The organism is Pseudomonas sp. Snoq117.2, assembly GCF_900110545.1.
GTDB lineage: Bacteria > Pseudomonadota > Gammaproteobacteria > Pseudomonadales > Pseudomonadaceae > Chryseomonas > Chryseomonas benzopyrenica.
The window spans coordinates 79,879-136,946 of the sequence record NZ_FOED01000007.1 but is presented as its reverse complement, the minus strand read 5'-3'; the positions used below and the strand labels follow the sequence as shown (position 1 = coordinate 136,946).

Annotated in this window: 51 protein-coding genes and 1 tRNA gene (1 of these 52 running past the window's edge); 34 read left to right on the top strand and 18 right to left on the bottom strand. The window is 60.4% G+C overall.

The features are described from left to right. Together BMZ43_RS18060 and BMZ43_RS18055 are read right to left on the bottom strand one after the other, a co-directional pair. Positions 1 to 1,152: the 5' portion of a glutamine synthetase family protein gene (locus BMZ43_RS18060; RefSeq protein WP_017640877.1), read on the bottom strand. The gene continues 207 nt to the left of window position 1, outside the view; the window shows 1,152 of its 1,359 coding nt (coding positions 1-1,152); it begins with the start codon at positions 1,150 to 1,152; its stop codon lies beyond the left edge, outside the window. A 34-nt stretch (positions 1,153 to 1,186) separates the two neighbouring features. Then, complete coding sequence (locus BMZ43_RS18055) at positions 1,187 to 1,936, bottom strand: gamma-glutamyl-gamma-aminobutyrate hydrolase family protein (RefSeq protein WP_093255468.1); 750 nt, start codon at positions 1,934 to 1,936, stop codon at positions 1,187 to 1,189. A 406-nt stretch (positions 1,937 to 2,342) separates the two neighbouring features. Between BMZ43_RS18055 and BMZ43_RS18050 the strand changes: the two genes are divergently transcribed. Together BMZ43_RS18050 and aguA are read left to right on the top strand one after the other, a co-directional pair. Next, positions 2,343 to 3,719: a glutamine synthetase family protein gene (locus tag BMZ43_RS18050; RefSeq protein WP_007160769.1), complete on the top strand. Its 1,377-nt coding sequence runs from the start codon at positions 2,343 to 2,345 to the stop codon at positions 3,717 to 3,719. 139 nt (positions 3,720 to 3,858) lie between these two features. After that, positions 3,859 to 4,956 carry an agmatine deiminase gene (aguA, locus tag BMZ43_RS18045; RefSeq protein WP_093255462.1) on the top strand — a complete coding sequence of 366 codons (1,098 nt, stop codon included), beginning with the start codon at positions 3,859 to 3,861 and terminating at the stop codon, positions 4,954 to 4,956. A gap of 61 nt (positions 4,957 to 5,017) precedes the next feature. On the opposite strand, the gene BMZ43_RS18040 is transcribed toward aguA, so the two are convergent. The 3 genes from BMZ43_RS18040 to desA form a co-directional block, all read right to left on the bottom strand. Next, positions 5,018 to 6,397, bottom strand: a complete 1,380-nt coding sequence (locus tag BMZ43_RS18040) for an OprD family porin (RefSeq protein WP_093255457.1) — start codon at positions 6,395 to 6,397, stop codon at positions 5,018 to 5,020. Positions 6,398 to 7,196: 799 nt separating this feature from the next. After that, positions 7,197 to 8,174: a sensor domain-containing diguanylate cyclase gene (locus tag BMZ43_RS18035; protein WP_093255453.1), complete on the bottom strand. Its 978-nt coding sequence runs from the start codon at positions 8,172 to 8,174 to the stop codon at positions 7,197 to 7,199. 113 nt (positions 8,175 to 8,287) lie between these two features. Continuing rightward, positions 8,288 to 9,481: a delta-9 fatty acid desaturase DesA gene (desA, locus tag BMZ43_RS18030; protein ID WP_068383545.1), complete on the bottom strand. Its 1,194-nt coding sequence runs from the start codon at positions 9,479 to 9,481 to the stop codon at positions 8,288 to 8,290. Positions 9,482 to 9,731: 250 nt separating this feature from the next. On the opposite strand from desA, the gene oscA reads away from it, so the two are divergent. From oscA to BMZ43_RS18000, 6 genes are all read left to right on the top strand, one after another. Further along, on the top strand, positions 9,732 to 9,917 hold the full coding sequence (gene oscA / locus BMZ43_RS18025; protein WP_017640883.1) for a sulfur starvation response protein OscA: 186 nt from the start codon (positions 9,732 to 9,734) through the stop codon (positions 9,915 to 9,917). Positions 9,918 to 9,994: 77 nt separating this feature from the next. Then, positions 9,995 to 10,996 carry a sulfate ABC transporter substrate-binding protein gene (locus tag BMZ43_RS18020; RefSeq protein WP_093255451.1) on the top strand — a complete coding sequence of 334 codons (1,002 nt, stop codon included), beginning with the start codon at positions 9,995 to 9,997 and terminating at the stop codon, positions 10,994 to 10,996. A 106-nt stretch (positions 10,997 to 11,102) separates the two neighbouring features. After that, positions 11,103 to 11,915 carry a sulfate ABC transporter permease subunit CysT gene (cysT, locus tag BMZ43_RS18015; protein ID WP_017640885.1) on the top strand — a complete coding sequence of 271 codons (813 nt, stop codon included), beginning with the start codon at positions 11,103 to 11,105 and terminating at the stop codon, positions 11,913 to 11,915. Between the two features lie 9 nt (positions 11,916 to 11,924). After that, the gene (cysW, locus tag BMZ43_RS18010; protein ID WP_068383547.1) at positions 11,925 to 12,791 is read left to right on the top strand and encodes a sulfate ABC transporter permease subunit CysW; all 867 of its coding nucleotides are present in this window, start codon (positions 11,925 to 11,927) and stop codon (positions 12,789 to 12,791) included. Between the two features lie 6 nt (positions 12,792 to 12,797). Then, complete coding sequence (locus tag BMZ43_RS18005; RefSeq protein WP_068383549.1) at positions 12,798 to 13,766, top strand: sulfate/molybdate ABC transporter ATP-binding protein; 969 nt, start codon at positions 12,798 to 12,800, stop codon at positions 13,764 to 13,766. A gap of 142 nt (positions 13,767 to 13,908) precedes the next feature. Beyond that, positions 13,909 to 15,462: a methyl-accepting chemotaxis protein gene (locus tag BMZ43_RS18000; RefSeq protein WP_068383551.1), complete on the top strand. Its 1,554-nt coding sequence runs from the start codon at positions 13,909 to 13,911 to the stop codon at positions 15,460 to 15,462. Here the strand turns inward: BMZ43_RS18000 and BMZ43_RS17995 are convergent. The 3 genes from BMZ43_RS17995 to gabD all read right to left on the bottom strand — a co-directional run bounded on the left by BMZ43_RS17995 (position 15,459) and on the right by gabD (position 19,733). After that, a complete protein-coding gene (locus BMZ43_RS17995; RefSeq protein ID WP_093255449.1) occupies positions 15,459 to 16,655 on the bottom strand; it encodes an HDOD domain-containing protein in 1,197 nt (398 codons plus the stop codon). The genes BMZ43_RS18000 and BMZ43_RS17995 overlap by 4 nt on opposite strands. A gap of 113 nt (positions 16,656 to 16,768) precedes the next feature. Further along, positions 16,769 to 18,049: a 4-aminobutyrate--2-oxoglutarate transaminase gene (gabT, locus tag BMZ43_RS17990; RefSeq protein ID WP_093255448.1), complete on the bottom strand. Its 1,281-nt coding sequence runs from the start codon at positions 18,047 to 18,049 to the stop codon at positions 16,769 to 16,771. A gap of 235 nt (positions 18,050 to 18,284) precedes the next feature. After that, entirely contained in the window at positions 18,285 to 19,733 is a 1,449-nt protein-coding gene (gene gabD, locus BMZ43_RS17985) for an NADP-dependent succinate-semialdehyde dehydrogenase (RefSeq protein ID WP_093255446.1), read from the bottom strand. A gap of 342 nt (positions 19,734 to 20,075) precedes the next feature. On the opposite strand from gabD, the gene BMZ43_RS17980 reads away from it, so the two are divergent. The 5 genes from BMZ43_RS17980 (at position 20,076) to BMZ43_RS17955 (ending at position 24,579) form a co-directional block, all read left to right on the top strand. Next, positions 20,076 to 20,152: transfer RNA gene (locus BMZ43_RS17980), tRNA-Arg, on the top strand. Between the two features lie 114 nt (positions 20,153 to 20,266). Then, complete coding sequence (locus BMZ43_RS17975; protein ID WP_093255689.1) at positions 20,267 to 21,340, top strand: site-specific integrase; 1,074 nt, start codon at positions 20,267 to 20,269, stop codon at positions 21,338 to 21,340. Between the two features lie 343 nt (positions 21,341 to 21,683). Further along, a complete protein-coding gene (locus BMZ43_RS17970; protein ID WP_093255444.1) occupies positions 21,684 to 22,160 on the top strand; it encodes a hypothetical protein in 477 nt (158 codons plus the stop codon). Between the two features lie 161 nt (positions 22,161 to 22,321). Beyond that, entirely contained in the window at positions 22,322 to 22,567 is a 246-nt protein-coding gene (locus tag BMZ43_RS17965) for a hypothetical protein (protein WP_143075277.1), read from the top strand. A 1,274-nt stretch (positions 22,568 to 23,841) separates the two neighbouring features. Next, positions 23,842 to 24,579: a hypothetical protein gene (locus BMZ43_RS17955; RefSeq protein ID WP_256563013.1), complete on the top strand. Its 738-nt coding sequence runs from the start codon at positions 23,842 to 23,844 to the stop codon at positions 24,577 to 24,579. 37 nt (positions 24,580 to 24,616) lie between these two features. Here the strand turns inward: BMZ43_RS17955 and BMZ43_RS17950 are convergent, their stop codons facing one another. The 4 genes from BMZ43_RS17950 to BMZ43_RS17935 form a co-directional block, all read right to left on the bottom strand. Then, the gene (locus BMZ43_RS17950) at positions 24,617 to 25,201 is read right to left on the bottom strand and encodes a hypothetical protein (RefSeq protein ID WP_093255436.1); all 585 of its coding nucleotides are present in this window, start codon (positions 25,199 to 25,201) and stop codon (positions 24,617 to 24,619) included. Between the two features lie 747 nt (positions 25,202 to 25,948). Beyond that, entirely contained in the window at positions 25,949 to 26,257 is a 309-nt protein-coding gene (locus tag BMZ43_RS17945) for a hypothetical protein (protein ID WP_093255434.1), read from the bottom strand. Beyond that, entirely contained in the window at positions 26,247 to 26,492 is a 246-nt protein-coding gene (locus BMZ43_RS17940; protein ID WP_093255687.1) for a hypothetical protein, read from the bottom strand. The genes BMZ43_RS17945 and BMZ43_RS17940 overlap by 11 nt, the downstream gene beginning before the upstream one ends. A 40-nt stretch (positions 26,493 to 26,532) precedes the next feature. Beyond that, a complete protein-coding gene (locus BMZ43_RS17935) occupies positions 26,533 to 27,069 on the bottom strand; it encodes a hypothetical protein (protein ID WP_093255432.1) in 537 nt (178 codons plus the stop codon). Between the two features lie 99 nt (positions 27,070 to 27,168). On the opposite strand from BMZ43_RS17935, the gene BMZ43_RS17930 reads away from it, so the two are divergent. Then, the gene (locus tag BMZ43_RS17930) at positions 27,169 to 27,429 is read left to right on the top strand and encodes a helix-turn-helix domain-containing protein (RefSeq protein ID WP_093255430.1); all 261 of its coding nucleotides are present in this window, start codon (positions 27,169 to 27,171) and stop codon (positions 27,427 to 27,429) included. A gap of 216 nt (positions 27,430 to 27,645) precedes the next feature. Here BMZ43_RS17930 and BMZ43_RS17925 read toward each other — a convergent pair whose 3' ends face one another. Further along, positions 27,646 to 28,266, bottom strand: coding sequence for a hypothetical protein (locus BMZ43_RS17925; protein WP_093255427.1), 621 nt, complete (start codon positions 28,264 to 28,266; stop codon positions 27,646 to 27,648). A gap of 315 nt (positions 28,267 to 28,581) precedes the next feature. Here BMZ43_RS17925 and BMZ43_RS27465 point away from each other — a divergent pair, with 315 nt between their 5' ends. Then, positions 28,582 to 28,884, top strand: coding sequence for a WYL domain-containing protein (locus BMZ43_RS27465; RefSeq protein ID WP_093255425.1), 303 nt, complete (start codon positions 28,582 to 28,584; stop codon positions 28,882 to 28,884). Between the two features lie 353 nt (positions 28,885 to 29,237). Continuing rightward, positions 29,238 to 29,966, top strand: a complete 729-nt coding sequence (locus BMZ43_RS17915; protein ID WP_093255421.1) for a hypothetical protein — start codon at positions 29,238 to 29,240, stop codon at positions 29,964 to 29,966. A 26-nt stretch (positions 29,967 to 29,992) separates the two neighbouring features. Here BMZ43_RS17915 and BMZ43_RS17910 read toward each other — a convergent pair whose 3' ends face one another. Genes BMZ43_RS17910 through BMZ43_RS17900 form a run of 3 tightly spaced genes read right to left on the bottom strand, consistent with a single transcriptional unit; the run spans position 29,993 to position 35,217 of the window. After that, positions 29,993 to 31,789, bottom strand: a complete 1,797-nt coding sequence (locus BMZ43_RS17910; protein ID WP_093255418.1) for a GmrSD restriction endonuclease domain-containing protein — start codon at positions 31,787 to 31,789, stop codon at positions 29,993 to 29,995. A 27-nt stretch (positions 31,790 to 31,816) separates the two neighbouring features. Beyond that, complete coding sequence (locus BMZ43_RS17905; protein WP_093255412.1) at positions 31,817 to 34,747, bottom strand: UvrD-helicase domain-containing protein; 2,931 nt, start codon at positions 34,745 to 34,747, stop codon at positions 31,817 to 31,819. Between the two features lie 47 nt (positions 34,748 to 34,794). Then, positions 34,795 to 35,217, bottom strand: coding sequence for a hypothetical protein (locus BMZ43_RS17900; protein ID WP_143075276.1), 423 nt, complete (start codon positions 35,215 to 35,217; stop codon positions 34,795 to 34,797). A 734-nt stretch (positions 35,218 to 35,951) separates the two neighbouring features. Between BMZ43_RS17900 and hsdR the strand changes: the two genes are divergently transcribed. From hsdR to sugE, 9 genes are all read left to right on the top strand, one after another. Beyond that, positions 35,952 to 39,416: a type I restriction-modification system endonuclease gene (gene hsdR, locus BMZ43_RS17895; protein WP_093255400.1), complete on the top strand. Its 3,465-nt coding sequence runs from the start codon at positions 35,952 to 35,954 to the stop codon at positions 39,414 to 39,416. A gap of 103 nt (positions 39,417 to 39,519) precedes the next feature. After that, positions 39,520 to 40,032, top strand: a complete 513-nt coding sequence (locus tag BMZ43_RS26940; RefSeq protein ID WP_256563011.1) for an AlbA family DNA-binding domain-containing protein — start codon at positions 39,520 to 39,522, stop codon at positions 40,030 to 40,032. Then, positions 40,029 to 40,127: a hypothetical protein gene (locus tag BMZ43_RS27460; protein WP_371913887.1), complete on the top strand. Its 99-nt coding sequence runs from the start codon at positions 40,029 to 40,031 to the stop codon at positions 40,125 to 40,127. The genes BMZ43_RS26940 and BMZ43_RS27460 overlap by 4 nt, the downstream gene beginning before the upstream one ends. Before the next feature lie 68 nt (positions 40,128 to 40,195). Beyond that, the gene (locus BMZ43_RS17885) at positions 40,196 to 41,737 is read left to right on the top strand and encodes a class I SAM-dependent DNA methyltransferase (protein ID WP_093255395.1); all 1,542 of its coding nucleotides are present in this window, start codon (positions 40,196 to 40,198) and stop codon (positions 41,735 to 41,737) included. Then, complete coding sequence (locus tag BMZ43_RS17880) at positions 41,734 to 43,122, top strand: restriction endonuclease subunit S (RefSeq protein WP_093255389.1); 1,389 nt, start codon at positions 41,734 to 41,736, stop codon at positions 43,120 to 43,122. The genes BMZ43_RS17885 and BMZ43_RS17880 overlap by 4 nt, the downstream gene beginning before the upstream one ends. Before the next feature lie 23 nt (positions 43,123 to 43,145). Further along, entirely contained in the window at positions 43,146 to 44,084 is a 939-nt protein-coding gene (locus BMZ43_RS17875) for a restriction endonuclease (protein WP_093255383.1), read from the top strand. Positions 44,085 to 44,376: 292 nt separating this feature from the next. Continuing rightward, positions 44,377 to 44,607 carry a hypothetical protein gene (locus tag BMZ43_RS17870; RefSeq protein WP_093255377.1) on the top strand — a complete coding sequence of 77 codons (231 nt, stop codon included), beginning with the start codon at positions 44,377 to 44,379 and terminating at the stop codon, positions 44,605 to 44,607. 138 nt (positions 44,608 to 44,745) lie between these two features. Further along, positions 44,746 to 45,141, top strand: a complete 396-nt coding sequence (locus BMZ43_RS17865) for a hypothetical protein (protein ID WP_093255372.1) — start codon at positions 44,746 to 44,748, stop codon at positions 45,139 to 45,141. A 167-nt stretch (positions 45,142 to 45,308) separates the two neighbouring features. Next, complete coding sequence (sugE, locus tag BMZ43_RS17860) at positions 45,309 to 45,626, top strand: quaternary ammonium compound efflux SMR transporter SugE (RefSeq protein WP_093255365.1); 318 nt, start codon at positions 45,309 to 45,311, stop codon at positions 45,624 to 45,626. A 10-nt stretch (positions 45,627 to 45,636) separates the two neighbouring features. On the opposite strand, the gene BMZ43_RS17855 is transcribed toward sugE, so the two are convergent. Then, complete coding sequence (locus BMZ43_RS17855) at positions 45,637 to 46,122, bottom strand: hypothetical protein (protein ID WP_093255362.1); 486 nt, start codon at positions 46,120 to 46,122, stop codon at positions 45,637 to 45,639. A 100-nt stretch (positions 46,123 to 46,222) separates the two neighbouring features. Here BMZ43_RS17855 and BMZ43_RS17850 point away from each other — a divergent pair, with 100 nt between their 5' ends. Then, positions 46,223 to 47,314: a PQQ-dependent sugar dehydrogenase gene (locus BMZ43_RS17850; protein WP_256563010.1), complete on the top strand. Its 1,092-nt coding sequence runs from the start codon at positions 46,223 to 46,225 to the stop codon at positions 47,312 to 47,314. Positions 47,315 to 47,347: 33 nt separating this feature from the next. Here the strand turns inward: BMZ43_RS17850 and BMZ43_RS17845 are convergent, their stop codons facing one another. Beyond that, a complete protein-coding gene (locus tag BMZ43_RS17845) occupies positions 47,348 to 48,685 on the bottom strand; it encodes a DUF4214 domain-containing protein (RefSeq protein WP_093255355.1) in 1,338 nt (445 codons plus the stop codon). Between the two features lie 275 nt (positions 48,686 to 48,960). Here BMZ43_RS17845 and BMZ43_RS17840 point away from each other — a divergent pair, with 275 nt between their 5' ends. The 8 genes from BMZ43_RS17840 to BMZ43_RS17805 all read left to right on the top strand — a co-directional run bounded on the left by BMZ43_RS17840 (position 48,961) and on the right by BMZ43_RS17805 (position 57,007). Next, on the top strand, positions 48,961 to 50,034 hold the full coding sequence (locus BMZ43_RS17840; protein ID WP_093255351.1) for a saccharopine dehydrogenase family protein: 1,074 nt from the start codon (positions 48,961 to 48,963) through the stop codon (positions 50,032 to 50,034). 66 nt (positions 50,035 to 50,100) lie between these two features. Continuing rightward, a complete protein-coding gene (locus BMZ43_RS17835; protein ID WP_093255348.1) occupies positions 50,101 to 51,042 on the top strand; it encodes a Gfo/Idh/MocA family protein in 942 nt (313 codons plus the stop codon). Between the two features lie 120 nt (positions 51,043 to 51,162). Then, positions 51,163 to 52,803, top strand: a complete 1,641-nt coding sequence (locus BMZ43_RS17830) for a methyl-accepting chemotaxis protein (protein WP_093255346.1) — start codon at positions 51,163 to 51,165, stop codon at positions 52,801 to 52,803. A gap of 165 nt (positions 52,804 to 52,968) precedes the next feature. Continuing rightward, a complete protein-coding gene (locus BMZ43_RS17825; RefSeq protein WP_017640901.1) occupies positions 52,969 to 53,223 on the top strand; it encodes a hypothetical protein in 255 nt (84 codons plus the stop codon). Between the two features lie 175 nt (positions 53,224 to 53,398). Further along, positions 53,399 to 54,292 (top strand): SDR family oxidoreductase, encoded by an 894-nt coding sequence (locus BMZ43_RS17820; RefSeq protein ID WP_017640902.1) that lies wholly within the window; start codon positions 53,399 to 53,401, stop codon positions 54,290 to 54,292. A 5-nt stretch (positions 54,293 to 54,297) separates the two neighbouring features. After that, positions 54,298 to 56,097 (top strand): glycoside hydrolase family 15 protein, encoded by a 1,800-nt coding sequence (locus BMZ43_RS17815; RefSeq protein WP_093255343.1) that lies wholly within the window; start codon positions 54,298 to 54,300, stop codon positions 56,095 to 56,097. After that, positions 56,094 to 56,675: a DNA-3-methyladenine glycosylase gene (locus BMZ43_RS17810; protein ID WP_093255340.1), complete on the top strand. Its 582-nt coding sequence runs from the start codon at positions 56,094 to 56,096 to the stop codon at positions 56,673 to 56,675. Before BMZ43_RS17815 ends, BMZ43_RS17810 begins: the two co-directional genes overlap by 4 nt. A 41-nt stretch (positions 56,676 to 56,716) precedes the next feature. Then, the gene (locus tag BMZ43_RS17805) at positions 56,717 to 57,007 is read left to right on the top strand and encodes a DUF2845 domain-containing protein (RefSeq protein WP_093255337.1); all 291 of its coding nucleotides are present in this window, start codon (positions 56,717 to 56,719) and stop codon (positions 57,005 to 57,007) included. Positions 57,008 to 57,068 lie beyond the last annotated feature (61 nt).

The following is a 57,068-nucleotide window of genomic DNA, read 5'->3' as shown; positions in this document are numbered from 1 at the left end:
CACCGGGGCGCTGGGCGAGACGTTCTCGACCATGCCCAGGTAGCCACACAGCAGGCTGGCGGCCAGGGCCAGATAGGGGTTGGCATCGGCGCCGGCCAGACGATTCTCAACCCGGCGATTCTGCGGATCGGAATCCGGTACCCGCAGGCCCACGGTGCGGTTCTCCTCACCCCACTCCACGTTGACCGGCGCCGAGGTATCGGGCAGGAAGCGGCGGAAGGAATTCACATTGGGCGCGAACAGCGGCAGCGCCTCGGGAATGTATTTCTGCAGACCGCCGATGTGGTGCAGGAAGAGCTCGCTCATGCTGCCATCGGGGTTGGAAAACACCGTCTTGCCGGTCTTGAGATCCACCACGCTCTGGTGCAGGTGCATGGCGCTGCCAGGCTCGCCGGTCATGGGTTTGGCCATGAAGGTGGCGGTGACGTTATGCTTGAGCGCCGCCTCGCGCAGGGTGCGCTTGAAGACGAAGATCTGGTCGGCCAGGTGCAACGGATCGCCGTGACGGAAGTTGATCTCCATCTGGGCGGTGCCTTCCTCGTGGATCAGGGTATCCAGATCCAGCTCCTGGGCCTCGCACCAGTCGTACATGTCCTCGAACAGCGGATCGAATTCGTTGGCCGCGTCGATGGAAAAGGATTGGCGCCCGGTTTCCTGGCGACCGGAGCGGCCTACCGGCGGCTGCAGCGGATAGTCGGGGTCGTCGCTGCGCTTGGTCAGGTAGAACTCCATTTCCGGCGCGACGATGGGCTGCCAGCCGTGCTCGGCATAGAGCTTGAGCACCTTCTTGAGCAGGTTGCGCGGCGACAGCTCGATGGGGATGCCGCGCTTGTCGTAGGTGTCGTGGATCACCAGGGCGGTGGGTTCCAGCGCCCAGGGCACCAGGAACACCGCGCGATCGTCCGGCCGACAGTGCATGTCGATGTCGGCCGGGTCGAGCAATTCATAGTAGATGTCGTCGTCGACATAGTCCCCGGTCACGCTCTGCAGGAGCACGCTCTCCGGCAGGCGCATGCCCTTTTCGTTGAGAAACTTGGCGGTGGGAGAAATCTTGCCGCGGGCGATGCCGGTCAGATCGGCTACCAGGCATTCCACTTCAGTGATCTTGCGTTCTTTCAACCAGGCGGTGAGCCGGTCAAGCGGGGTGCTCATAAAGACCTCGAAGGTTCGAGCGGGGTGAACAGCATCAGCGGCCGGCAGCGCGCTCCTTGCAGGCCTTGCCGAACGCCTTGAATAAAGCGAGATAGACTGGGTGACTGCGTACCTTCCACTCCGGGTGCCACTGCACACCGCAAGTGAAGGCGCGGGCCTCGGGAAGCGAGACGGCTTCGATCAGGCCATCGGGGGCCAGCGCCTCGGCGCGCAACCCCGGCGCCAGGCGCTCGATACCCTGGCCATGGATGGAGTTCACCTCGAAGCGCGCCGGCAGATCCAGGGTCTCGAACAGGCCACCTGGCTGGACCTCGACCGGATGGTGCAAGCCATAGTGCTCTTCCAGGGTCTCGCCGCGCTCGCGGTGATCCATGAGGGAAGCGACCTCATGCACCTTCTGGTGCAGGCTGCCGCCAAAGGCCACGTTTATTTCCTGGAAGCCCCGGCAGATGCCCAGCACCGGCACGCCCGCAGCCACCGCGGCGCGCAACAGCGGCAGGGTCACGGCGTCGCGCGCCGCATCGTGCAGGGTGCCGGGCTCGCTGGGCGGGCCCTGGTAATGGCGAGGTTCGACATTGGACGGCGAACCGGTGAACAGCAGACCGTCCAGACGCTCTACCAGGGTCTCGGTGGCGATGAGGTCGGCGAGGGCCGGAATCACCAGCGGCATGCCCTCGGCCCCCTCCACCACCGCGCGCAGATACTTGTCGCCAGCGATGTGAAAGGAATGCAGGCCTAGTTGCCTGGTACAGGCTGTGACACCTATGAGGGGCAGCGCGGACATGGGGCACCGGGTTGAACAGGAATCATCCGAGCCTAGTCTTGTTCGTTATTTTTCACAACCACCGGTAAAAAGTTTCGGGATTCTGCACAGAAGCGGCGCAACAGAGGCGTTCTAGCGCTCATGAATGCGCCAAAAACAGGCACCTGCGCACCACCCCTGAGCAGGCTTTCCGCCAGTTGACTTTGCTCCGCCTTTCGGATTGACTCCAGGGTGGTAACTCCGCTGATTGATATTTTTAACAGGGGCGCTGGCAAAGCGTCGGAGCGCAGGCGAGACCGTACTCTCAGGTCGCTGTCGGATCGACAGCGGGCACTCGTGCCCTCACTGCGGTTGGCCCACTGGGCAAACAGGCGCATCAGGCGCTAACCGTTTTGTCGAGCGCAGCCAAAAGCAAAGGTGTTTCATCATGTCGGTACCCCCGCGTGCCGTTCGTTTGGATGAAGCGACCGACTTCCTCAGGGAGCACCCTGAGGTCCAGTTCGTCGATCTTCTGATTGCGGATATGAATGGCGTGGTGCGTGGCAAACGCATCGAGCGCAACAATCTGCCCAAAGTCTTCGAGAAAGGAATCAACCTCCCCGCTTCGCTGTTCGCCCTCGACATCACCGGCTCCACCGTCGAAAGCACCGGTCTCGGGCTCGACATCGGCGATGCCGACCGCGTCTGTTTCCCCATCACCGATACCCTCTCCATGGAGCCCTGGCAGAAGCGCCCCACCGCGCAGCTGCTGATGACCATGCACGAGATGGAAGGCGAGCCCTTCTTCGCCGACCCCCGCGAGGTCCTGCGCCAGGTCGTCCAGCGCTTCGACGAGCTCGGACTCACCGTCTGCGCCGCCTTCGAGCTGGAGTTCTATCTGATCGATCAGGAGAACATCAACGGCCGCCCGCAACCGCCGCGCTCACCCATTTCCGGCAAGCGTCCGCAATCGGTCCAGGTCTACTCGATGGACGATCTGGATGAATACGCCGACTGCCTGCAGGACATCATCGACGGCGCCCGCGCCCAGGGCATTCCGGCCGACGCCATCGTCGCCGAATCGGCGCCAGCGCAATTCGAGGTCAACCTCAATCACGTCGCCGATCCGATCAAGGCCTGCGACTACGCCGTACTGCTCAAGCGCCTGATCAAGAACGTCGCCTACGACCATGAGATGGACACCACCTTCATGGCCAAGCCCTATCCGGGCCAGGCGGGCAATGGTCTGCACGTGCACATCTCCCTGCTGGACAAGGAAGGTCGCAACATCTTCGCCGGCGAGGATCCCGAGCAGAACGCCGCATTGCGTCATGCCATCGGCGGTGTGCTCGAGACCCTACCCGCCTGCATGGCCTTTCTCTGTCCCAACGTGAACAGCTATCGGCGCTTCGGCTCGCAGTTCTTCGTGCCCAATGCCCCGAGCTGGGGCCTGGACAACCGCACCACCGCCCTGCGCGTCCCCACCGGTACGCCGGAGGCACACCGCATCGAGCATCGAGTGGCTGGCGCCGACGCCAACCCCTACCTGCTGCTGGCCGGCGTCCTGGCCGGGGTACACCACGGCCTGACCCGGCAGATCGAGCCCGGCCCGGTCACCGAGGGCAACTCCTACGAGCAGCACGAGCAGAGCCTGCCGAACAACCTGCGCGATGCCTTGCGCTACCTGGACGACAGCTCGGTGATGGCGGAGTACATCGATCCGAAGTACATCGACATCTTCGTCGCCTGCAAGGAGCACGAGCTGGAGGAGTTCGAGCACTCCATCTCCGACCTCGAGTACAACTGGTACCTGCACACCGTGTAAGCACCGCCTGCCGACCGGTCCTGCACCGGTCGGCAGGTGCGCTGCAGTACCGCCGGAGCCCTGCGCGTAATCACGCTCGTGGCGCCCTGCCGATCTTTCCCTTTATCACACACGACGACTCTGGACGGAGAGCTTCGCCATGACCACCCTCACCACGCCGCGTGCCGATGGCTTCCACATGCCGGCCGAATGGGCCGACCAGCGCCAGATCTGGATGGTCTGGCCCGAGCGACCGGACAACTGGCGCCTGGGCGGCAAGCCTGCCCAGGCGGCCTTCACCGCCGTGGCCCAGGCCATCGCCCGCTTCGAGCCGATCACCATCGGTGCCTCGGCGCAGCAGTACGAAAATGCCCGCGCCCGCCTGCAGCATCCGAACATCCGGGTGGTGGAAATCAGCAATGACGACGCCTGGTGCCGCGATACCGGCCCGACCTTCGTCAGCGACGGCCAGGGCGGCGTGCGCGGTGTGGACTGGAGCTTCAATGCCTGGGGCGGCCTGGACGGTGGTCTCTACTTTCCCTGGCAGCGCGACGACCAGGTAGCGGGCAAGATCCTGGCGATCGAGAATCTGCCGGGCTATCGCACCCCGGACTTCGTCCTCGAAGGCGGCTCCATCCACGTCGATGGCGAAGGCACCCTGATCACCACCGAGGAATGCCTGCTCAACGCCAACCGCAATCCGCACCTGGATCGCGAAACGATCGAGCGCTACCTGAGCGACTACCTGGCGGTGGACAAGGTCATCTGGCTGCCCCACGGTCTCTACAACGACGAGACCAACGGCCACGTGGACAACTTCTGCTGCTACGTGCGTCCGGGCGAAATGCTGCTGAGCTGGTGCGACGACCAGGCCGATCCCAACTACGGCCGGTGCCGTGAGGCACTGGCCGTGCTGGAGCGCGAAACCGATGCCCGTGGCCGCACCTTCAAGGTGCATCGGATCGTTACCCCGGGCCCGCTGTTCGCCAGCGAAGAGGAATGCCGTGACGTGGATGCCTGCCTCGGCACCCAGCCACGCCGGGCCGGCGAGCGTCTGGCTGCGTCCTATGTCAACTTCCTGATCGTGAACGGCGGCATCATCGCCCCGACCTTTGGCGTTCCCGAGGACGCCGAGGCGCTGCGCACGCTGCAGGTCTGCTTCCCGGAGCACCAGGTGATCCAGGTCCCCGGCCGCGAGATCCTGCTGGGCGGTGGCAACATCCACTGCATCACCCAGCAGCAGCCGACCGGCCGCTGATTTCCGGCGGAAACGAAAAAAGCCCGTCTTTCGACGGGCTTTTTTCTGACCTGAGCGCGGCTTAGAGCAGCGGCAGGGTGTAGCTGACGATGAAGCGGTTTTCGTCCTGATCGCGCTGACCCGGAACGCCCTGGGTGCTGGCTGCCGGCAGGTCGGAGCGCAGCGAAGCGTTACGCCAGGTGAAGCCCAGACCTTTCAGCTGGCCTTCCGGGACCACGTAGCTCAGCGTCAGATCGCGTTCCCACTCCATGTAGTCGCCATTGCGGGTGCGGATGTTATCGCCGTACTGGTAAATGATACCGGCGGTCAGACCCTTCATACCCAGCTGACCGAAGTCATAGGAGTAGCGAGCTTGCCAGGTGTCTTCACCGGAGCGGGCGAACTTGTTGATCTGCAGGTCGGTGATGATGTAGGCGGAAGCGCCATCACCCTGGTTCAGGAAGGGGAAGTCGCTGTTGCCATTGCTACCCTGGTAGCCGGCGCCGAACGTGTGGCCCTTGATCGAGTAGGTGAACAGGGCGCTGTACAGACGGTTGTCCACTTCGCCACGGGTAACGGCGCCAGTGGCGGTGCGGCCGTAGTAACCACTGGACGCATAGAGCGCGCCTTGGGTGTCGGCATTCTTGTTAGCGCCATCGCCGTTGCTGTCGAAGTAGCGCAGATCGGTCTTGAAGGTACCTTCACCCAGCTTGACGCTGTGGGTCAGACCCAGGAAATGCTGGCTGTAGAAATCTTCCAGCTGACCGAAGTAGTACTGCAGCGTCAGGTCCTTGGTGACCTTGTAGTCGGCACCGGCGAAACGGAACTGGTTGCTGTCACGCGCGGTGGAACCACTGTTGGAGCCCGCGATGGACATTTCTTCGTAGTTGCTGGAAGCACGGCCCTTGACGTGTTCGATCTGACCGGCAGTCAGGGTCACGTCCTTAATTTCCTTGGAGGTTACCTGACCGCCCAGGAAGGTCTGCGGCAGGATACGACCATCGTTGAAGGTGATGACCGGCAGCTTGGGCATCAGGGTGCCGTAGCGCAATTCGGTCTGGGAGATCTTCATCTTGGCAGTAGCGCCAACGGTGCTGAATTCGTCGACGGAGCTGCCGTCGGCTTCACGCGGGAACATGGTGCCCGGCTGATTGGAGCCGTCGGTCTTGCCAGCACGGCCACCGCCGTCCAGACGCAGGCCCAGCATGCCGATGGCGTCGACACCGAAGCCAACGGTGCCTTGGGTGAAGCCGGACTGATAGTTGAGCAGGAAGCCCTGACCCCATTCCCGGTTGGTCGACGGGTTGGCGGTGCCATTGCGGTTATCGAGGTTCTCGTAGAAGTTGCGCAGGCTCAGGGTTGCTTTGCTGTCCTCGATGAAGCCGGCAGCGTTGGCAGCGGCAATGACGGACAGGTTCAGACAGGCCGCGGAGACCGCGACCACCAGTGGCTTCTTGACCATGTGTGCTCCAGGGGTGAATCGTTGTTATGCAGCCACCAGAGGTGTCAGCGTCTGCTGGTGGTATGCCCGACGGGCCGTGCGGAAGGGAAAGCTAGAGGGCTTTTGTTTCAATTTGGAGAATTATCCCGGGCTTGGTCGACTTTTAATTTGCGACTTCAAGCACAGGTCCCCTGCCACCGTCTTCCACGTTGCGAAAGCTAATTGCAAAAAAGCATTTCGTCTAGCGATACCTCGTTGAAAACCCGCTCTGTGGTCTTCCCCTTAGACTGGTCGGTCATGGCTGTAGGGAACCTTCCCCGCATACCGCACCGGAAAGGCTGGCCTTTTCCTGAAAAAAGGCCAGCTCATAGCCTGCGACTTTCCGCTCTAGGACGGGCTTTTCAAGGCATTGGAAAACCCTTGCAGTCCGTCATCGAATGCTGGATCCAGAGAAATTCCCTGCGCTCTTCAAGGACTTGTAATTTTTTGCTACGGCTTCCAGGGCCGACTCGCCCAGCACATGACACGCCTCGTCCGCCGCGTGAAACCTGACATCCCGCATCACAGTGGTTACGACGCGTTAGCGGCTTGAAAACAGACTTTCCATTCAGCGGGTGCCAACTCGCCGGCTTCCACAAACAGCTGTGGATAGCGTCAGGCTGCCGGGGCAAGAGGGGGAAGAAAGGAGTCCATGCCAGCTGACTGGGGAGAGGATGAAGCTACCAGGCACCGAGGACCAGGCTGGGCGTGATCGGAACTGGCACGCTGGTATCCGAGAGCCAGACCTGGAGGTACGGCTCTGGAACATCTGCCAAGGGCTTCAGCCTTGGACGACTTGATCCTTGCCCTGGCGCTTGGCCTTGTACATGGCCTCGTCGGCCCGTACATAAAGAGTGTCGAGGGACTCATCGCCCTCACGCAGGACGGTGACACCCTGACTGATGGTGACCTTCAACGGCCCCTCGGCGGTGGGTACGGCCAATTGGCGCACGGCGCGCTGTAGTCGGCCCCCGATCTGCAGTGCGAGGTCGCTGTCGCAACCTGGCAACAAGAGGGCGAATTCCTCGCCGCCGATGCGGCCGAACAGATCGCCTCGACGAGTGGTCTGGACCCCGCACTCGGCAACACGCTGTAACACCTGGTCGCCCATCTGGTGGCCGAAGCGATCGTTGATCTTCTTGAAGTCATCAATGTCGAGCAGCAGGAAGGCCAGCGGCTCGCCTTCGTTCTGAGCGAATTCGAAGGCGCGCTGGGCACTTTCGAAGAAGTGCCGACGATTGCTGCTGCGGGTCAGGACGTCGGTGGTGGCGAGCCGCTGCAGCTCCTCCTCCATACGCTTCTTGTCGGTGATGTCTTCGGCGATGCCCACCACCAGGAGCGGCATGCCCGCCTCGCTGCGTTGACTGACAAAGCACTTGTCGCTGAGCCAGCGGATTTCGCCATCGGCGCGGATGATGCGGTATTCGCGCGACTCTATGGCGCCTTGCTCTATCACCTGTTCCAAGGTGCGCTGGGCGTATTCGAGGTCGTCCGGGTAGATATTATTGAGCCAGGTGCTGTAGTCGGTCAGTACCAGCGTCTGGGAGCGGCCGAAGATCTGTTCGTAGGCGGGGCTGACATAGATGATCTGGCGAGTGCGCCAGTCCAGGGCCCAGAGCACTGCGTTGACGCTTTCCAGCAGCGCGCTGAACAGCTGCTCCCGGTCACGCAGGCGATCTGTCTCGGCCCGCGAATGCAGGAGAGCCAGCAGATTCTCTTCCGGAGTGGGAAGAGCAGACAGAGAGGGTTGTTCATCCATATACACATGCGCCTACGCGGGGTCCTGAGGGAGTTAGAGACAGCTGAAACCAGCCTGGTTCAATCCCCGCATAGAGCAGCCCACCGCTTCGGTGGGCTTTTGTGAAGCCTTTCTCAAGCAGTTCCGGCCGGCCGCAGGGAATAGGTTTTCAGCTGTTCGGCGAATTCGCGCAGGGACTGAATGCCGCTCGCTTCGGCTTCGCCGATCCACTGCCGGGTCGCGGCCAGCATGTCGTGGCCGTTGGCGCTGGTCCGCGCCCAGATCTGCTGCAGCGCCAGGCGCTTTTCGTAGATCAGCTTGAGTGCCTGGCTGTGTTCGAGCAATTCATCGATACGCACCTGATGACGGGCCTTGAGCAGACTGGTTTCCCGCGCCAGCAGGCCGCGCGCCCGACGGAACAGCGGGCGCTGGGAGGGCGTGGCACTGCCTCGCTCCTGCCGCAGCAGTGGCCCGATCACCTGCTTGCGATACTGGGCCATGATCTGGAAGCGGTTGTTGAGGATGGCCATGGCGGTATCCATATCCAGCTGACCCTTGCCTTCGATGCGATGGGCGATGGGGGCGACGCGATTGACCTTGGCCAGGCGCAGCCAGGTGAACAGCTTGATCCAGGCCCAACCCATGTCGAACTCCCAGCGCTTGACCGACAGCTTGGCCGAGTTGGGATAGGTATGGTGGTTGTTGTGCAACTCTTCGCCACCGATGACGATGCCCCAGGGGATGAGGTTGGTGGCGGCATCGCGGCATTCGAAGTTGCGATAGCCCACGGCATGGCCCAGGCCATTGACCACGCCAGCAGCCCAGAAGGGAATCCAGACCATCTGTACGGCCCAGACGGTGAGGCCCAGGGCGCCGAACAGGGCGACGTCGATCAGCAGCAACAGCACCACACCCAGGTTGCGGGTGCGGGGATTGGAGTAGAGCTTGCGCTCGATCCAATCATCCGGGCAGTTCTTGCCATAGATGCGCAGGGTATCAGCGTTGTTCGCCTCAGCCTTGTACAGCTCGGCGCCGCGCCGGACCACGGTGGCGAGGCCCTTGTGCACCGGACTGTGCGGGTCCTCTTCGGTTTCGCATTTGGCGTGGTGCTTGCGGTGAATGGCGGTCCATTCACGGGTATTCATCGCCGTGGTCAGCCACAGCCAGAAGCGGAAGGCGTGTTTGAGCGCGGGATGCAATTCCAGCGAGCGGTGGGCGGAGTAGCGATGCAGGTAGACGGTGACACTGACAATGGTCAGGTGGGTCAGCAGCAGGGTGACCACCACCAGTTGCCAGACCGACAGGTCGAGCAGGCCGTTGTAACTCATGGACGCAAAGGACCTCGCGCGGGTTGTGTAGTGCAACTGTCACCTAAAGTTCAGTGAACAGGCGTTCGCGCATTATTGCCAGGGTGGGTGATAAATCCAGCCCTCCCTTTTGCTACACAACGTGTCCTTCACAGAGTGTTAATTCTAAAAACGAATAAACAAAGCATTATTAGCAATTTTAAGAAATAAAGATCAGCCCCCTAAGATGGCGCCACTCTTTCGCCCACCTCTGCACACGAGGACGCCATCCATGAGTTCCGTTCCGTTCCGCAGCCTGGAAAACCAGGACGAAACCGCACTGCTCCGCGATATTCAGCAGGCTTTGCGCGGGCTGAGATTCGGCGCCATCGAGATAACCGTGCACAACGGTCAGGTGGTGCAGATCGAGCGCAAGGAAAAATTCCGGCCCCAGAGCGGCCAAGCCAACAAGCATTGAATTCTCGAGGTCAGCGGACGAGCGGGCACGGTGCCCGCCAGACGGTGTCCGGCTTTCTCACGTCAAGGAGTCTTTTCATGTCGATTCGCCGTTTCGCTCTGGCCGCGCTGGCCGGTGCCCTGTTCGCCACCCAGGTCCACGCCGTTGAATTGCTCAACGTGTCCTACGACCCGACCCGCGAGCTCTATCAGCAGTACAACGCGGCCTTCGCCAAGCACTGGAAGGCCGAAACCGGCGAAGACGTGAGCATCAAGAATTCCCATGGCGGCTCCGGCAAGCAGGCGCGCTCGGTGATCGATGGCCTACAGGCCGACGTGGTGACCCTGGCGCTGTCCGGCGACATCGATGCCCTCAACCTGCACCAGCAACTGGTCGACCCCAACTGGCAGAAGCGCCTGGCGGACAACAGTACCCCCTACACCTCGACCATCGTCTTCCTGGTACGCAAGGGCAATCCCAAGGGCATCAAGGATTGGGACGATCTGGTGAAGAAAGACGTCCAGGTCATCACGCCCAATCCCAAGACCTCCGGCGGTGCCCGCTGGAACTTCCTCGCCGCCTGGGCCTATGCCAAGGCCAAGTACGGCAGCGATACCGAGGCGCTGAAATTCGTCACCGAGCTCTATCGCCACGCCCCGGTGCTGGACACCGGCGCCCGCGGCGCCACCATCAGCTTCGTGCAGCGCCAATTGGGCGATGTGCTGATCGCCTGGGAAAACGAAGCCTATCTGTCCCTGAAGGAAGAAGGCGGCGACCAGTTGGAGATCGTCACCCCGTCGTTGTCGATCCTGGCCGAGCCGCCCGTAGCCGTGGTGGACAAGGTGGTCGACAAGAAGGGTACCCGCAAGCAGGCCGAGGCCTATCTGCAGTATCTCTACAGCCCCGAGGGTCAGCGCATCGCCGCGCAGAACTTCTATCGTCCTCGCGATGCCAAGGTGGCGGCGGAATTCAAGGATCAGTTCAAGCCGGTCAAGCTGGTGACCATCGACCAGGAATTCGGCGGCTGGAAAGCGGCGCAACCCAAGTACTTCGCCGACGGCGGCGTGTTCGACAAGATCTTCGCCGACATCAACAAGTAGCACCGCAGCCGGGACGGCTCACGCTGACCGGCCCGGAACAGGTATCGTTCCACCCCTCTGCGCCCTGGCGAATGCATCGCCGGGGCGCCTTGCAGAAGGACGCCTCATGTCTCGCCGTCTCTCCCCGGTCATACCCGGCTTCGGGTTGACCCTGGGCTTCTCCCTGACCTACCTCGCGCTGATCGTGCTGATCCCGCTGGGCGCCATGTTTCTCCATGCCAGCCAGCTGAGCCTAGGGCAATTCTGGTCGCTGATCACCGGTCGCCAGGTGTTGGCCGCGCTGCAGCTGTCCTTTGGCACCGCCCTGCTCGCCGCCTTCGTCAACGGCATCCTCGGCACCCTGCTGGCCTGGGTGCTGGTGCGCTACGAGTTCCCTGGGCGCAAGCTGATCGATGCCATGGTCGACCTGCCCTTCGCCCTGCCCACCGCGGTGGCCGGCATCGCCCTGACCGCCCTCTATGCCCCCAACGGCCTGATCGGCTCGCTGTTTCCCTTCAAGATCGCCTATACCCCGATCGGCATCACCCTGGCGCTGATCTTCGTCACCCTGCCCTTCGTGGTGCGCACCCTGCAGCCGGTGCTGGCGGACATCCCCAAGGAGATCGAGGAAGCCGCCACCTGCCTGGGTGCCCGCCCCTGGCAGGTGTTTCGCTATGTGCTGGTGCCGACGCTGTTGCCAGCCTGGCTGACCGGCTTCGCCCTGGCCTTCGCCCGCGGCGTGGGCGAGTACGGCTCGGTGGTGTTCATCGCCGGCAACATCCCGTTCAAGACCGAGATCCTGCCGCTGCTCATCGTCTCCAAGCTGGACCAGTACGACTACACCGGCGCCACTGGCATCGGCGTGTTCATGCTGCTGGTGTCCTTTGTCATGCTGCTGCTGATCAACATCCTGCAGCGCCGCATCCAGCCCAACATCTAAGGAGTCCGCATGAGCCTCATGACGTCGACCAAGGCGGATGCGCGCGCCAACAAGCAGCGCACGCCGGTGGCCATCGCGCTGATCGCCAGCGCCTGGCTGATCTTCCTGCTGATCCTGGTGCTGCCGCTGTACATGGTACTGAGCCAAGGCCTGGCCAATGGCATCGGCGCCTTCTGGGACGCCATCAGCGAACCGGACGCGATCTCGGCCCTCAAGCTGACGCTGTTCGCCACCGCCATCTCGGTCCCCCTGAACCTGGCCTTCGGCCTGGCGGCGGCCTGGTGCGTCACCAAGTTCGAGTTCACCGGCAAGAGCCTGCTGATCACCCTGATCGATCTGCCCTTCTCGGTCTCGCCGGTGATCGCCGGTCTCATCTATGTGCTGCTGTTCGGTGCCCAGGGGCTGATGGGCCCCTATCTGCAGAGCGTGAACGTGCAGATCGTCTTCGCCGTGCCCGGCATCGTACTGGCGACGATCTTCGTCACCTTTCCCTATGTGGCCCGCGAACTGATCCCGCTGATGCAGGAACAGGGCACCCAGGAAGAAGAAGCCGCACGGCTGCTGGGCGCCAGTGGCTGGCAACTGTTCTGGCACGTGACCCTGCCCAACGTGAAATGGGCGCTGATCTATGGCGTGGTGCTCTGCACCGCGCGGGCCATGGGCGAGTTCGGCGCGGTGTCGGTGGTCTCCGGCCACATCCGCGGCCTGACCAATACCCTGCCGCTGCACATCGAGATTCTCTACAACGAATACAACATCGTCGCCGCCTTCAGCGTGGCGATCCTGCTGCTGATGATGGCCCTGGTGATCCTGCTGCTGCGGCAGTGGAGCGAGAGTCGCCTGAGCCACCAACTGCAGCACCGTGACGAGGAATAAGGCGCCATGAGTATCGAGATCCAGGATATCAACAAGAGGTTTGGCGCCTTCCAGGCGCTCAAGGACATCAACCTGCACATCGAGAGCGGCGAACTGGTCGCCCTGCTCGGCCCCTCCGGCTGCGGCAAGACCACCCTGCTGCGCATCATCGCCGGTCTGGAAGCACCGGACACCGGTAACATCGGCTTCCACGGTGAAGACGTCTCCGGACGTGACGTGCGCGATCGCAACGTCGGCTTCGTCTTCCAGCATTACGCGCTGTTCCGCCACATGACGGTGTTCGACAACGTGGCCTTCGGTCTGCGCATGAAGCCGCGCCGGGAGCGGCCGAGCGAGGCGCAGATTGCCAGCAAGGTGCACGAACTGCTGAACATGGTGCAGCTCGACTGGCTGGCCGACCGCTATCCCGAACAGCTCTCCGGTGGTCAGCGCCAGCGCATCGCCCTGGCCCGCGCGCTGGCGGTGGAGCCCAAGATCCTGCTGCTCGACGAACCCTTCGGCGCCCTGGATGCCAAGGTGCGCAAGGAGTTGCGCCGCTGGTTGGCACGGCTGCACGAGGAGATCCACCTGACCTCGGTGTTCGTCACCCATGACCAGGAAGAGGCCATGGAAGTGGCCGACCGTATCGTGGTGATGAACAAGGGGCAGATCGAGCAGGTCGGCTCGCCCGGCGAGGTCTATGAGCAACCCGCGAGCGACTTCGTCTATCACTTCCTCGGTGATTCCAACCGCCTGGCCCTGGGCGAGCAGGAGGTACTGTTCCGTCCGCACGAGGTGGAGCTGGAGCGTGAGCCGCGAGCGGGTTATCACGCCGCCGAAGTGCGCGACATTCGCCCGCTGGGCGCCATTACCCGGGTGACCCTGAAGGTGCCGGAGCAGACCGAGGTGATCGAGGTGGAACTGGTCAAGGACCACCCGGCGCTGGCCGGTCTGCAACGCGGTGCGCCGCTGCATTTCCTGCCGCGTACGCCCTGAGCTGCAGCAGGCGGCTAAGACCAAAGTCGTAGCCGCCTGGATCAGACAGCGGTTGCAACCTCCGGAAAGCTGGCTCCATGATCGACGAAGCTGACCCACGTCACATTTCGTAATCGATCGAGCCGAATCACAAGGAGGTCGCATGCCCAGGCGCTGGCCCGTCGTGCTGTCGCTTCACCTGGCCATCCTCGTGGCTGCGCTGCTGCTCTGGCAGGGGCTGGCGCTGCCCTCCACCGCCGGCCTGGGACTGGTTCTCGTGGCAGCCCTCTGGCCTTGGCTACTGCTGCTGCGCAAGCCTGTCGCGCCGCCGGCCCCGCCCCAGTCCTTCGACGAGCTGACCAGCGATCTTTCGCGCAGTACGGCGCGCAACGCCGTGGCCATCGCCGGGGTGGCCTTCGCCGCCCAGCAACTGGCGGCCCGGGTGCAATCTCAAGCCAGCACGGCCGCACAGATTTCCAGCAGCGCCGCGTCCCTTACCCAGACCGAGCACGACAGCGCCGGCAGCGCCCGCCAGGCCCTGGCGGTGGCGCAGCAGGTGCACCAGCGCAGCGAGGCCGGTCGGGAGGCCCTGAACTCGGCGATCGCCGCCATCCGCGCGCTCAGCGAGCACGCCCGCCAGAGTCGGGAATTGATCGCGGGTCTGAGCGCCCGCACCGACAAGATCCAGCAGGTCACCGAGGTCATCCAGGCCATCGCCAGCCAGACCAACCTGCTGGCGCTCAATGCCGCCATCGAAGCCGCCCGGGCCGGCGAGCACGGTCGCGGCTTCGCGGTGGTCGCCGACGAGGTCCGTGGCCTGGCGGCGCGGACCTCCAGCGCGACCGGCGAGGTGGGCGTGATCGTGGCCGATATCGGCCAGCAGACCGAGGCCGTGGTGGCGCAGATCCAGGAACTGGCCCAGGCGCTGGAAGATGGCGTGCGCCAAGTCGAACGCACGGGCGAAGGCCTGCAGGAGATCGCCCAGCTGGCGCAGACCGCCGAGCGCCAGGCCGCGGACATCGCCCAGGGCACCTCGGCCAATCTCGCCCAATTGGAAAGCCTGGCCCAGGCGGTGGAGCAGGTGCACAGCGATCTCGCTGACAGCGAGCGTCAGACCAGCCGCCTCAGCGGCGCCGCCGATGAATTGGTGGACATGGCCGAAGCCAGCAGCGAACGCCTGGCCGAGGTCGGTCTGGACAGCTATCACCAGCGCATCTTCGAACTGGCGCGCCAGGGCGCGGATGCCATCGGTCGCCGCTTCGAGGAAGACCTGGCCGCCGGGCGCATCACCCAGGACGCCCTCTTCGACCGCCAGTACCAGCCCGTGCCCGGCAGCCAGCCGGCCAAGTACCGCACCCGCTTCGACAGCTACACCGATGGTGTGCTACCGGCGATCCAGGAGCCGCTGCTGGACCAGCATCCCGGCCTGGTCTTCGCCATCGCCTGTACGCCTGAGGGCTATGTGCCCACCCACAACCGCGCTTTCGCCCAGGCGCCCACCGGCGATGTGGCGGTGGATACGGCGCGCAGTCGCAGCAAGCGCCTCTTCAGCGATCGCACCGGCAAGCGCTGCGGCAGTCATCAGCGCCGCCTGCTGTTGCAGACCTATATGAGGGACACCGGCGAGGTGATGCACGACCTCTCGGTGCCGATCCTGGTGAACGGTCGGCACTGGGGTGGACTGCGCCTGGGCTATCGCCCCGACACCGCGCGCTAGCCCAACTTGAGCTGGGTGACCGCCAGCTGCCAGACCGCGGCTTCCAGCCCGAGCATACGCCCGGCCTTGTGCTCGAGCAGGGCCTCGAGGGATTCGCCCGGAGCAGGATTCGCCGCCTGCGCCGCCAGATGCAGGATCAGCGACGGCTTGGGCAGTACGCCGTGCAGGCTGTGTACCGCTGTCACCAGTTCGCGCAATTCCAGCGGCAGCCGCCAGTGCCGCTGCAATTCCGCGGAGAACTCCAGGCTGTAGCTCAGCAGGGCGCGCTCCAGCGCTGCCTCCTCGAGAACGCCGCCCCCGTCGCACCAGCGTTGCACACCTTGCAATACGGCCAGCTCACCTAGCCGATGGAGCAGGCCGGCGGTATAGCAGCGCTCGGCGTCTTCGCGCGCATAGCGCAGCGCCAGCAGACGCGCGCAGTCGGCAGCGCGTTGGGCCAGATGCAGATAGCCTTCGGCGCGCGTGGCCAGCAGCGGGTCGGTCAGACGCGTCGCCCGTCGCAGACTCAGGCCCAATACCAGATTGAGGGTAAAGCCGACGCCCAGGCGCGGTAGGGCCTGGCTGAGGGTCTGGCAGGACTGCCCGACGCGCTGGGAGGCGCTGTTGGCTGCGGCAATCAGGGTCGCCGTGACCAGCGGATCCTGGCCGAACTCGGTTTCCAGCTCGCCCAGGCTGCAGCTAGCGCTGTCGCGGCAGCGCTGGATGATGGCGGGCAGGTCGGCGAACAGGGGTACCGCGTCGATCTCGGCGGCCATGCGCTGCAGATGGTCATCCAGCGAGCCCAAGACCGCAGCCCTCGCCGCCTGAGCCTCGTCATCCGCCGGTGGCATCAGACTGCGCAAGCGGCGCAATACCTCTTCAGCCGCATAGGGTTTGACCAGATAGGCCGTGGGTGCCAGCCGCAGGGCAGCGCGCACATAGGCGGTATCGGCCTGATCGGACAGGAGGATCACTGGCTGCAGCGGCTGGGCGCCGCGCTGGCGGATGCGGCGCAGCAGGTCGAGCCCGTCGCAGTCGGCTGGCCGCTCGATGATGATCAGCGTGCATCTCTTGTGTCGATCCAGCTCGGCGAGGGCCTGATAGCCATGGCCATACTCATGGACCAGGGCATCAGCCCGCACGGCCAGCACCAGAGACTTGAGCAGGTCACGGGTCCAGGGATTGGCGTCGACGATGAGTATCAGGGGCGGCATCCCAACCCACTCCTGCTTGAGGAAAGCGAAGCGGCGAATGATGCGTCAAAGCGGACTTTGTGCCAAGCGTGTCACAGAAAAACCGCCCTTGTGGAGGGCGGTTTGATCAGGACTCAGGCCAATTCGGCAAAACACTCGCCGATAATGGCCAAGCCGCGATCCAGCTCTTCGTCGCTGGCGGTCAGGGGGACGAGGATGCGCAGCACATTGCCGTAGCTGCCGCAGCTGAGCAGGATCAGGCCCTTCTGGCGTGCGCGGACCACGATCTGGCTGGTCAGCTCGGCGTCGGGCTGCTCGATATCGCCACCCTTGCCCAGCTCCATGGCGATCATGGCGCCCAGACCCCGGACGTCGCAGATCTGCGCGTGCTTGGTGGCCAGTTCGCGCAGGCCGGCGGTGAGACGCTCGCCCACGGCCTTGGAGCGTTCCAGCAGCTTCTCTTCCTCGAAGGTCTCGATCACCGCCAGGGCCGCGGCGCAGGCGATGGGGCTGCCGGCGTAGGTGCCACCCAGGCCACCGGGGGTGACCGCATCCATCACCGTGGCCCGACCGGTCACGCCCGACAGCGGGAAGCCACCGGCGATGGACTTGGCGAAGGTCACCAGGTCGGCGTCGACGCCCATCTGCTCCATGGCGAAGAAGGTGCCGGTACGGCCGGCGCCGGACTGGACTTCATCGGCGATCAGCAGGATGCCGTGGGTGTCGCACAGCTTGCGCAGGCGCTGCATGAATTCCTTGGGCGCGGCATAGAAACCGCCCTCACCCTGCACCGGCTCGAGGATGATGGCGGCGATGTCGCCAGGCGCGGCATCGTTCTTGAAGATGCGCTCGACGCTGGCGATGGCGTCATCGACGCTGATGCCGTGCAGTTCGCAGGGATAGAGCGCGCGATAGACGCCGCCGGGCATCAGGCCCATGCCGGCCGAATAGGGCGCGACCTTGCCAGTCAGCGACAGGGTCATCATGGTGCGGCCGTGGTAGGCGCTGGAGAAGGCGATGACGCCAGCGCGCTGGGTAGCGGCGCGGGCGATCTTGACGGCGTTCTCCACGGCTTCGGAGCCGGAGTTGAACAACGCGGTCTTCTTCGGGAAGTTGCCCGGCACCAGTTCGTTGAGCTTTTCGCAGACCTCGACGTAGGGCTCGTAGGCCAGCACCTGGAAGCAGGTATGGGAGACCTTGGTCAGCTGCTCCTGCACGGCCGCCACCACGCGCGGATGCAGGTGGCCGGTGTTGAGCACGGCGATGCCGCCGGCGAAGTCCAGGAACTCGTTGCCCTCGACGTCCCAGACCTTGGCGTTCTCCGCACGGGCGACGAAGATCGGGTGGGTCTGGCCGACGCCACGGGCGACGGCGGCGCTGCGGCGGTGCATCAGGGAATCGTTGGTGTGGCTCATTGCAGTCCTCGATGGCCGCTCATCGTGGCGGCCGGCTACGGGAAAGGCGCGGACCGGATTCCGGGCAGCATACGATGATCGACTGCCAACGGCCCGGCGTCCGCGCCGGGAAAAGCTTTGGTTCAGGCTGAGGGGGCTGTTGGGCTTCGACGGTGAAGCCGTCTCAACCCAACCTACCTCGACCGCAGGTTGGGTTGAGCTCCGCGAAGCCCAACAGATCCAGCTAGCAGCGGTATCAGACGCCCAGGCAGAGGTACTTGATCTCCAGGTACTCTTCGATGCCGTACTTGGAGCCCTCGCGGCCCAGGCCCGATGCCTTGACGCCGCCGAAGGGCGCGACCTCGTTGGAGATCAGGCCGGTGTTGATGCCGACCATGCCGTACTCCAGCGCCTCGGCCACGCGGAACACGCGGGACAGGTCGCGGGCATAGAAGTAGGAGGCCAGGCCGAATTCGGTGTCGTTGGCCAGCTCGATGACCTCGGCCTCGTCCTTGAAGCGGAACAGCGGCGCCAGCGGGCCGAAGGTCTCTTCCTTGGACACCTTGGCGCTCTTGGGCACGTCGGCGAGGATGGTCGGCTCGAAATAGCTGCCGCCATTGGCGTGGGCCTTGCCGCCGGCGATGACCTTGGCACCCTGGCTCACGGCGTCGTCGATGTGCTCCTTGACCTTGGCCGCCGCCTTGGCGTCGATCAGCGGGCCGATGGTGATGCCCTCTTCCAGGCCGTTGCCGACCTTGAGCTTGGCCACCGCGGCCTTGAATTTCTCGGCAAAGGCGTCGTACACGCCGTCCTGAATATAGAGGCGATTGACGCAGACGCAGGTCTGGCCGGCGTTGCGGTACTTGGAGGCGATGGCGCCTTCCACGGCCTTGTCCAGGTCGGCGTCGTCGAAGACGATGAAGGGCGCGTTGCCGCCGAGCTCCAGCGACAGCTTCTTGATGGTGGGCGCGCTCTGCTCCATCAGCTTGGCACCGATCTCGGTGGAGCCGGTAAAGGAAATCTTGCGCACGATGGGGCTTTCGGTCAGCTCGGCGCCGATCTCGGCGGCGGAGCCAGTGACCACGCTTAGCACGCCCTTGGGAATGCCGGCGCGCTCGGCCAGTTCGACCAGCGCCAGCGCCGAATAGGGGGTCTGGCTGGCGGGCTTGATCACCATGGTGCAGCCGGCGGCCAGGGCCGGACCGGCCTTGCGGGTGATCATCGCGGTGGGGAAATTCCACGGCGTGATGGCGGCGGTGACGCCGATGGGCTGCTTGATCACCAGAATGCGCTTGTCGGCCTGATGGCCGGGGATGGTGTCGCCATAGATGCGCTTGGCTTCTTCGGCGAACCACTCGATGAAGGAGGCGGCGTAGGCGATCTCGCCCTTGGCCTCGGCCAGCGGCTTGCCCTGCTCCAGGGTCATCAGCCGGCCCAGGTCGTCCTGGTTCTCGATCATCAGCTCGTACCAGCGCCGCAGCTTGGCCGAACGCTCCTTGGCGGTCAGCGCACGCCAGGCCGGCAGCGCACGGTTGGCAGCGTCGATGGCACGCTTGGTCTCGGCGCGGCCGAGCTTGGGAATGGTACCCAGGGTCTCGCCGGTGGCCGGGTTGTCCACGCTGACGGTGGCGCCGCTGTCGGCGTCGATCCAGGCACCGTCGACATAGGCTTGCTGGCGAAACAGGGAAGCGTCTTTGAGCTGCATTACGGTCTCCTTGGCTGAAAGGGCCGGAAGCAAGGGCATGACACCCCTGCGCCTGCGATAGGGTCAGGCCTGGAAACGCTGGCATCGCCACCGTTCAGTGCCCGCTCGAGCAACGTCCGAACCGCCCTGGGCGTTCGAAATATTGAACGCATCCTAGGAGAATATTGAACCCCCGCGCAAGAGCGCCGGAGCGGTTTTCGCGCGGCCCTCCTCCTTGTTTATCCAACCCTTGCCGAGCCCCGCGAAACAGTCGTTCAAAATCAACAACATCGTGCATCCGGGCATGGACGGTCGGAGGCAAGGTGAGTATGATGGCGACCGATTCAGCGTCACCGAATCGCTGCACTCGTAGCTCAGCTGGATAGAGTACTGCCCTCCGAAGGCAGGGGTCGTGGGTTCGAATCCCGCCGAGTGCGCCATCTTCTTTCCCTTGTGACACAAGGGTTTAGCGCTTTTGACGGAAACCTGTCCTAGTCCTGAAAGTCGTTTTTGCCACAAATTTGCCACACTCAAGTGTGGCGGGAATGGTCGAAATGGCAACAATCAGGAATCGCGGCGAGTATCAGTGGGAAGCGCAAATTCGCCGTAAGGGCTATCCAGCCCAGCGCAAAACCTTCGAAACTAAAGCCGATGCCCAAGCCTGGGCACGCGTGATCGAAAGCGAAATTGACCGGGGCATCTTTGTCTCTCGCGTTGAGGCTGAACGCACCGCCTTTCATCAACTCATTGATCGCTACATCTCCGAGATCGCTCCGAAACACAAAGGCGCGTACTCGGAAATCAAACGACTCGAAGCGCTCAAGCGCCATCCGCTGGCAACGCGCATTGTCGCCACCCTCACCTCCTCGGATTTTGCCCGCTACCGTGACGAGCGCTTGAAGATTCGCAAGGGCAACACGGTGAAGCGTGAGCTGGCTTTGTTCCAATGCGTAATCGAGGTCGCCCGCCGCGAATGGGGTATTCATCTCGCAGAAAACCCCGTGAGGATGGTCAGCCGCCCCAGCTACAACGACGAACGCTCGCGGCGGCTCGATCCGGTTGAAGAGCAATACATCCTCAGCGCGTTGGAGCCGTGCGAACGCCGTTCGGACGGCTCCTATGCTGATGCCTCTCACAATCCTTGGATACGGCCGATTGTCCAGATAGCGATCGAGACAGCCATGCGTCGTGGCGAGATTTTTGAACTGCGTTGGAAACATGTGAACCTGGATCGTAGAACCGCACACCTTCCTGCGACCAAAAATGGACTGCCAAGAACAATCCCGCTCTCACCTAACGCCATCCAGCTGTTGAGAGGACTACCACGCTCCCTGTGCGGTCGAGTCTTCCCCACCACTGCTGACGCTCTTAAAAAAGCCTTTGTGAGAGGGCTGGAGCGCGCGCGGTCAAAATACCTGACTGACTGCCATCAAGCTGGTGTGTTGCCCCAAGAAGATTTCCTGCTGGACCTACGCTTTCACGACCTGCGGCACGAGGCTACCTGTAGGTTAGCTACTAAATTGCCGAATCTTATCGAGCTGGCCAGCGTGACTGGGCACCGTGAGGTCAACATGCTCAAGCGGTACTACAACATCACTGCGGAGGAGTTGGCGGCAAAGCTGGCTTGACTCGGTGTCACATTGATGTGCGCTCCTCCCTACGTAGGGACATAGACCTAACCTGTCGTTTGTTGCGACCAGCCATTGGCAACTCATTGCGGCCCTCTGCTAGTGGACAGCTATCGGCCAACAACTGCCCTCGGGTCGACCAGCTTTGTTTTCAGTCGATGAAAACTAAATTCCAGGGATAGCGTCAGGCTCCCAACAGCTATAGCCCGATTTCTACCTGTCACGAGTGCAAATCACCCCAGGCTGCAGGCCGACGCGAAATAAAAATACCTACAAAAAGGCTATTGACACCTACAAATAGGTAATTTACTCTGCGTGAAACCATACCAATAGGTGATTTCACATGGATAAGCTTATAAACGCCTACAGGTCGCTCGAAGTCATTTCACAAGGCGAGTTCAATATACGGTTTCCAGGGAAAAAAACTCTTGGTGACGTTGTGCTGGGGATGGGGGGACTCGTCGAGGCTCTGAAAGAGGATAAGGGCCTACCGCTTCGCAAGATCGCAAAAATCGCCGAGGTTTCATCCGCAGGTCTAGATCGTTGGCGTAACAACGGTTACGGCAGCAAGAAGCACTGTGAAAAGCTCATAAGCTACTGTGAACAACAAACCCAAGAGTTGAGCACAACAAACACGGCCAGCACCATTTCAAGTGCAAGCGTTACTGACAGCTTGCGCTCGTGCAGCCCAGCGCAGTTGGAAAAGGTCATACAGGAAGCGCTACAAGCACAACTTGGCTTTCCCAAATCTCTTGTATGCACCATGGTGAAGATGGAGGCGGGCAATGATGGTCATAGGCTTGAGTTCATGATGCGCTGATGACACAAAGCGTTTAATGGATCACGGCACCGGCATGATTTACTAGCATCTTAATTATATTAAATCTGCCTTTAATGCTCCAACAACCCATATCGATAGCTAGCGCAAAGGGTAGACGATACTATCGCGCGAATGCACAAATTTAAATCTTAGGAGATAACATGCACAATCTTCAAACTTCAGCCTGGGATAGAGCGTCCATGACTCTCATTGAAAATGTCGCCAAGATGCCTATAGGTCAGGAACAAAAGATAAGTAAAATCATTGGAGTGGAGCACTGGACTCCTTTGCAGTTCAAGACCCGCCATCGCTTCGGGAAGCACGTCCGCGCCAATCTTGAACATTACGGACTAGTATTTGTCCGCAAAGCAGGAACCATTGCCGTCTATAAGAAATCGTCGATTTAAGTCGAATGGTAAACCGCTCGCTGGCACTTGGTGATTCTAAGGAAAGACAACGGCGTTCACGTATTGTTTTGTGGACACCATCGCCTTTAAGGTGTGAGACAGGAGTTCGCCGAAAATTCCAGCTTTACGCTATCCTAGTCCCGCTTGTTAAATTAATGGCAACGTCATGCGACCTATGTCTAACGAGACTCGAAATCGATTATTTCCTGGCAGGGCCTAGCAGGATAGAAAACGAGAGCGGCTGAGTCGAACCCGTTACCCCCTTTAATCAACCAATACTAGCGGAGAGAGCGCTGTTACAAAACCGCTGTATCAATGAAATGTGTGGATCGGCCTACTTGACGATACCGGCGGTGTTTTTTCCGGCCACTTACAAATCATTGAAGATTTTTTGGCCCCTTGTGTAAACAAATTATCAAACGCTCTACCGGCTCACCCGGAAGCTCCATTGATAAGAAGCCAATCACCAGTCTACTCCCCGAAACCACACTTGACTTAATTAATATAGCTACGCACCAAGCTCTTACCCTAGTGCCGCACCAGTTGCCCAAGATTCTAGCGCTGATTGCTGAAACCAAACCTAGCCAGGTATCAGATCTAAGCTATTTACGCCTTATCGACCTTGCTGAGCGAAGCTAAATTTTAATCCTTGACTGTGACCCGACTATGAATACTCAGAATAGCTTACGCAATTATTAACCACTTATGGCTGATCATAGACGTCGGTACGCTAGTCGAATTCGATGCAGACGTCAGCCCAGTCGTCTGCAAACAACCGGGAAGCAAATAATCCGTTAAAAAACTGTCCTAGCTACCAACTCCGCAAGCGGCAAATACTGACCTCTCAGATCAATGGAGGGATAGCTAGATGTCAGTAAATTACGAAACCATCCAGAAAATACAGAAACTCGGCGATGACGTTCTCATTGGTGTTGTAGAGGTCGCCGCATTGACCGGGTTCAGCGTACTCACTGTACGCCAGCGCAAGCTACCAGGCCTTGCGCCCGTTCATGGGTTATCGAGGCTCAGGTGGAGGCTTGGGGACCTCAGGACCTGGATGCGTAGCGGAGATACGAGTACTCGCCCTCAACCTCCAAGGAAGGTTGTGCCTCCACAGCCGAAGCGCACGGGCAGACCCACGAAAAAGGCACAAGTAGAGGCGCGTCAATGATCAATGCTTCCATCCAACCTCTATTTTTGCATGCGGGGAAGCAGTGATCATGGGCAGACAGAGAACCATCAGAGACCAGAACTTCTGGCGCTCGCCACGCCTCATGAATTGTACGACCGAAGATAAGGTGGCATTGCTTCACCTATTGACCGCGCCTGACAGCAACATCACTGGTGTCTACCCGCTCGTGCCGCGTATTGCGGGCGCTGAGCTCGGATGGACCGCAGATCAATGGCTACAGGTTATCCATCGGCTGCAGGATGAAGACCTTGTCAGGTATGACCACAACCGCTTCGTTGTCTGGGTGCGCCTTTGGTGGGACCACCATTCTGCAAGCCAAGTAACAGGTCCGAAACTAAGAGACCGCACGGTCAGTGAAATCCGTCGTATACCTGGCGAGTGGCTTGGTGAATTTCTAAATGACTTCAAAGAGCGACTAACCGGCGATCAGCAGCGCCTGGTTGAGGATTTGCTCCACTCAGACCGCCCACGCGTACCTGAAGAGGTACCGATACCACAGCAATGCGGTATCGATACCCTATCTGCCAACGCCCGCCCTAACAACAAACCTCAACCAAAAACACTAACCGAAACGTCGAGCGTGAGCTCCCGTAAGCTGGATATGTCAGGCATCCCTTCCGAACACCAGACGAATGTACACAGGGGACTAGTAAAAGCCATGACCAGCGGTAAGCTCCGCTTTGCGCCCCAGGTGATCGTTAACGCGATGGCTGAAAATTACCGCTCGGTCTCAAGCAAGCCACAAAACGCAATGGCCCTAACGCTGTACCTAGCAGAGCACCTGAACAACGCCCCCTCAGCCAACAGCTCAAGGCCGTAAACTCGGTCAAGCAAGAGCCGCGGGACGACGGTCGCTTTCATTCGTCAGGGACTGATTCGAAACCTAGGATCCGTGCCAATTCGCGATTGGATGAATCGACACGCAGGCGGCTAACCAGTCCCTGCTCTCGCTCCCGCTGCTTGAGTAGATAGGCGTCGTCAAAGCATTGCACGATGTCATGCTCATTCAAGATTTTCGCCGAGACCTGTCGCTTTAGCCGATTGATTATCTTTCGAGCGCTGAGCTGAGCTGCCTCTCGCACATACGCACGCATGAGGAGATCTCGAAAAACCCAGTCCGAAATCCAACCTTTCATAAATGCCCAAAACACCAAACGCTGGAAAGTGTCCCAAGCCATGCGCGATTGCCCGCTGAGGTAGCGCCTCAGCACTCGACCATCAGCATCACCGAAGCCGGACACTTTCAGCTCAGCAAGCTGACGTTCAAGCTTCACCTTGGACATGCCTGACTTCATGCCAACCCCGGCGAACAGATACTCAATCAAATCAACAGGCACGCGGATCACGAAGTTTTTCCTGCCGGTGCCTTGGTGATGCTTGATCTCACGAAAGACAGCCAGCAGGGCTTCAGACGGCTCGATATCCTGGGAACTTAGCTTCATGCAGCTATTGTTCGACTACTCCGCGGCTCTGTCAAAAGCATACTGGCTTTCAAAAACGTGCGTTCCAGGCAGTACAGGCCCCTTCGCTCATTTTAGAGCCGCCACCACCTGCCCGTAGCTGCAAGCAGAGCCCTGGAGCTGCGCAGGATTTTGAGCTCCCCCGAGTAAACCAGTGGTGTGTGCCGCATCTGGTAAAAACTTTACCCTGGTCCGGTTCGGCTTCCTGTGCCCTTCGTAATACCGGCCTCCAAATTCTCTTCAACCATCCAGTCAATATTTCACTACACCCCGTACCTAGATATTTGTACGTTAGCGATTGGCTACAGATCCCCCACCCCTGCTACTTGATCGTTGCCCCAGTGATTTTGAAATGCTTCTTCATAAAATTTATCGAGACACTCATTTTTTACAGAGGCCGCATACCCCCGAGATACCGAACGTGTCGCCGGACAGGTTTCTTTCAACGCTTTGGCTATGCTCCCCCCACCACCTTCTCAAAGATGCTCTTCATGCTTACCAGCGCTCTGCTTTTGCATCCTCCTCACCTGTTCCCACAGTTGTCACGCTAACGCGAGCAGAAACTCGGACAGGGTAGGGTTTGTATTACCGCCATGCATGGCGTACGTACAACCGGCAAAGCGGCAGTCGTTCCACTCCCTTGCTTTGCCCACCGCCCCTGCTCAGGGCAAGCCCCGAGCCCCCAGAGCGCAAAGCGGTTACCAATAAGGCACCCGATAAACTGGCCACCTAAAAATCAGTTGAGATACCAAAAATTGAAAGAATTTCATGCTCCGCCAAGCCTTGGCTACGCATCTCTAAACCCGCTAAAGACGTCAGCAGATCATGCTCAATCCTCTGCTGCTCAAGAAGCCGTATCAGAAGGAAAAATTCATCTTGTTCCTCCATTTCTTGGAGACGCTCTGGTGCGCTAAGCGCCCAGCGATCAAGAATCTGCCAACCTCGGAAATGGTAGGAACTTGAAAGGCGGAGTGAATCGATAGTCGCTTTACTCAGCACGCGTGTTGCAATACCTAAAGTGTTCCGCTCAGTTAGCATCTGCACTCTCCTTCAACAGGCGATTGATCAAGCGGGTATTTTGACCAATTGAAGATGTTCGAAAACCACCTCTTTCCCGCAACTCACAGATATGCGCAGCGGCAAAACCGAGAAAATTCAAAGCGTCCAAATCTTCTAATGCCAGGGCCACATTTGCGGAACGCATTAACTTATTCGCAGCCCGAAGCCGATCAATAGTCTCACTAAAACATCCCACCCCAATCTCTTCAGCCATAACCTCAGCCTGCATCATTAGGTTAGCAATCGTAAATCAGTTAAAAAAGCAGCATGCGCAAGCGTGCCTCGGTATCGACCACCTCCCATGGCTTCAATGCTAAGCTGAATGATGGAATAGATAGATTTGAAGTTAGGAGCTCCAAACGATAATTTCGTTTTCCTACTGGAAGGATACGCCAGGACCTGATCTCATTTAGCTTAAAAAAATGCCCGCCTCCATTCACTGGATAAGCTAACAACTTATTATTCAGAGGATCGATACCAAGATATGCATCATTGATCTTGGCAAACACCTCTACCTGAGGCTTAAATTGCGTGGAACGATATCTATCGGCTATGCGCCTAAGCTTTTTTCCGTAAATCACATTCACCTTCCAAAAAAACCATCCGCCTCCTGCAAAGTACATAAATAAGATCCAAAACAACCAGCGAATGACTGGGTTCTCGCTATTAGAAAATCCTAAGAAAAAGGGTAGATTAAAGCCAGTAAGCACCAGCACAACCAATAGCAGTGCGCCAATAGGCAGACAACCAACGGCCCAAACCACCCGGATTAGCTCCCAAATCAGCCTCATAGCTGCTCCAAAATTCGTTTACGCTACAAATTTATCTGAAAATCAGTTATCTGAAAAGCAGATATAGGTTTAGAGGCTGAATTGCCACTGGGCACAGCCATGAGCAAAGCGATCTACCGACCTGAGCACGCGATTTTTCTGGAAGAACTGAAGCAGATGCGGGTCAAAGCTGGACTGACACAAGCCCAATGCTCAGCGGCATTAGGCAGGCCACAATCTTTTATGAGCGATGTGGAACGAGGGATCAGGCGGCTGGATACGATTCAGCTTCGCGACTTGTGCAAGGTCTTGAACACGGACCTTGTGAGCTTCATCAAGTCCTTTGAGCAGGCCGTTGTCCATGAAAGTCGGAAAGACTAGGGTAATCAAGCATCTACCCTCTCCATGACTCTGTTAGACACAGCAGGATAGGTGCAAACGTCAGCGATAGAGCCTTCTCTCACGGAGATCATCAGCTTATTCGCACTCCTACCGGAGCCTAAGCCTGCACTAGGACGATAAACTTATACCCCCATAGGTGATACGCTAACGTTGCAAGCCCTGATCTAAAAGCCTAATAAGGCGCTATCTCGCGAGTCAGCTCTCTGCGGAGAAATGCACTTGCAGCCCTGCACCCAGGCCGTTTTTAAATAGCGACACAATAGGTTTCGGAGTCAGAACGCTAATCATCCCGTCGCCAATTGTTTGAAGAAGCGGACTGTACCCGTCGAAGCTCCAACGCCACTGACGTCCGCGCCAGAGCAATATCGGCTGACCGTCATGCTCGACCATTGTACCCTCTGGCAATTCTGCCAAGCGCGCCTGCCACGTAAGCTGACCGTTATCGGCACTCAAGCGTGCTGCGTGCAGAACCTTGTCGATACCGGCGGCTGATTGATCCTGACCTGGGAAGGTTCTAGCCCATACTGCTTTGAAGGCCTTGTAACGCTCCTTCCGGCAATCGCCACAGGGACGGTGCCCAGCGGCATAGCTTGTAGGTTCATCCAGAAAGAACAGTTCGGTATAGCTATTTGGCGCCATCAGCTCGCGCTTGATGCCCTGATACTCCAGAGCACAGGCGATCCAGCGCTGTAGCTTCCATGATCTAACGATCTGCTTCTCTGCGTTGTGCAACTGGCCACGATTGCCCATCAGAAGGCCTTTGGCCTTCACGCTGTGCAATTGCCCCGTCGGGCTCATTCGGTTTTGCCAGGGCATAGCTGTACTCCATCGCGGGGGTCAATTGAGAGGTTGCATAGTGCTGGGTTTAGGCGAGGCACGGCAGCCCTGGAACGGCGGACCAGCCATAGGGCCGTTTTTCACTATGGCGCTACACGGGGCGACCGTAAACCGGTTCGTATCAGAGTGGTCCATACGGACAGCAACGCTCGCTCGATGACTAGCGATTCGTGTTTCGTCGACCAGCCCTTTCGGGACGTAAGTCATCCACGTATAGCTAATTTCTGCTCTGAATGACCTTTCGAGAGCCGTTCAAGGAATAAATATGCCCGGTCGCGCAAGAAACTTGAAGCGATGGGTTCTGAAAATCCCTTGGCCAAATGGGCAGAGAAGGTTGCCAGTGTCCCGCCAGCGCTTGCCTTAATTCTTCCCCAGATAGATTCAGAGGTGCTCGAACCGATACAGACGGCCCTCCTGAACGATACTCAAGTCGAGTGTAGCTACTATGCGGCGCACAAGGACCGGACGTACGAGCTGACGCCCAATCCGCTTGCAATAGTGCAGCGAGCTCAGGTGACCTATTTGATCGCCATCGCCGAGGCTTACGATACGGCAATTCGTCCTACATCGGTTCCTTGCTGCGAGGGCTCTCGATAGGCTCTCGAATCGACCATATGATTTCACACTACAGCGCTATATTGGGAGCGGTGCCATTCAGTTCGGCAAAGCAGTGCCGATAACGATTGAAGGCTGGGTTTCGGAGGGGCCGGCGCGACTGGCTCGTGAAACGCCGATTTCCAATGACATGACCCTAACGGCTACTAAGGATGGTGCGCTACTGCGGCCACAGTGCTGGATACATGAGAGCTTCGCTGATGGACTCTGTCGCATGCGGGATCAAGCCGCATCGACGCGGCAACTTTGAGGGAGGCGATAATTTAGCGCTTAAGACAGACGTTAGACATGTAGACACGTGAAAGATAATAAGCAGAACCAATCAAGGATTAAGCATGAGCAATAGAAGCGCGGTATTGATACTAGAAGGCCCGTGGAACCTAGACGACAGTGATCGAAACCGCTCTACTGTGCTGCCATTTTTCGAAGGCATGGCCAAGCAGCTCAGCTATGTGGACATCGTTCATTCGCGCTATTACGATCTGTACAGCTTCCGGGCAGCATTCGATGAGCTGGCCTCCCATCAGTACGATAATGCAATCGTATATGTAGCCGGCCATGGCGACGGCATTCGCGTCTCCGGAGCTAAAGTGGTAGACATCCTTGTGAAATGCAACGTGGGGTCTCGAAAAGCCAACATTACCGGCGTCGTACTTGGCTCATGTTTTTCAGCGGGAAATCAGAAACGGCCCTTGAGCGGGACCATAAACAATATGATCCAAGATTCGAATATCGCATGGATAGCAGCGTACCGGTGCGCTGCCTACTGGTTTAAGAGTACCCAAATTGACCTGGCAATCATTCACGAGATGCTACTGGCAGGCAGCGATGCGTTTGAAAGCAGAGACTTAATATCCGAGCAATTAGCTGAAGCTGTCAGTAGCTTCAGCCCCACGGCTACGGTTGGACATAGTGGCGAAACTTGCAGCGGGGTTTCCCTTCAAGATGGCCTAGTATTTTTCTCCCAACCTCGTGGGAAGGGCCAGCGTTCGCGCGAAGTTACAGCAGACGTGTGGGAACAGTGGGACCAAATGCAGCTTCGCATAGAGCCCTTAGAGGAATAGAAAAGCGACTGCGTCACCGCAGAACGTCACAGCGCCCAGTAATAATGCTTAATCTTCTGCGCCATCAATTTACGACGTTCACCCAGAAACTCTTCGAACCGTTCGGGATGGTAGGCAGTTAACTCTTCTGGCAGGCAGTTGGCGACAAGATTGGCTTTTAGATCGTCTAGGCTCGTAATGGCCCCGTAGCGTGCTTCGCCCGAATCACACTGGGCGAACACGTCTGCCATGTAGGTTGCTGGAGCCGTATTACTGATTTTGATATTTACTTCCTGCTGCAAAAACACGAAGTTTGCCACCTGGTTGTACCTGCTTCTGACCAACCCTCGATGCTTGAGGAAGTTTTTCGGAAAGATGTGGTGAATGTCGCCGTGGTGCGTAAGCATGTCGCGCACGGTGATATCCTTGGACAGGAAGCCCTTGTCGCCCCGGTTGGCCTGCGCGGCCCAGAACACCTTAATGGCAGGGGCGTTCACTGAAGACGTGTTCAATGCCTGCGGCAGACCGAAGTCCCAGAAGGCGTCAGACAGCTCGGCCGCTTCGATCTCCGCCAACACATCGGCAAACGGCCGGTCGTGCACGGCCTTGATGTCTTTATCGAAGCGCGACTCCGGCGAGCCCGAGTAGCGCCCGGTCAGCAGCGACATCACGAACCACCGGCGTACCCAGCTTTCGATATTGGGATTGTTACCTAGGTCTCGTTTGAGCTTGAGATAGAGCACGTAAGCGAAATTCAGCGCGTTTATCGAGCCGATCAGTGATCTGTCCACGTAGCCAGCCGAGCGGATGATCATTAGGAAGCGCTTAAAATGCGTCTCATTGATGAACTCCTTGACCCCTTCGCTCAGAGTCTTAAACGACGCCTTTTCAATTTCCTTTTCATAGCTACGAGTCTCGAAATTACGGCCTGAAAGCAGCCCGACCAGATCCGACAGGCGTCCACGATTAAACTTGGTAGTGAAGGCGACTCGCAGCATGTCCGAGTAGCTGGGGTCGTACAGATCGTCGTTCTCGCCCTTCAGCCAGCGCATGGCTTTGAAGTAATCGGTCTGCACAAAGGCCTTATCGTTGCTTTCGATATGTGCGTGGAACTCTGGCGCGATGGACAGGTGGCAGAAGTAGTCGATGGCCTTGCGTAGGGTGTTGCCGTCGAACTCCTCGTTGGCGGCGATCTTCGACATCACAAAGTCTGCCTGACTGAGCACCACGCCCTTGGAGTTGATGCGGATGAAGATCTCGGTGACCGTCTCGATATCCAGATCCGCCGCCAACTCGATCAGGCCTATTTGCTTTTTGGTGATATCGCACAACCGGTCCAGGCGCTCGTAAAGCAAGTCCTCATCGACGCCGGGGTTTAGCTCCAAGTAGTCACGACCGACCTTATGTGCCTTGAGTTCACCGTTGACGATAGGCGCGATATCGGCAAACCAGGCTTTGTCCTTCTCTATAGCTGGGTTGTTGACTTCGAAGCGTCCTTCGATAGGGTGGAACGCGATTCGGATACGCACCTTCTGGTAGTCCTGATTGACCACATGCTGCCCAGCAATAGCGGCTGTCAGCGCCGTCACCCGTTGCTGGCCATCAATCAGCACCTTCTTGCCCTCGGCCAACGAGCCGTCTTTCAGCTTCACCGTCGGGTTACGCCAGGCAATGATGTAACCCACCGGAAAGCCCTGATACAGGCTGTCCATCAGGTCACGCACTTTGGTGGCATCCCACACGAACGGTCGTTGGATTTCCGGAATGGCGATTTCGCCAGACTTGACCCAGCTCAGCAGGGTTTCGATCAGGTGTTGGTTAACCGAGTATTTCTGTGCCGACATAGCGTATATCCCTATTTGCGCTTGATTCTAAAAACGATTTTCATGGCTACCCGCAACCAGCGAGTCCGAATTGAACATGATCCTATTTTCTGTATGCCTGCAACCCTCACCCTCAGACCGATAGTTCCGGCACCCCCAGAACTCGCCATTTCGCCCCTTTCGCTGAGTCATTTCCGCACCACATTTCGGGCACGTAGGCACCCAACGCTGGCAGTCTGGATTGATACAAACCTTGAAACGCCCATTGCGACGCATTTGGGAGTCGCAATGCGCGCATCCGCGCTCCTTATGAGCGCAGAGTGGGAATTTATTGCAGCCAAAAAACCGGCCAAACTGGCTTTGCCTTGAAACTATGGTGCCGGTTTTACACTTGATGCACTTGAGCGTGTGCAGCAATTGCTGACTGAGTGATGTTGAGAACTCGTCCAGATCGAGCTCGTATTCGTTTTTCAATAACTCGATAACAAAATCCGATGCGACGGCCATATCGGCGATCAGATAGACACGCTGTCTTGCCCGGGTAAGGGCCACATAAAATAGCCGACGCTCCTCAGCGTAAGGAAAATCCTCTTGTGCTGGCAGCAATGCTTCCAGCAGAGGATGTGTGGTTTTCTGTGAGGGGAAACTATGCTTACCAGTCTCCAGACCGAGCATTACCACATAATCCGCTTCTTTCCCTTTGGAGGCATGAATGGTGTGGCACTCCAGCCCTAACGAGGGAAATCGCGATGCGAGTCGCCGCAGTTCGTCTCTGTCTGGCAAGATAAAGCCGTAGCGCCCAAGAAGATAGACACTGCTCCCAGGCTCGGCAATTTCTGCGATGCGAGCAACTACCTTCTCCAGCCGGCTTGGCTCCTGGCTGCGGGGTTTAGGCCGGTTGTCTTCCCTGAGCAGGGATACAGCAGGGCGTTTAACCTTTTGCAGCGTATTAAGCTGCTTCCTGACCTGGATCGGGTTTGCCAGAACGAAACGCGTTGCCACATCACTGATGCTGTTATTAAAGCGGAACGTTAGATCCAGGGCCGTTACTTTGGCCGTACCAAACCGCTCACCAAATGCCGTTGTAAAGCTCAGATCGCTGCCGGTGAAACGGTAAATAGCCTGCCAATCGTCACCCACGCAGAATAACGAGCACTCCGGTACAGAGTCCCGCAGATACATGATCAAGCGGGCACGTGATTCGGAGATATCCTGGAATTCATCCACCAGAATATATCGCCACGGGCTACGGAAAAGCCCTTCGCGGACGTACTTGATAGCCTTGCCAATCATGTCATCGAAATCGATATGCCCAGTGCTATCCAGAAGGGCCTGATAGTCGTCCAGAATGGGCCGCAGAAGCTCCAGCGCAGCGTTCACCTGCTTCGGGTTCTTGGCGCGGTTGATCGCAGCCTCAACCTGCCCCTTTTCGTAACAATTAGCACGATAGCGCTTTAGCAGATCTGCCAGCAGTACGGCAAAGCTGTTAATTGCGCCAAATTCGCGTAGCGTTTCGAGCACCGCTTCCGGGGGCAATGCTTGATACTGAACACCCAGCGCGCCCAACTGCGCATCGATGGCTTCAGACAGCCCGTCTTCCATTAACTGATAATGGTAAAGCTCCACTAGGCGCGTACCTTTATCGGCATGCAACTGGCGCTTCCAAGCCATACTCTGGTGGTACTGCTCGCGGTCTACATAGGGGGCTGTACCGCCCTGCCGGTCGATACCATAATACTCGATGTAGATACTCTGGTCGGGCAGATAGAAATCCGGTTGGTATTGGCGATAAAGGGGGCTGGCTGTCTTGTGCTCGTAAGCAGGTTCATACAGGTAGGCGATGCCCTGCTTGAATAGGTAGTTAGCTACCAGGCACTCACCCAGGCTTTTCACGGCCTCCCCTTTGAGGGTGCGGATATCATTTGCAAGGATGTAGTCGTAGTACTCCCCTTCTGACTCAAACTCAAAGGGGTTCGCGTCCGGGTAAAGGTGGTGCTGGAAGTAATCAATAGCTAGTCGCTGGTAATCCGGGGTCTTGAGATGCTGCTCGAACCACTGGTTCACCTGCCAGGCTAGCTTCTTGTCGTCTTCCGCCAAGGGTGAAAGGGAGGGCTGTTCGCCCTCCACCTTGGCAATAATCGTCTTACCCAGCTTGTGAAAAGTGCTAGTAGTGATACCGCACTTTCCAAGCCGGTTATCGATACGTTCCTGCATCTCCTTTGCAGCTTTGTTGGCGAAAGCCAGCATCAGAATATCCGCTGCCCGGGCCTGACCACTCGCCATCAAAAAACCTGCACGGCCGACCATGGTGCTGGTCTTGCCCGTACCCGCACCGGCCAACACTAGGTTGTTATCCTCATCTACGACACAGGCAACTCGCTGGCGCTCGGTAAGCGGCTGGCTCTCTACCGTGTCGAAGAAAGCGCCGTTGTGCGCTAGTTGCCGATCAACGTATTGCTTGCGCAGCTTTTCCCAGTCTGCTGCTTGCCACTGGGTAACCGCTGCCAGCCACTTGAATGGGGTGACATCTACATCGATACACCACTGAGGTTCAGGCACACGTTGAAAACGCTGCAGTGCTTGCTCTGCAATGATCCTGGCCGCGTTCAGTCGTGATTGGCGGGGATACCCTTTGTTCAGCAGGGCTCGGGTGTTAAAAGCTATCTGCTCTATCTCGGGCGCCAGTTTGCGTAACCAGTGTGCTCGCAACCAGTGAAATAACTTCTTACCGTCAGCCTTTCGCAGGCCAGGGAACACCTTTTCGCCGCAGTCCGTTTGCAGCACCAGTCGGGAGAAAATGACCCCCTCCCGGAAGGTTGCCTCGTTAGCTAGCGACGTCGCCTCGATTAGGTATTTCTCATCGCTCTTAGTCGTGACCTCCAATCCTTTATCACCCAACGTGAAGGTGGCGGATTGCGCCCCAAACAGGCGCAGCAACCAGTGAGGCGCGACATCTATCGATGAGGATTTAGAAGTCATAGCCAGTCTGTGAGCATGTGTCAGGGAGGACACACTGAGCACCTTGTTTATTCAAGCGAGCCCGACCTCTCAAGGCTGATCGATTGGCCATCGTCATCGCGATCGACGATGACGATGACGATCATGGCTTCATCGAGAGGAATGACGGTGGTGGGGCTGATCAAGATCGAAAGATCAATCGGCGCCGATGTCAGTCGTTCCAGGTGTTTATGTGCAGCCTTATAGATCTCTCCAAAATGGACTGGAGAGCTCAGCGAGGTGTAGTAAGGCTTGGTAGGTAAATCAGTCTTTTCGTTGAGCCAGGCTATGCAGGGCTTGCTACGCTCGGCAGGGTATGAGCAGAGCAGCTCTATCCGATCAAAAGTCGCCGCCTGCATTGTTGATAAGATCGGGCCAACGTCTCCTCGCTCAAGAGCTTTGAGATCATTTCCTCCTACCCAGCAAGTCAAAACACGCTGTTTCTTGGACACCGTCCCTGTACCCCCGCCGAGCATTCCTGGCCACGTCTGGACAGGATGGATTGTGCTGCAATTCACATAGGCAATTGTAGACCATCGGGTCCACTTGGGTCGTACAGGCGATACCACTCATCCAAAGACAACCTTTTTCGGCCTCCCTATAGCGCAGCCGTTTATGTTGCTTGTTCACGCTGCGCCAGGACCCTGAGCAGATGGCAGGCCAATAGTTAAACGTAGCTACGCGGTCGCTGCGCCGATGATTGATGAGCGATGACTGATCAGTTGGACGAAAGGGGACGTAGCTTTGTAGCTGAGCTATGCGACAAATTTGCCACACTCAAGCAGCAAACCATGGCGAAATTGAGCTAACACTAGCTAACTTAACTCATTGATCATTAAGCGTAATTTACGCTAACGTGTTGTTTCTAAACGTCGACTTTTAGGACTCCGAAGGCAGGGGTCGTGGGTTCGAATCCCGCCGAGTGCGCCATCTCCCGTTCACCGTCGCGTGAACCTCAGCAAAGCCCGCCATCGCGCGGGCTTTGTTGTTTCTGGAACAGGCCTACGTCCGAACCTGTCCTCCGCCTATCGAAGCGCAGCCCAGCTTTCACTCAACTAGTACTAAGCTAGTTGACGTTCAAAGGTTGAGCGGCGGCTAGTCAAATACATCCCTCCGTTGTGTCTGGCATCATTCCTCTGCAATACCGCTACTTCCGCATTGCCAGTAGAAACTCAAGGGATGGAACATGGCAGAGAGCAGTAACTTCGCCTTTTTCAAAGAACACGACCCGGTCTTCTTCCAACTCGCCAATGCGGCTGAGCGCGTATTCGCCAGCGATCCCAATACGACGCTGATCAAACTGCGCCAGTTAGGCGAAGCCCTGGCTCAGGATCTTGCAGCGAGAGCAGGTATAGAGTTCGACAACACCCTCTCTCAATCCGACCTGCTGTATCGCCTGAGCCGTGACATCCAGCTCGATGGCAACATCCGCAATCTCTTCCACACGCTACGCGTGGAAGGCAACAAGGCTACTCACGGATTCCGCACCCAGCATCGCGACGCGCTGGATGGGCTGAGGGTCGCTCGCGCCTTGGCGATCTGGTATCACCAGTCATTCGGTGCAGGCGGCAGTTCCTTCAAACCAGGGCCTTTCATCACGCCGGCTGATCCAAGTGAACCGCTGCGTGATTTGCAGGCGCAGATCGAGAGGCTTCGCGCCGAACTGGGTAACAGTCGTCAACAGTTGGAGGACCAGGACCGGTTAGCCGGCCTCTTGGAGCAGGAAAAGGAAAAGCAAGCCAGCCTCGCCGAAAAAATGAATGAGGATGCGCTTGTTTACGAGCAGCTCGCTCAAGAGCGTGAGGAAGAACTGGCCAAGGCGCGCGCCGATTTCGAGGCGCGACTCAAGACGCTGCAGCAACAACTGGAAGATCAGCCGCAAGCGGTCCAGCAGGTCACCCGGAAAACTCAGCAGGCAACCAGCCAATTCGACCTCAACGAAGACCTCACCCGAATTCTTATCGATCAACAACTGAACGATGCAGGCTGGGAAGCCGATTCGCTCGATCTCACCTACGGCAAAGGGGCCCGCCCCGAAAAGGGCAAGAACAAGGCGATTGCCGAATGGCCTACCTGCAAGCCGAACGAAGACGCCGATTACGTACTGTTCACCGGCCTTACCCCAGTTGCCATCGTCGAGGCCAAGCGCAAGCGCGTTAATATCGCCAACCGCATCCCCCAGGCCGAGCGCTATTCGCGCCAACTGATCATTACCGATGATCTGCAATCAGCTGGCCAAGGTCCTGGCTGGGCGGATGGTCAGGGCGGCCACTTCAGAGTCCCGTTTGCCTTCGCCTGCAATGGCCGCCCCTACATCAAACAGCTCGCTGAATTATCCGGCATCTGGTTCCGCGATCTACGCAGCCCAGCCAACCTGCGCCGGTCGCTACAGGACTTCCACACGCCAGGCGGTCTGCTCGACCTGCTCAAACGCAGCCGTGACGAGGCGGAAGCCAAGCTGCAGCAAGAAGGCTTTGCCTATCTGAAGCTGCGCAATTACCAGGAAAACGCGATCAAGGCCGTTGAAGAGGCCCTCGCTGACGGACGTCGCCAATGTCTGCTGGCCATGGCCACCGGGACCGGCAAGACCCGTACGATCATTGGCTTGATGTATCGCCTGCTGAAAGCGGAGCGCTTCCGTCGCATTCTCTTTCTGGTCGACCGCAGCGCCCTGGGCCAACAAGCCATCGAGGCCTTCAACGAAGCGACCCTGGAACAGAACCACACCCTGGCGCAGATCTATGACGTCAAGGAACTGGGCGACATGGCCGCCGAAGCCGAAACACGCGTTCAGGTCGCCACCGTACAGGCGATGGTCAGGCGCATCTTCCAGTCAGACGCTCCGCCGCCCATCGATGCCTACGACTGCATCATCGTCGACGAAGCCCACCGCGGTTACACCCTCGATCAAGAGATGACCGAAGGCGAGTTGGCAATACGCGATGTCAGCCAGTACCTGTCGCAGTACCGCCGCGTGCTCGACTATCTCGACGCTTGCCGTATCGGCCTCACGGCGACACCTGCCAAGCACACCAGCGAAGTTTTCGGGCCGCCGATTTTCACCTACAGCTATCGCGAAGCCGTGGCCGACGACTGGCTGATCGATCACGAACCGCCGATCCGCTACCAGACCCAACTCAGCCAGAACGGCATCCACTTCGCCAAGGGCGAGAGCGTCAGCGTCATCGATACGAGTACCGGCGAGGTGGATGTCGCCGAACTCGAGGATGAACTCGACTTCGAGATCGAGTCCTTCAACCGCCGGGTAATCACACCCGGCTTCGACCAGGTCATCTGCGAGCAACTGGCCCAGGAGCTCGACCCGTCCGGCGATGAGAAGGCGATGATCTTCTGCGTCAATCAGGCCCATGCCGAGCGGGTCAAAAATCTGCTCGACGAGGCGCTCAAAGACGTCCACGGCGAGGAATACAACCAAGCCGCCGTGCAGATCATCACCGGGCAGAGCGACAAGGTCGAACAGCTCATCCGCCAATACAAGAACGAGCGCTACCCGAGCATCGCCATCACGGTCGACCTCCTGACCACAGGTATCGACGTACCGCGCATCTGCCATCTGGTGTTCATGCGTCGGGTGCGTTCGCGCATCCTCTACGAGCAGATGAAGGGCCGCGCCACGCGCCGCTGCGATGAAATCGGCAAGACGGTATTCAAGATCTACGATCCGGTCGACCTGTACGCCGCCCTAGAACCCGTCGACACCATGAAGCCGCTGGTGAAAGACCCGAACATCACCTTGGACCAACTGGTTAGCGAGCTGACCAACCCGGCCAGCCTCGACGCCCCTGGCAGTCAGCCAGACACCAGCCATGCTCACGACGTGCTGGACCAGCTCAGCCAGAAGGTCATGCGCATCCTACGCAAGGCCAGCCACAAGGCCGAGACCAAGCCAGTCCTCAAAAACAAGCTTGCTGAACTGGAAAACGCCTGGGGCGTTGCCCCGGACAAACTGCATCAGCATTTGCATGAGATGGGGCCGCAACAGGCCGCACAGTTCGTCCGTAAGCACGTTCAGTTGCTCGATCAGCTTGCCACGGTCCAGACGCTGCTCGGATCAGATCACTATCCGGTCATCTCTACGCACTCGGATACGCTCATGGTTCGTGAGCAGAACTATGGCGCCTATCAGAAGCCCGCTGACTACCTGGAAAGCTTCAACGACTTCATCAAGAACCAGCTGAATCAATCAGTGGCCCTCGGTGTGGTAGTCAGCCGCCCGCAAGACCTGACCCGTGAACAGTTGCGCGAAGTGCGGCTGCTGCTCGACGCGAACAACTACAGCGAGGCGAATCTGCAGAGCGCCTGGCGCAACCAGACCAATCAGGAGATCGCGGCCAGTATCGTCGGCTTCATCCGTCGCGCCGCCCTCGGGGAGGCGCTACTGCCCTTCGAGCAGCGCGTGGCCAAAGCCATGGAAGCGATCTACGCCCTGCAGCCCTGGACACCCGTGCAACGCAAATGGCTGGACCGTCTCGCCAAGCAGCTGGTGCACGAGGTCGTCATCGATGAAAAGCAGATTGGCCAGGCCTTCAGGAACGACGGCGGCAGCACTCGGCTGGACAAGCTGCTCGGTGGCAACCTCAGCGCGGTACTGGACGCCCTGAACGATAACCTGTGGGTACAGACGGGATGAGACAGGTCCCGTACGGTGGATTGGCCAGAGTGCTCCGCCATGACGGACAATGCGCCTTCCTCCTGCCACAGGCCTTGTCGGCTGAGCTATCCAGAGACGCGTCATGACCCTTGCAGAACTCAAGCAGATCCTTGCCCGGGGTGAGGACAGCCGTCACCAGTTCAAGCGTGACTTCAACCATGTCGATGCCCTGGCTGCCGAATTGGTGGCGTTCGCCAATATGGCTGGTGGCTATTTATGTCGTGGCCTGGGTACCGGCATCCCGCGGGCGATTGATGCCTGGCCAGAGATTGAGTTGCATGACGACCGGCAGAGCAACCAGTTCCGGGTGGTGATCAAGCGGCCTGTGGAAAGAGGGACTCTTTCGGGCTTAAGTGGGGACGAAGCCGGGACCAAGTCGGGACCAGGTAGGGCCCCAGTAGGGACCGAGTCGCTGGCAGACTGCTCCGCTGCAGACGCGCGACCACCTGTGCAACCTGAGCAAGTCACGCTGCTGCAGAGGATGTTCGGCGATCACGCTACGCCCGAATTGACGGGCTTCGTCGGGCGCAGCAACCGCAGCAAATTCCATGAGCAGGTACTGGCCCCGCTGCTGGCACGGGGCTGGTCGAAATGACCCTGCCAGACAACCCCAACAGCGGCAAACAACGCTATCGCCTAACCACTGCCGGCCGCGCGCTGAAAAGCGAGCTAAGCGGCCGAGGCGACTGAATTCAGATAAACACGACGAGGCGCCAGCAAACGCCGGTGTCTTGCCTACTTTTCAAAATAGGTATCCCATGACCCAATCCGATATCGTCCAGAAGCTCTGGAATCTCTGCGACGTCCTGCGTGACGACGGCATCAACTACAGCGACTACGTCACCGAGCTGGTGCTGCTGCTCTTCATCAAGATGGAATACGAGCAGGTACAGAACGACGAAAACTTCGGCCACAAGCTGCCTGAAGGTGCGCGCTGGCCCGACCTGGCGGGCAAATCAGGCCTCAACCTGCTCGACCACTACCGGCAGTTGCTGCTGGACCTGGGCAAAAACTCGGATCCGCTGATCGCCGCCATCTATGCCGATGCCCAGACCCGCCTCAAGGAGCCGCGCCATCTCGAGCAGTTGATCAAGAGCCTCGACGGCATCGACTGGTTCAGCGCCCGCGAAGACGGCCTTGGCGATCTCTATGAAGGCCTGCTGGAAAAGAACGCCAGCGAGACCAAATCCGGCGCCGGCCAGTACTTCACCCCGCGCCCGCTGATCGACAGCATCATCCGTTGCCTCAAGCCGCAACCGGGCGAGACCATCCAAGACCCCGCCGCCGGCACCGCGGGCTTTCTCATCGCCGCCGATGCCTATATCAAGCAGCACACCGACGACCTCTACGACCTCGACGACAGGGCGCGCCGTTTCCAGCGCACTCAGGCCTATGTCGGCGTCGAACTGGTACCCGGCACCCGCCGCCTGGCCCTCATGAACACCCTGCTGCATGGCATGGAAGGCGATGCGGAAGGTGTGGTGCACCTGGGCAATGCCCTCGGTCAGGTCGGTGCCAGCCTGCCCAAGGTGGATGTGATCCTCTCCAACCCGCCCTTCGGCACCGCCAAGGGCGGCGGCGGCCCAACCCGTGATGACCTCACCTATCGCACCAGCAACAAGCAACTGGCCTTTCTCCAGCATATCTACCGCGGTCTCAAGCCGGGCGGCCGTGCCGCCGTGGTACTGCCGGATAACGTACTGTTCGAGGCCGGCGTCGGCACCGAGGTGCGCCGTGACCTGATGGACAAGTGCAACCTGCACACCATCCTGCGCCTGCCCACCGGCATCTTCTACGCCCAAGGCGTGAAGACCAATGTGCTGTTCTTCCAGAAGGGCACTGCCGACAACCCACGTCAGGAAGAGCGCTGCACCCAACGCGTCTGGATCTACGACCTGCGCAGCAATATGCCCAGCTTCGGCAAGCGCACCCCCTTCAGCCCTACGCACCTCAAGCCATTCGAGGATGCTTATGGCGAGGACCCGAACGGCAACAGCCCTCGCGCCGAGAATGTCGAGGGCATCGGCGAGGCCAGCCGCTTCCGCTGCTTCACCCGCGACCAGATCCGCGAGCGCGGTGATTCGCTGGATATCAGTTGGCTCAAGGATGAAAGCAGCCTGGATGCCGCCGACCTTCCCGCGCCGGAGGTGCTGGCTGGCGAAGCCATGGCTGAGCTAACCGAGGCGCTACATGAGCTGGAAGAGCTGATGACGGCGCTGGGTGCAGGGGACGAAGTGGTAGCACAGAAGCAGTTGATGGCGGAGGTGATGGGTTTAGAAGTAATGGAGACTGATAAATGAATACTGCGCGACCTGCCCATTGGGAGCTGATTGCGCTTGGCGACTATATAGATGTTGCGCGAGGAGCGTCGCCACGGCCCAAAGGCGATCCGAGGTACTTTCTTGGCAATATCCCATGGATATCAATCCGAGACATAAATGCTGAAAAAGGGAAATTTCTTACCAAGACAGCCGAAGGTGTAACATCCGCCGGAGCTCAAAAAAGCAGGCTAGTCGAACTAGGCGGACTCATACTATCAAATAGTGCAAGCGTATGCATTCCAAAAATATTGAAAATACAAGGATGCATTCACGACGGATTTGTCACCTTCCCTAGTATCAAAAATAATTTTGATACTACGTATCTATATTACTATTTTGACTGGCTTCGCCCGTCTGTAATAGATAAGCACAAACAAGGTGTTACTCAGGTAAATCTCAATACAGAAATTATCAAATCTTTTGAGGTTCCAGTTCCACCGCTCGCCGAACAAACCCGTATCGCCGCTAAGCTCGACGAACTACTGGCCCAGGTCGATACCCTGAAAGCCCGCATTGATGGAGTCCCCGCGCTGCTCAAGCGCTTTCGCCAGTCCGTCCTCTCCGCTGCCGTTTCTGGGCGGTTAACAGAAGAATGGCGGACAGAGTCTGAGTCCTATATTCATCCATATGCTAGCGAGTGGAAGTGGCATCCCCTTCCACAAAGTTGGCAGGTCAAATTTTACGCAGAGGTTACAGAAAGCAGGTTAGGAAAAATGCTGGACAAAGCCAAGAACTCCGGCATACCAACAAAATACCTTGGCAACATCAATGTACGCTGGTTTGACTTTGAGCTAAGCAGCTTACAGAAAATCCCGATATCTACTACCGAACGAGAAGAACTCGCAATTAGATACGGAGACATTCTCATATGCGAAGGCGGAGAGCCTGGCCGATGTGCAATATGGGACAGCCGCTTAAAAGAAACAATTGTTTTCCAAAAAGCCATTCATCGAGCAAGGGTTTCAAGTCTTCTGCTACCTAAGTGGCTAGCATTTAACTTGAAGCATGACGCTGACGGCTTAATTTTGGAACAGCTATTTACCGGCACAACAATTAAACATCTGACGGGCAAAGCGCTTAGGAACTACCCTCTTCGCGTACCTCCACTGGAAGAACAAACCGAAATCGTCCGCCGTGTCGAACAACTCTTCGCCTTTGCCGACCAACTCGAAGCCCGGATCAAAGCCGCCCAGGCGCGCATCGACCGCCTGACCCAGAGCATCCTCGCCAAAGCCTTCCGCGGCGAACTGGTACCCCAGGACCCGAACGACGAACCGGCCAGCGTGCTGCTGGAACGTATCAAGGCCCAACGCGCCGCCGCACCCAAGGCCAAGCGTGGTCGAGGAGCGGCTAAGCTGAGCTAAGCCCTATCCAAAGAGCGCAAATCATGTCTGTACCAACCTATGACCAGTTCATCGAGCCCATCCTGCGTTTTCTCGCGGCCCACCCGGAAGGGGCCGCTGCGAGCGAAGCCCACGAAGCGGCTGCACAGGCGCTAGGCCTGAGCGAGGCGCAGCGGCAAGAGACTATCGCCAGCGGGCAAGCCACCTACAAGAACCGCGCCGGCTGGGCGCATGACCGGCTCAAGCGTGCCGGCTATTCCAGTAGCGCCCGGCGTGGCTATTGGCAGCTGACCGATACCGGCCGCGCCTTTTCCCAGGCAAACCCCGCGGCGCTGAGCGCGGAGCAGGTCGAGCATTTGGCGATGAATTTCATGAGCGTGAAGCTCAAGACCGCGCCGGATGCCGCCGCGCTGGATGAGAGTGATATTTCGACGCCAACAGTGATCGCTCAGCTTGACCTCGCTACCAGCAGCCCGCAGGAGCGCCTGAACCAGGCTATCTTGGAACTGCGCACCAGCGTGGCGGGCGATCTGCTGGACAGCCTGCTGCAGGCGAGCCCGACGCGCTTCGAGCATATCGTGCTCGATGTACTGCATAGCCTGGGCTACGGCGCGAACCGCCAGGCGCTGCAGCAAGTGGGCGGTAGTGGGGATGGCGGCATCGACGGGGTCATTTCGCTGGACGCCCTCGGTTTGGAAAAGGTCTATGTGCAGGCCAAGCGCTGGCAGGGCACGGTCGGCCGCCCTGATCTGCAGGCCTTCTATGGCGCCTTGGCTGGGCAGAAGGCCAAGCGCGGTGTCTTTATCACCACCTCGGGCTACACGGCCCAGGCAGTCGACTTCGCCCGTTCGGTCGAAGGCCTGGTGCTGGTCGATGGCAAACGCCTGGTCGAGCTGATGCTGGATCACGAAGTCGGCGTCAGCTCGCAGCTCTACAAAGTACCTAGGCTCGATAGCGATTACTTCGACGAGTCGCTGGGTTGAGTCGACCGTTACATTAGGTCCGCTGGCGACTGCGTCCCTTGTTGAGAGGCAGAGGAATCGAAGCGACTTTCCTAAATAGGTAAAGGCTCTCCCTCTCGAGAGCTTATGGGCTCCGAGCTGATAGGTACTCGACGAGCTGTTATCGGAAATACCCTCGGATCACCGGCATGATTTATCTGATCATTATCACCATGCACTGCACGATCCTGGTCTAAGCTCTCGGGGACCACACCCGCTCCAACCAGCCGGCCGGATGCCGATACCCTGGTGATCACCTCGCAAGGAAGCCTGCATGAGATACCTCCTGACCAGCTCGGTCACCCTCTTTCTCGCCGCGCCGATCTTTACCGAAGACACTGCCCTCGCCCAGGCTGGCCACGCCATCCGGCCAGGGCTAGCGGCCGCAGCTCACTGTCTGCACGAATCGCTACTGGAAACCAGCGCCGCCAACAGAGGCCCGGTAGCGGACGGCGCCCGTCTGCAGCTGGCCGGACTGGAGCGGCGCGACCAGATCGCCCAATAGGGCTGGGGCCAAGAGCAGCACGCGTCAGCGTTTCTCCCTAAGCGCCTTTTCAAAGTCCCTTTCCAGAGTTCTTTCGTGAACGAAGCCGCTGCCATTGGCTCTCAAGGTTTCCACCACGGCACTCCCGAGGAGACCCGCATGAAATCCCTGATTCCCCTGTTGCTGCTTCCCCTGGCCCTCGGTGCCTGCACCGGTCAACAGGCGCAGCATGACGATCTTGGCTTGCCGAGCTGCAATCTCGAAGAGCAGCGCGCCGTGCCGGGAGAGCTGGGCGGATCGATCACGGATCCGCGGCAGGCGCATGTCTCGATGCGGGCCAATGTGCTGCTGGCGGATGTGAGCACAGCGCGCAAGGCGCGGCGGATCAGTCAGGAGCAGGCGACGACCTTAATCGAACGCATCGCCGCAGTGCGCAGCCAGACCGATGCCTTCGTTAGCCAGCAAGGCTTTCTCAGCGCGGCCGAGCGGGTCAGTTTCGATCGGGAATTCGACGGGATCGCCGCGCAGATCTGCCAGCCACGTCCGGCACAGTGATCTTTGCCTAGCCAGGACGGGTCGAAAGACCGCCGCTCGAACGGCTAGGATAGCGGGACCGATCAGGCGGTAAGGACCCTTGCCGCCCTTCTCTTCCAGCCCAGGGGACGACCCCGGCGATCGGTGGGCAGCGTTCCGGGACGGCCCGGTTTCACAGGAGGCCGTCTTTGGCTTGGTTCTATCTGGTCTGTGCAGGACTGCTCGAGGTGGTCTGGGCGTTCTATATGAAGCAATCCGCGGGCTTCACCCGCCTCACGCCGACGATCATCACCGGGGTTGCCATGGTGGCCAGCGTGGCGCTGCTGTCGATCTCCATGCGCAGTCTGCCTCTGGGCACCGCCTATACCATCTGGACCGGTATCGGCGCGGTGGGCGCCTTCATGATCGGCATCCTGGTGCTGGGCGAGGCGGCGAGTCCGCTGCGTATCCTGGCCGCGGCGCTGATCGTCAGCGGCCTGGTGCTGATGAAGCTGACGTCGTCCTGAGCGCTTGCCCCTAGCGCAGGTCCCCTGCTCGGTCGGCTTTTGGTCGGACCAGCCAGATGAACAGCAAGCCTCCTACCAGGCCGCCCACGGCCATTGCCAGCAGGCCATCCAGGGTACGGGTGGCGTAGATGAGCACCGGCATGGGGGCGAAGGCGTCGACCAGGCGAATGGCGGCGATCAAGCTGGCACTGGTGGCTAGCGGCACCACGCAGACTAGATAGGCGCCCTTGCGACGGCCGAGCCAAAAGGCGGCGGCAAAGGCTGGTAACCAAGCGGCGAGCACGATGGCGGCGTAGACGGGTCCGAAGCCCAGCAGATCCTGTAGCGACGTCTGCCAACGGGTGGCGGCGTCTATCGACTGCCCCAAGCCCTGCAGCGCAGCCAGATTGTACTGGGTCTGCACCAGGCTGCCCCAGGCGGTGGCCAGCAACAGGGCGGCGGCAAACGCCAGTAGCGGGCGGGGTCTGAACAAGGCGCGCCAGAGCGGTTTGGACATGATCGATCAGTCTCGAAGAGAGGTAGTGATGGTAGCGACAGCGGATGCCTGCGGTAGACCTCGGCCGTCACGTAAAGCTTCCCGGCGTGGGGTCTGGTTTGTGTTGCTAACCGTTGTGCTGGGAGGCCCGTTGGCCACGGCGGCGCCCGCCTACCGGATCGAGACGGTAGCGACCGGACTCGAGCGGCCTTGGTCGCTGGCCTTTCTGCCCGATGGCCGGGCGCTGTTGACCGAGGGTGCCGGGCGTTTGCGGCTGCTGGTGCCGGATGGCCAGGGCCGACTCAGCCTGCAGGCGGAGGCCGTGAGCGGACTGCCCGAGCTCTATACCGAAGGCCAGGCCGGTCTGTTCGAGGTCATGCCGGATCCAGATTTCGCCCGCAATCAGCTGATCTATCTCTCCTATGCGTCAGGCACACGCCAGGCCAATCACCTCAGGGTGGTGCGCGCGCGGCTGGACGGCGGACGCCTGCAGGACGTCCAGCCGCTGTTCACCAGCCAGCCGGCCAAGGCGTTCGGCCAGCACTTCGGGGCGCGGATGGCCCTGCTCGGCGACGGCACCCTGGCCATCGCCCTGGGCGACGGCAATGTCGAGCGCACCGACGCCCAGCGGCTGGATACCCATCTGGGCAAGATCGTGCGCATCACTCGGGACGGTCAGGTGCCGGCGGACAATCCTTTCGTCAAGCGACCCGGCGCCCTGCCGGAGATCTACAGCCTCGGCCATCGCAACCCCCAGGGCCTGGTGTGGGTGGCCGAGCGCCAGGCGCTGTACGAGCACGAACACGGCTCCAAGGGCGGCGACGAACTCAATCTTATCCGCGCCGGCGCCAACTATGGCTGGCCGCTGACCACCGGCGGCGTGGACTACACCGGCGCGCGCATCACACCCTTTCGTGAATTACCGGGCATAACCCCGCCGCTGTTGGAGTGGACGCCCTCCATCGCTCCCGCCGGCCTGACCCGGTACGACGGCCAGGGCTTCCCCACCTGGCGCGGCAGTCTGTTCGTGGCGGCGCTGCGCGAGAAGTCGGTGCGGCGGATACCGCTGGTGAACGGCGTGCCTGGCGAGCAGGAGGTCTTGTTCCAGGAGCTGGACCAGCGTTTGAGAGACGTGCGCAGCGGACCGGACGGTAATCTCTGGCTGCTGACCGATGGCGAGGACGGCCAGCTGTTGCGGGTGGTACCGGGGTAGAAGGGGCCACTGCAGGAGACCCCGACTGCCCGATCAGACGGCGATGAAGGTGTTGTTGGCGCCCAGCAGGGTCAATTCGTCGATGGGATTGTTGTAGGCGTCGTAGACGAAAGCCTCCGGCAGATAGACGCTGTACTGGTGCCCTTGCTCTAGGTCAGTCGCCAAGCGGATATCTACCAAGTTGGTCAGATGACGCACCGTGGTAGCGAGCTCGAAGCCAATCTTCGTGCCTGTGGTGACATCGAGTAGGAAGGCCTTCTCTAATAGCGTCGGGTCCACCTTCACAGGCGTCGGATAGGCTTCCGAGTAGAGATCCCGTGTCCCACGATAGATGGAGCTATCAAACAACAGATTGATGTGATCATCAGCACCAGGGCTGTAGTAGGACTGCTGATCGATACCGATCAACAGCGGCGGCGTGAGGTCGGCGGGCAGAACCTCGAGGTCACGCGATAGGGCCGTCACCGCGACATTGCCGGCGGTATCGGTGGTCTCCACCAGGATCGAGCCCTGCGCATAGAAGCCCGGCTCCAGCTTGGGTGCGGGCCAGCTTCCCTCCCCCTGCTGCCAGGTCTGACCGCCATCGCTAGAACTACGCCACTGCTCGATGTCGCCATCGTCGAAGAAGCGGAACTGCAATAGGTTCTCAGTGGTGGGGCCACGGGTGGTGAACAGATAGAGTTGCGCGCCCTGGGTGTCGACCTTCCATTGAGCTTCGTTCGCCAAGGTTCGGCCGTTACCGTCGCCAGCAAGATAACTAACCTGCAGCTGACCTGCCTGGTAGTAGCCCGCGCCTAGTTGCAAGGTATCACTGCCGGCGCTCGCCACGGTCCAGCTCTGCCCTCCATCCAGACTGTAACGCCACTCCTTCACCCCTTCCGGCAGGGTCACGTCCACCTGGCCGTTGCGGGTGATGCCGTCAGTGGCCGACACCCCGGTGTCTTCGTGCAGGGCCAGGCCCGGCGTGAGCGGCTGCCATTGTTCGAGCCGCGTCTGGAACAGCTGCTGGTCGGCGCTCTGGCCATCCGGGCGGCTCAGATAATCGATCATCTCGACGATGACCGCTGCCCTGGCGTCCTGCTGGGTACTGCCCAGGGTCTCCAGTCGGCCCAGCCAGAAGGCCTTGCCGTCGGCATCGGCGTTGCGTCCGAGCAGGTCGCCATAGCAGCCGTCGATGAAGGCGCTGGCGCTCTCCTCGGCCGGTTGCGCCTGCAGGCGCTCGGCGCCGTTGAGGAACAGGCGGACGAGTTGCTCATTGCCCAGGCCCTCGTCCAGTTTGGCGACCCAGAAACGGAAGCCTTCCGCGTCCGGGGCACGGCCCAACACCCCCCAATAACAGGCGTTCACCCGCGCTGCATTGTCCACGATCATGGTCTTTCCTCCTTGAAGCGGCCACCCACCGTGGCCGACCACTGGCTTATAGAAGGCGTCGCCAAGTGGTGCAGACCTGTGTCCGGATTCCTGTGGTGGGATCGACAGCCTTTCGCCTAGAGCGATAAGCAACAGGACGGATGAAAAGAAGGTCCTGGTCGAATCGTCGAGGTACTCGACGTTTCGTCAAATAAGGGACGACACTTCGACGCTCTGACGCTCACATCTGGCAGCGCCGTTTTTTAAGCTGGAGCCTCAACCACGGAGGATCCGCCATGAACGTCACCCTGCTCGGCGCCGGCCACATCGGCTACACCATTTCGCAATTGCTGCACGCCAGTGGCGACTACCGGGTGACGGTGGCGGATCGTGACGAACGTGCCCTGGCGGCCATCGCGGCCCTGGGCGTGCAGACCCGCACCCTGGACACGTCCGACGCCAGCGCCCTGACCGCGGCCCTGGACGACCAGGACGTGGTGCTCAACGCCCTGCCCTACCACCTGGCGATTCCCGTCGCCCAGGCGGCCAAGGCCACCAACACCCACTACTTCGACCTGACCGAAGACGTCAAGGCGACCAAGACCATCCGCCAGCTGGCCGAGGGCGCGAGCAATGCCTTCATGCCCCAGTGCGGTCTGGCGCCTGGCTTCATCGGCATCGCCGCCCACTCCCTGGCCAAGCGCTTCGACAGTGTGCGCGAGGTGAAGATGCGCGTCGGCGCCCTGCCGGAATTTCCCACCAATGCCCTGAAGTACAACCTCACCTGGAGTGTCGACGGCCTGGTCAACGAGTACTGCCACCCTTGCGAAGCGGTGCGCAACGGCGAACTGCAACTGGTGCAGCCGCTGGAAGGCCTGGAGCACTTTTCCCTGGATGGCGTGGAATACGAGGCCTTCAACACCTCGGGCGGCCTGGGCACCCTCTGCGAGACCCTGCAGGGCCAGGTGGAAACCCTGGACTACAAGACCGTGCGCTATCCCGGTCACCGCGACCTGATGAAGTTCCTGCTGGAAGACCTGCGTCTGGCCGGTGACCAGGAGCAACTCAAGAACATCCTGCGCGGCGCCGTGCCCACCACCATGCAGGACGTGGTGCTGGTGTTCGTCACCGTCAGCGGGATGCGTGGCGGCAAGCTGGTGCAGGAGGTGTTCAGCCGCAAGATCTTTGCCGCCGAGCGCGATGGCCGCCTGACCAGCGCCATTCAGATCACCACCGCCGCTGGCATCTGCACCGCCCTGGATCTGTTCCGCGAAGGCAAGCTGCCACAGCGCGGCTTCATCGCCCAGGAGCAGGTGGACATGGACGCCTTCCTGGCCAACCGCTTCGGCAAGGCCTACCAGCCGGTCTGATCGACGAAGCCTAGCGGCGCACCTGGGGTCCATAACGGTACGACCACTGTTAGAGGACCCTTTTTCATGCTCAGCGTCGCCATCGTCGGTTGCGAACAGATCCACGCCCAGGACTACCTGGACACCAGCCTGGCCGATCCGCGCGTGCGGGTGGTGGCCGTGGCCAGCGAACGCGATCCCGCCCGCGCCCGGCGCCTTGCCGCCCCCCATGGGCTGCCGGTGCTGGACGATTTCGCCCAGTTGCCCGAGGTGGATCTGGCCTTCGTCACCACCGCCATCGAGGATCACGAAGCGGCGGTGAGCGCCCTGCTCCCGCGCGCTCGCCATCTCTTCGTGGAAAAGCCACTGTCCGTCTCGGCTGAACGCGCGACGGCGCTGGCGGCGCAACTGGCCGGTCGTTCCTGCTTCAGCGGTTTCTACCTGCGTACCGACCCGGCCCTGCGGCAGTTGCGCCAGCTGGCGCAGGACGGGGCCATCGGCAGCCTCAGCCACCTGTCGCTCACCGCCGGGCACCCCGGGTTGCTGGAGGGCTGGCTGAGCGATTGGCCCGCGCATCTGGACGAGACGCGCATGGGCTATGGCGCCTTTGGTGACCTGGCGGTGCATCTGCTGGATTTCAGCGCCTGGCTGACTGGTGAAGCCCTGACGGTCGAGTACTGCCGCCTGGAGCGCGATGCCCGCTGGCCGCTGGATCACAGCGGCGAGGCGCTGCTCCGGGCCGGCGACCTGCCAGTCCAGCTGCGCGCCAGCGCCACCCTGCGCGGTCCGCGATTGGCCGTTCGCCTGGACGGCAACGAGGGAACCCTGGCGCTCTCCGCGGGGCGGCTGGTACTGCACGACGCTAAAGGAAATCGCCAGACGTTGGCCGAGGGCGTCGACCCCGGCGTGCCTCAGGGGGCCCAGGCGGTATTCGATCAGCTACTCGGAAAACCACGTCCGGAACTGGCCACCCTGGCGGATGCGCTCGTGGCCAACCAGCTGCTCGATCGACTCTATGGACGCGGCTGAAAGCGATTTCGAACGATCGCGAAGCCTGACCTGCTCACCTAAAGGTCGGACAGCAGGTGCCGATAGCGAGGGTATCCAGCGCAACTTGGCTGAAACCCACCTCGCAGAAAGGAAGGCTCCATGGTCTGGTTCAACAATCTGGCGCTGGCGAAGAAACTCGCTGTGGCCTTTGGCCTGTGCACGGCCATCACCCTGGGCATCGGCGCCGTCGGCCTGAGTGGCATCAGAAGCGTCAACGCCCAGCTGGATAACGTGTTGAACGACACGCTGCTCTCCATCACCCTGCTCAACGATGCCAAGAGCAATGTCATCGGCCACAATCGCGATCTCTTCCGCGTGCTGTCCATGGCCTACGGCGAAGCACCGCAAAGCGACCAACAGGCCGTCATCACCTCAATGCGTGACAATCAGGCCGATGCGGAGAAGCCCTTCGCCGCCTATCGCGCCACGCCGCGGCAGGCCGATGAAAAGCAGGCCGGTGATGCCTTCGAGCAGGACTGGAAGAGCTATGTCGCTGGTACCGACGCCATCCTGGCACGCCTTGCGGCCAAGGATGTAGCCGGTGCCGCCAAGCTGTTGAACGAGCAGGTGCAACCCACCTACCGCAAGACCATGGCCTCGTTCAAGATTATGATGCAATCCAACAAGCGCCAGAGTGCCGAGGCCGGTGATGCTGCCCACGCCGCCTACAAGCAGGCCTTCTGGGTACTCTGCCTGGGGCTGCTGCTGGCCACGCTCTGCGCCCTGACGCTGGGCTTCGTCATCACGCGGATGATCGTCATGCCGATCCGCCAGGCCGTCTCCAGTGCCGAACGGGTCGCCCAGGGCGATCTGACCCAGACGATCCAGAGCTCCCGGCGTGACGAAGCCGGCCAGCTGCTGCAAGCCCTGGGTGGCATGCAGGCCAGCCTGAAAGACACCGTGCAGCGCATGGCCGGCGCCTCCAGCCAACTCGCCGCGGCCGCCGAAGAGCTGCACGCCGTGACCGAGGAGACCTCCCGTGGCCAGGTTCGCCAGCACGACGAGGTGCAGCAGGCCGCCACTGCGGTCAACCAGATGACCGCAGCCGTGGAAGAGGTGGCGCGCAATGCCGCTTCCACCTCCACCGCCTCCCAGGACACCAGTCGCGAAGCCCAACAGGGTCGCGAACAGGTGCAGCAGGCCGCCCAGGCCATGGCAGTGATGACCCGCGAGATCACCGACTCCACCGAGAAGGTGCAGACCCTGGAAGGCCAGGTACGCGAGATCGGCAAGGTGCTGGAAGTGATTCGTGGCATCGCCGAGCAGACCAATCTGCTGGCGCTCAACGCCGCCATCGAAGCGGCCCGCGCCGGCGAGCAGGGTCGTGGCTTCGCCGTGGTGGCGGACGAAGTTCGCGCCCTGGCCCATCGCACCCAGGGGTCCACCGGCGAAATCGAACGGATGATGAGCGCCGTGCGCAGCAGTGCCGAAGAAGCCGTGAGCGCCATGCACAAGAGCCAGTCCCTGGCAGGGGATACCCAGGAGCGCGCCAACCGTGCCGGCGAAGCCCTGAACCGCATCACCACCGGGGTCGCCCAGATCGAGGAGCGCAACCTGGTGATCGCCAGCGCCGCCGAGGAGCAGGCTCAGGTGGCCCGCGAAGTGGACCGCAATCTGGTCAATATCCAGGACCTGTCCACCCAGACCGCCACCGGTGCCCAGCAGACCGCCGCGTCCAGTCAGGAGCTGTCGCGACTGGCCAATTCCTTCCAGGGCCTGGTCGCGCAATTCCGTTATTGATCGGTCATCCAGGAAACTTCCGACCAGCGGACGACCTGCCCTCACCCCGGTGAGCGGCAGGCCGCAAGCGCAGCGGTAGCCCTCCCGGTTCAATACCCTGGGACAGGGAATTGAACATTGCCCGTCAGCGCGGCTCTGACCTGAACCCCCTGAATGGATGCTCCCATGCGCTTTACCTACGATGCCCGCCGCAGCTATCGCCTGATCGGCCTGGACGACGGACGTCTGGCAGGTCAGTTACTGCGTGGGCAGCTGTACATCATGGTCGCCGGCGATGGGAAGCAACCGCAGTCCTATGCCCAGCTCGAAGACGATCAGCTGCGTACCGCCGAAGGCCGTCTGATCGGTTGCCGCGAGGCGGATATCCTCACCCTGCAGCGGACTGGTGTCGCCTTGCGTCTGGAGCCACTCGACGTCTGAATCGAGGCGGCTCCGAAATCGGCGCAGCCTTTAAAGGCAGGTTGATAAAGCCGTCCGGGCCGAGACACCCATCACCTATCAGTGGGAACCTCTCCCGCGAATTGTTGCTCCATTTCCTTGAACGTCATCGAAAAGATGCCAAACGGGCGCCTTTCGGCCCCCTTCAGGAGATGTCATGTCCAGCGACAACCAATACCGCATGCAAAACCCCCTTACCCAGTATCCCCAGCCGGAATTTCCCAAGCAGCCCCAGGAAGCCCCGGGCCTGGCGCAGGTCATGCAGCCCCGCCCCGACCATGGCGAGACCAGCTACCAGGGGTTCGGTCGTCTGGCCGGGCGCAAGGCGCTGATCACCGGGGCGGACTCGGGGATCGGTCGGGCCACCGCCATCGCCTATGCCCGGGAAGGTGCCGACCTGGTGCTCAACTACTTGCCCGAGGAAGAGGCCGACGCCCAGGAAGTGGTCAAGCTGGTGGAAGCCGAGGGTCGTAAGGCCGTCTGCGTTCCCGGTGACCTGAAGGACGAAGCCTTCTGCATCCAACTGGTGAGCAAGGCCAAGGAGGCCCTGGGCGGCCTCGACATCCTGGTCAATGTGGCTGGCAAGCAGACCGCCGTGCAGGACATCGCCGAGCTGACCACCGAGCAGTTCGACGCTACCTACAAGACCAACGTCTACGCCCTGTTCTGGCTGTGCAAGGCCGCGCTGCCACACCTGCCAGCCGGCGCCGCCATCATCAACACCACCTCGATCCAGGCCACCCAGCCCTCGGAGTTCCTGCTGGACTACGCCTCGACCAAGGCGGCCATCACCAACTTCACCAAGGCGCTGGCCAAGCAGGTCGCCAGCAAGGGCATCCGCGTCAACGCCGTGGCTCCCGGTCCCTTCTGGACCCCGCTGCAGCCCAGCGGCGGCCAGCCCCAGGAAAAGATCCCCACCTTCGGCGGCGAGACGGTGTTCAAGCGCCCCGGCCAGCCGGCGGAGCTGGCGCCCATCTATGTGCTGCTGGCGTCCCAGGAGTCGAGCTATGTGACCGGTGAGGTCTATGGCGCTACCGGAGGCATGGGCTGACGGCCGTGGCGGCCTTCGACCCCGCTCGCCAGGATGGCTACGCGCCCCTGGCGGGCTACGCCGCCCTCTCCGATGGCCGTTCGGTCGCTCTGGTGGCGCCGGACGGCTCGCTGGATTGGTGGTGCGTCCCCAACATGGATTCCGCACCGCTGTTCGACCGCCTGCTGGACGCCCCGGCGGGCGGTTTCTTTTCGATCGCCCCGGTCGCCCACTATCGCGTGGAGCGGGCCTACCGCGAAGACAGCAACGTCCTGGAAACCTGCTTTCACACCGCCGAGGGCAGCGTGCGCCTCACCGAATCGCTCAACAGCGGCTCGGCCGGACGCCTGCCCTGGTGCGAACTGGGTCGTCGCGTCGAAGGCCTCTCCGGACGGGTCGAATTGCGTATCGAGCTGGTACCCGGGACCCAGGGCCAGACCGTCTCGCCCTGGATGCGCAGCACGCCCAATGGCGAGGTCATGCACGTCGACGGTGTGATGGCCACCCTGTGCTATTGCGAACGGCTGGAAATCCTCGAATGCGATGATCGCCGGCTGGTGGCGCGACTGGTACTGGAGGCCGGGCAACGCAGTGTCCTGGCCTTGACCGCGACCGAGAACGAACCCCTCGTGGTGCCGTCCCTGGACGAGGTGGACCAGCGCATCGACCGCAGCGACCAGGCCTGGCGTGAATGGGCCCAGGGCTTTGCCTATCAGGGCGAATTCCTCAGCGAGGTGAAGCGCTCGGCATTGGCGCTCAAGCTGCTGCTCTACTCGCCCACCGGCGCCATCGTCGCCGCCGCCACCACCTCGCTGCCGGAACGCATCGGCGGCGATAAGAACTACGAATACCGCTATGCCTGGGTGCGCGATGCGGTCTTTACCATCAAGGCCTTCTTGCGTCTGGGCGCCCTTGGCGAGGCCCAGGCGGCCCTGGCCTGGATTCAGAACGTCATCCGCCGCCACGGCAATCGCCTGCACACCTGCTTCACTCTGGAAGGCGAACTGGCACCGGAAGAGCGCACCATCCCCGTACCCGGCTATCGCGACTCCCAGCCGGTACGTGTCGGCAATCGCGCCAGCGCCCAGTGTCAGCTGAGTCTCTATGGCGATCTGCTGGAGACCTTCCGCCTCTATGCCAGCAAGGGCCATGTGCTGGATTTCGCCACCGCCAGCCTGCTCACCGATCTGGCAAACCTCTGCGCCGATGGCTGGCGGCAGACGGATGCCGGGATGTGGGAATTGCCTGAAGAGCGCCACTACACCCTGTCCAAGCTGGGCTGCTGGTTCGCCCTGGATCGCGCCGTGACCCTGGCCCGCGACGGCCATATCCCCGACGCCATGTGCGGTCGCTGGGAGCGCGAGCGCGACCGCATCCGCGACTGGGTCAACGAACATTGCTGGAGCGAGCGCAAGCAGGCCTACACCTTCTATGCCGGTACCGAGCGCCTGGACGCCGGGCTGTTACTCGGCATCCGTTTCGGCTTCGACGGCGGTGAGCGCTCGGTCAGCACCCTGGCGGCCATCCGCCGCGAGTTGGCCCATGGACCTCTGGTCTATCGCTATAGCGGTGCCGAGCAGGAAGAAGGTGCCTTCCTGGCCTGCTCCTACTGGATGGTCGAGGCCCATGCCGTGCTGGGCGAGGTGGACCAGGCGCGCGAGCTGATGCGCGAGGTCCTGGCCGCCAGTCTCAATGGCGTCGGCCTGATGACCGAGATGCGCGATCCCCGTGACGGCGCGGCCCTGGGCAACTTCCCCCAGGGCCTGAGCCACCTGGCCATGGTGCATGCGGCGCTGATCCTGGAAGAGCCGGAGCCCGAGGCGTGAGCGACCCGGATTTCACCCGCCCGGTGGACGAGGTCGCCCGGCAACTGATCGGCGCCACGCTCAGGCTCGAAGGTGTAGGCGGCCTGATCGTCGAAACCGAAGCCTGCGACGGCGAAGATCCGGCCTCTCACAGCTTTGCCGGCCCTACGCCGCGCAACAAGGCCATGTTCGGTCCGCCCGGGCATGCCTATGTCTATCGCTCCTATGGCATTCATTGGTGCTTCAATCTGGTCTGCCGCGAGACTGGCCATGGCGCGGGTGTGCTGATCCGCGCCCTGGAGCCGCTGTGGGGGCTGGAGGTGATGCGCGAACGCCGAGGCGGGCTGGCCGATCGCCTGCTCTGCGCCGGTCCCGGCCGGCTGTGCCAGGCATTGGGCATCGACGGCAGTCACGACGGCCTGTCGCTGGCGGAACCGCCCTTTCTGCTGGAGCCGGCGACCGCCGCGGTGGCGGTGATCGCAGGCCCGCGCATCGGTATCAGCCGCGCCCGCGAGGTGCCCTGGCGTTTCGGCCTGGCCGGCTCGCGTTATCTGAGTCGCGGCTTTGCCAAAGCGCCCCGCGCCAGCGATAACGGCTAGGCTGAAGGCAACGGCCTCTGCCACAACCTCTCGGAGTTCCCATGCGCGCTCGTCACCTGCTGCTGACTGCCCTGCTCTTGCCCCTGCTGGCCCAGGCCAGCCTGCGCTGCGGGCAGAATCTCGTCGAAGAAGGCGACAGCGTCGAGCAGGTCCTGGCCGCCTGCGGCACCCCGGTCGAGCGCAAGGTCAATCCCCCTGCCCTGCGCAACAACAACGTGCCCAAGTTCAATGCGGCCGAGACCCAGTTCTGGACCTATGGCCCGGAGAACGGCGCCTCCCGCCACCTCAAGTTCATCGATGGCAAGCTGGTGGAGATCAGGGTCGAGCGGTAGTGGGCGGGAGCTTCCCTCACCCCAGCCCTCTCCCAGAGGGAGAGGGGGCAAAGCGACTCCA

Coding starts and splice junctions, on each gene's coding strand:
- BMZ43_RS18055 (WP_093255468.1), bottom strand. CDS start 1,936: ATGTCCGCGCTGCCCCTCATAGGTGTCACAGCCTGTACCAGGCAACTA.
- BMZ43_RS18050 (WP_007160769.1), top strand. CDS start 2,343: ATGTCGGTACCCCCGCGTGCCGTTCGTTTGGATGAAGCGACCGACTTC.
- aguA (WP_093255462.1), top strand. CDS start 3,859: ATGACCACCCTCACCACGCCGCGTGCCGATGGCTTCCACATGCCGGCC.
- BMZ43_RS18040 (WP_093255457.1), bottom strand. CDS start 6,397: ATGGTCAAGAAGCCACTGGTGGTCGCGGTCTCCGCGGCCTGTCTGAAC.
- BMZ43_RS18035 (WP_093255453.1), bottom strand. CDS start 8,174: ATGGATGAACAACCCTCTCTGTCTGCTCTTCCCACTCCGGAAGAGAAT.
- desA (WP_068383545.1), bottom strand. CDS start 9,481: ATGAGTTACAACGGCCTGCTCGACCTGTCGGTCTGGCAACTGGTGGTG.
- oscA (WP_017640883.1), top strand. CDS start 9,732: ATGAGTTCCGTTCCGTTCCGCAGCCTGGAAAACCAGGACGAAACCGCA.
- BMZ43_RS18020 (WP_093255451.1), top strand. CDS start 9,995: ATGTCGATTCGCCGTTTCGCTCTGGCCGCGCTGGCCGGTGCCCTGTTC.
- cysT (WP_017640885.1), top strand. CDS start 11,103: ATGTCTCGCCGTCTCTCCCCGGTCATACCCGGCTTCGGGTTGACCCTG.
- cysW (WP_068383547.1), top strand. CDS start 11,925: ATGAGCCTCATGACGTCGACCAAGGCGGATGCGCGCGCCAACAAGCAG.
- BMZ43_RS18005 (WP_068383549.1), top strand. CDS start 12,798: ATGAGTATCGAGATCCAGGATATCAACAAGAGGTTTGGCGCCTTCCAG.
- BMZ43_RS18000 (WP_068383551.1), top strand. CDS start 13,909: ATGCCCAGGCGCTGGCCCGTCGTGCTGTCGCTTCACCTGGCCATCCTC.
- BMZ43_RS17995 (WP_093255449.1), bottom strand. CDS start 16,655: ATGCCGCCCCTGATACTCATCGTCGACGCCAATCCCTGGACCCGTGAC.
- gabT (WP_093255448.1), bottom strand. CDS start 18,049: ATGAGCCACACCAACGATTCCCTGATGCACCGCCGCAGCGCCGCCGTC.
- gabD (WP_093255446.1), bottom strand. CDS start 19,733: ATGCAGCTCAAAGACGCTTCCCTGTTTCGCCAGCAAGCCTATGTCGAC.
- BMZ43_RS17975 (WP_093255689.1), top strand. CDS start 20,267: ATGGCAACAATCAGGAATCGCGGCGAGTATCAGTGGGAAGCGCAAATT.
- BMZ43_RS17970 (WP_093255444.1), top strand. CDS start 21,684: ATGGATAAGCTTATAAACGCCTACAGGTCGCTCGAAGTCATTTCACAA.
- BMZ43_RS17965 (WP_143075277.1), top strand. CDS start 22,322: ATGCACAATCTTCAAACTTCAGCCTGGGATAGAGCGTCCATGACTCTC.
- BMZ43_RS17955 (WP_256563013.1), top strand. CDS start 23,842: ATGAATTGTACGACCGAAGATAAGGTGGCATTGCTTCACCTATTGACC.
- BMZ43_RS17950 (WP_093255436.1), bottom strand. CDS start 25,201: ATGAAGCTAAGTTCCCAGGATATCGAGCCGTCTGAAGCCCTGCTGGCT.
- BMZ43_RS17945 (WP_093255434.1), bottom strand. CDS start 26,257: ATGCTAACTGAGCGGAACACTTTAGGTATTGCAACACGCGTGCTGAGT.
- BMZ43_RS17940 (WP_093255687.1), bottom strand. CDS start 26,492: ATGGCTGAAGAGATTGGGGTGGGATGTTTTAGTGAGACTATTGATCGG.
- BMZ43_RS17935 (WP_093255432.1), bottom strand. CDS start 27,069: ATGAGGCTGATTTGGGAGCTAATCCGGGTGGTTTGGGCCGTTGGTTGT.
- BMZ43_RS17930 (WP_093255430.1), top strand. CDS start 27,169: ATGAGCAAAGCGATCTACCGACCTGAGCACGCGATTTTTCTGGAAGAA.
- BMZ43_RS17925 (WP_093255427.1), bottom strand. CDS start 28,266: ATGCCCTGGCAAAACCGAATGAGCCCGACGGGGCAATTGCACAGCGTG.
- BMZ43_RS27465 (WP_093255425.1), top strand. CDS start 28,582: ATGGGTTCTGAAAATCCCTTGGCCAAATGGGCAGAGAAGGTTGCCAGT.
- BMZ43_RS17915 (WP_093255421.1), top strand. CDS start 29,238: ATGAGCAATAGAAGCGCGGTATTGATACTAGAAGGCCCGTGGAACCTA.
- BMZ43_RS17910 (WP_093255418.1), bottom strand. CDS start 31,789: ATGTCGGCACAGAAATACTCGGTTAACCAACACCTGATCGAAACCCTG.
- BMZ43_RS17905 (WP_093255412.1), bottom strand. CDS start 34,747: ATGACTTCTAAATCCTCATCGATAGATGTCGCGCCTCACTGGTTGCTG.
- hsdR (WP_093255400.1), top strand. CDS start 35,952: ATGGCAGAGAGCAGTAACTTCGCCTTTTTCAAAGAACACGACCCGGTC.
- BMZ43_RS26940 (WP_256563011.1), top strand. CDS start 39,520: ATGACCCTTGCAGAACTCAAGCAGATCCTTGCCCGGGGTGAGGACAGC.
- BMZ43_RS27460 (WP_371913887.1), top strand. CDS start 40,029: ATGACCCTGCCAGACAACCCCAACAGCGGCAAACAACGCTATCGCCTA.
- BMZ43_RS17885 (WP_093255395.1), top strand. CDS start 40,196: ATGACCCAATCCGATATCGTCCAGAAGCTCTGGAATCTCTGCGACGTC.
- BMZ43_RS17880 (WP_093255389.1), top strand. CDS start 41,734: ATGAATACTGCGCGACCTGCCCATTGGGAGCTGATTGCGCTTGGCGAC.
- BMZ43_RS17875 (WP_093255383.1), top strand. CDS start 43,146: ATGTCTGTACCAACCTATGACCAGTTCATCGAGCCCATCCTGCGTTTT.
- BMZ43_RS17870 (WP_093255377.1), top strand. CDS start 44,377: ATGAGATACCTCCTGACCAGCTCGGTCACCCTCTTTCTCGCCGCGCCG.
- BMZ43_RS17865 (WP_093255372.1), top strand. CDS start 44,746: ATGAAATCCCTGATTCCCCTGTTGCTGCTTCCCCTGGCCCTCGGTGCC.
- BMZ43_RS17855 (WP_093255362.1), bottom strand. CDS start 46,122: ATGTCCAAACCGCTCTGGCGCGCCTTGTTCAGACCCCGCCCGCTACTG.
- BMZ43_RS17845 (WP_093255355.1), bottom strand. CDS start 48,685: ATGATCGTGGACAATGCAGCGCGGGTGAACGCCTGTTATTGGGGGGTG.
- BMZ43_RS17840 (WP_093255351.1), top strand. CDS start 48,961: ATGAACGTCACCCTGCTCGGCGCCGGCCACATCGGCTACACCATTTCG.
- BMZ43_RS17835 (WP_093255348.1), top strand. CDS start 50,101: ATGCTCAGCGTCGCCATCGTCGGTTGCGAACAGATCCACGCCCAGGAC.
- BMZ43_RS17830 (WP_093255346.1), top strand. CDS start 51,163: ATGGTCTGGTTCAACAATCTGGCGCTGGCGAAGAAACTCGCTGTGGCC.
- BMZ43_RS17825 (WP_017640901.1), top strand. CDS start 52,969: ATGCGCTTTACCTACGATGCCCGCCGCAGCTATCGCCTGATCGGCCTG.
- BMZ43_RS17820 (WP_017640902.1), top strand. CDS start 53,399: ATGTCCAGCGACAACCAATACCGCATGCAAAACCCCCTTACCCAGTAT.
- BMZ43_RS17805 (WP_093255337.1), top strand. CDS start 56,717: ATGCGCGCTCGTCACCTGCTGCTGACTGCCCTGCTCTTGCCCCTGCTG.